The 57671-nt window shown below is 40.5% G+C and carries 51 protein-coding genes, 3 pseudogenes and 3 riboswitches (2 of these 57 cut by a window edge); of the genes and pseudogenes, 12 read left to right on the top strand and 42 right to left on the bottom strand.

The annotated features are described in order from the left end of the window. The 13 genes in view from ACYP5M_RS02405 to ACYP5M_RS02345 are tightly spaced (at most 38 nt apart) and all read right to left on the bottom strand, a layout consistent with a single transcriptional unit that may run on beyond the window. Positions 1-389 carry the 5' portion of a nitroreductase family protein gene (locus ACYP5M_RS02405; protein WP_260357501.1) on the bottom strand. Its footprint begins 175 nt before the window's first position, so 389 of the gene's 564 nt are visible here — the first part of the coding sequence; the start codon lies at positions 387-389; its stop codon lies off the left edge, out of view. After that, the gene (gene cobA / locus ACYP5M_RS02400) at positions 368-1177 is read right to left on the bottom strand and encodes a uroporphyrinogen-III C-methyltransferase (RefSeq protein ID WP_434169448.1); all 810 of its coding nucleotides are present in this window, start codon (positions 1175-1177) and stop codon (positions 368-370) included. Before cobA ends, ACYP5M_RS02405 begins: the two co-directional genes overlap by 22 nt. Before the next feature lie 38 nt (positions 1178-1215). Beyond that, positions 1216-2607: a cobyrinate a,c-diamide synthase gene (locus ACYP5M_RS02395; protein ID WP_452445118.1), complete on the bottom strand. Its 1392-nt coding sequence runs from the start codon at positions 2605-2607 to the stop codon at positions 1216-1218. Positions 2608-2621: 14 nt separating this feature from the next. Further along, positions 2622-3746, bottom strand: a complete 1125-nt coding sequence (locus tag ACYP5M_RS02390; protein ID WP_452445117.1) for a cobalt-precorrin 5A hydrolase — start codon at positions 3744-3746, stop codon at positions 2622-2624. Further along, positions 3743-4519: a precorrin-4 C(11)-methyltransferase gene (cobM, locus tag ACYP5M_RS02385; RefSeq protein ID WP_137018453.1), complete on the bottom strand. Its 777-nt coding sequence runs from the start codon at positions 4517-4519 to the stop codon at positions 3743-3745. The genes ACYP5M_RS02390 and cobM overlap by 4 nt, the downstream gene beginning before the upstream one ends. Beyond that, positions 4516-5223 (bottom strand): precorrin-2 C(20)-methyltransferase, encoded by a 708-nt coding sequence (gene cobI / locus ACYP5M_RS02380; RefSeq protein WP_230176406.1) that lies wholly within the window; start codon positions 5221-5223, stop codon positions 4516-4518. Before cobI ends, cobM begins: the two co-directional genes overlap by 4 nt. Next, positions 5216-6430 (bottom strand): precorrin-6y C5,15-methyltransferase (decarboxylating) subunit CbiE, encoded by a 1215-nt coding sequence (gene cbiE, locus ACYP5M_RS02375; protein WP_434169652.1) that lies wholly within the window; start codon positions 6428-6430, stop codon positions 5216-5218. Before cbiE ends, cobI begins: the two co-directional genes overlap by 8 nt. Continuing rightward, complete coding sequence (locus ACYP5M_RS02370; RefSeq protein WP_101221876.1) at positions 6393-7526, bottom strand: cobalt-precorrin-5B (C(1))-methyltransferase; 1134 nt, start codon at positions 7524-7526, stop codon at positions 6393-6395. Before ACYP5M_RS02370 ends, cbiE begins: the two co-directional genes overlap by 38 nt. Positions 7527-7531: 5 nt before the next feature. Continuing rightward, on the bottom strand, positions 7532-8179 hold the full coding sequence (locus ACYP5M_RS02365; RefSeq protein ID WP_034312499.1) for a precorrin-8X methylmutase: 648 nt from the start codon (positions 8177-8179) through the stop codon (positions 7532-7534). A gap of 12 nt (positions 8180-8191) precedes the next feature. After that, positions 8192-8962: a precorrin-6A reductase gene (cobK, locus tag ACYP5M_RS02360; protein WP_402942441.1), complete on the bottom strand. Its 771-nt coding sequence runs from the start codon at positions 8960-8962 to the stop codon at positions 8192-8194. Next, positions 8959-9897, bottom strand: a complete 939-nt coding sequence (locus ACYP5M_RS02355; protein WP_459734594.1) for a sirohydrochlorin chelatase — start codon at positions 9895-9897, stop codon at positions 8959-8961. The genes cobK and ACYP5M_RS02355 overlap by 4 nt, the downstream gene beginning before the upstream one ends. Before the next feature lie 18 nt (positions 9898-9915). Further along, positions 9916-11553 (bottom strand): precorrin-3B C(17)-methyltransferase, encoded by a 1638-nt coding sequence (cobJ, locus tag ACYP5M_RS02350; protein WP_434169444.1) that lies wholly within the window; start codon positions 11551-11553, stop codon positions 9916-9918. Positions 11554-11567: 14 nt separating this feature from the next. Beyond that, positions 11568-11936 carry a (2Fe-2S) ferredoxin domain-containing protein gene (locus ACYP5M_RS02345; protein WP_101221872.1) on the bottom strand — a complete coding sequence of 123 codons (369 nt, stop codon included), beginning with the start codon at positions 11934-11936 and terminating at the stop codon, positions 11568-11570. Positions 11937-12088: 152 nt separating this feature from the next. Next, positions 12089-12278, bottom strand: a riboswitch (cobalamin riboswitch). A 201-nt stretch (positions 12279-12479) separates the two neighbouring features. Then, a riboswitch (cobalamin riboswitch) is annotated at positions 12480-12675 on the top strand. On the opposite strand from ACYP5M_RS02345, the gene ACYP5M_RS02340 reads away from it, so the two are divergent. The 5 genes from ACYP5M_RS02340 (at position 12659) to ACYP5M_RS02320 (ending at position 15535) form a co-directional block, all read left to right on the top strand. Further along, the gene (locus ACYP5M_RS02340; protein ID WP_157830965.1) at positions 12659-12817 is read left to right on the top strand and encodes a hypothetical protein; all 159 of its coding nucleotides are present in this window, start codon (positions 12659-12661) and stop codon (positions 12815-12817) included. Its footprint overlaps the riboswitch before it by 17 nt. A 34-nt stretch (positions 12818-12851) precedes the next feature. Next, positions 12852-13595, top strand: coding sequence for an energy-coupling factor ABC transporter permease (locus ACYP5M_RS02335; RefSeq protein ID WP_101222238.1), 744 nt, complete (start codon positions 12852-12854; stop codon positions 13593-13595). 1 nt (position 13596) lies between these two features. Beyond that, positions 13597-13908: an energy-coupling factor ABC transporter substrate-binding protein gene (locus tag ACYP5M_RS02330; protein WP_101221871.1), complete on the top strand. Its 312-nt coding sequence runs from the start codon at positions 13597-13599 to the stop codon at positions 13906-13908. Further along, positions 13895-14671, top strand: a complete 777-nt coding sequence (gene cbiQ, locus ACYP5M_RS02325; RefSeq protein WP_459734593.1) for a cobalt ECF transporter T component CbiQ — start codon at positions 13895-13897, stop codon at positions 14669-14671. Before ACYP5M_RS02330 ends, cbiQ begins: the two co-directional genes overlap by 14 nt. An 18-nt stretch (positions 14672-14689) precedes the next feature. Continuing rightward, positions 14690-15535, top strand: coding sequence for an energy-coupling factor ABC transporter ATP-binding protein (locus ACYP5M_RS02320; protein WP_452445115.1), 846 nt, complete (start codon positions 14690-14692; stop codon positions 15533-15535). Positions 15536-15635: 100 nt separating this feature from the next. Here the strand turns inward: ACYP5M_RS02320 and ACYP5M_RS02315 are convergent, their stop codons facing one another. From ACYP5M_RS02315 to ACYP5M_RS02290, 6 genes are all read right to left on the bottom strand, one after another. After that, positions 15636-15854, bottom strand: coding sequence for a DUF4025 domain-containing protein (locus tag ACYP5M_RS02315; protein ID WP_459734592.1), 219 nt, complete (start codon positions 15852-15854; stop codon positions 15636-15638). Between the two features lie 180 nt (positions 15855-16034). Next, the gene (locus tag ACYP5M_RS02310; RefSeq protein WP_434169441.1) at positions 16035-17462 is read right to left on the bottom strand and encodes an alanine/glycine:cation symporter family protein; all 1428 of its coding nucleotides are present in this window, start codon (positions 17460-17462) and stop codon (positions 16035-16037) included. Between the two features lie 1222 nt (positions 17463-18684). After that, positions 18685-19959: an Nramp family divalent metal transporter gene (locus tag ACYP5M_RS02305; RefSeq protein WP_459734591.1), complete on the bottom strand. Its 1275-nt coding sequence runs from the start codon at positions 19957-19959 to the stop codon at positions 18685-18687. Between the two features lie 70 nt (positions 19960-20029). Next, positions 20030-21211: a thiolase family protein gene (locus ACYP5M_RS02300; RefSeq protein ID WP_459734590.1), complete on the bottom strand. Its 1182-nt coding sequence runs from the start codon at positions 21209-21211 to the stop codon at positions 20030-20032. Between the two features lie 23 nt (positions 21212-21234). Beyond that, positions 21235-21900 (bottom strand): 3-oxoacid CoA-transferase subunit B, encoded by a 666-nt coding sequence (locus tag ACYP5M_RS02295; RefSeq protein WP_459734589.1) that lies wholly within the window; start codon positions 21898-21900, stop codon positions 21235-21237. Positions 21901-21906: 6 nt separating this feature from the next. Next, the gene (locus tag ACYP5M_RS02290) at positions 21907-22563 is read right to left on the bottom strand and encodes a CoA transferase subunit A (RefSeq protein WP_402942406.1); all 657 of its coding nucleotides are present in this window, start codon (positions 22561-22563) and stop codon (positions 21907-21909) included. A 231-nt stretch (positions 22564-22794) separates the two neighbouring features. Here ACYP5M_RS02290 and ACYP5M_RS02285 point away from each other — a divergent pair, with 231 nt between their 5' ends. Beyond that, positions 22795-23580, top strand: coding sequence for an IclR family transcriptional regulator domain-containing protein (locus ACYP5M_RS02285; RefSeq protein WP_318291651.1), 786 nt, complete (start codon positions 22795-22797; stop codon positions 23578-23580). Positions 23581-23876: 296 nt separating this feature from the next. On the opposite strand, the gene ACYP5M_RS02280 is transcribed toward ACYP5M_RS02285, so the two are convergent. The 8 genes and pseudogenes from ACYP5M_RS02280 to ACYP5M_RS02245 all read right to left on the bottom strand — a co-directional run bounded on the left by ACYP5M_RS02280 (position 23877) and on the right by ACYP5M_RS02245 (position 33979). Next, positions 23877-25451, bottom strand: coding sequence for a class I adenylate-forming enzyme family protein (locus tag ACYP5M_RS02280; RefSeq protein ID WP_434169437.1), 1575 nt, complete (start codon positions 25449-25451; stop codon positions 23877-23879). 26 nt (positions 25452-25477) lie between these two features. Further along, positions 25478-26650, bottom strand: coding sequence for an acyl-CoA dehydrogenase family protein (locus ACYP5M_RS02275; RefSeq protein WP_434169436.1), 1173 nt, complete (start codon positions 26648-26650; stop codon positions 25478-25480). Between the two features lie 168 nt (positions 26651-26818). Beyond that, positions 26819-27724, bottom strand: a complete 906-nt coding sequence (locus tag ACYP5M_RS02270) for a LysR family transcriptional regulator (RefSeq protein WP_434169435.1) — start codon at positions 27722-27724, stop codon at positions 26819-26821. A 117-nt stretch (positions 27725-27841) separates the two neighbouring features. Further along, the gene (locus ACYP5M_RS02265; protein WP_434169434.1) at positions 27842-29080 is read right to left on the bottom strand and encodes an MFS transporter; all 1239 of its coding nucleotides are present in this window, start codon (positions 29078-29080) and stop codon (positions 27842-27844) included. A 233-nt stretch (positions 29081-29313) separates the two neighbouring features. Beyond that, complete coding sequence (locus ACYP5M_RS02260; RefSeq protein WP_459734588.1) at positions 29314-31305, bottom strand: alkyl/aryl-sulfatase; 1992 nt, start codon at positions 31303-31305, stop codon at positions 29314-29316. Positions 31306-31657: 352 nt separating this feature from the next. Beyond that, positions 31658-32143, bottom strand: coding sequence for a DUF2975 domain-containing protein (locus ACYP5M_RS02255; RefSeq protein WP_098372987.1), 486 nt, complete (start codon positions 32141-32143; stop codon positions 31658-31660). 300 nt (positions 32144-32443) lie between these two features. Next, positions 32444-32762: pseudogene (locus tag ACYP5M_RS02250) on the bottom strand (transposase); the annotation flags it as partial. A gap of 338 nt (positions 32763-33100) precedes the next feature. Continuing rightward, positions 33101-33979 carry a LysR family transcriptional regulator gene (locus tag ACYP5M_RS02245; RefSeq protein WP_452445395.1) on the bottom strand — a complete coding sequence of 293 codons (879 nt, stop codon included), beginning with the start codon at positions 33977-33979 and terminating at the stop codon, positions 33101-33103. A gap of 244 nt (positions 33980-34223) precedes the next feature. On the opposite strand from ACYP5M_RS02245, the gene ACYP5M_RS02240 reads away from it, so the two are divergent. Then, positions 34224-34853 carry a chromate transporter gene (locus ACYP5M_RS02240; RefSeq protein WP_459734587.1) on the top strand — a complete coding sequence of 210 codons (630 nt, stop codon included), beginning with the start codon at positions 34224-34226 and terminating at the stop codon, positions 34851-34853. Positions 34854-34901: 48 nt separating this feature from the next. Continuing rightward, positions 34902-35447 carry a chromate transporter gene (locus ACYP5M_RS02235; RefSeq protein WP_459734586.1) on the top strand — a complete coding sequence of 182 codons (546 nt, stop codon included), beginning with the start codon at positions 34902-34904 and terminating at the stop codon, positions 35445-35447. Positions 35448-35778: 331 nt separating this feature from the next. On the opposite strand, the gene ACYP5M_RS02230 is transcribed toward ACYP5M_RS02235, so the two are convergent. From ACYP5M_RS02230 to hutG, 4 genes are all read right to left on the bottom strand, one after another. Further along, positions 35779-37086: a Na+/H+ antiporter NhaC family protein gene (locus ACYP5M_RS02230; RefSeq protein WP_434169429.1), complete on the bottom strand. Its 1308-nt coding sequence runs from the start codon at positions 37084-37086 to the stop codon at positions 35779-35781. A 190-nt stretch (positions 37087-37276) separates the two neighbouring features. Then, positions 37277-37384, bottom strand: a riboswitch (SAM riboswitch). A gap of 278 nt (positions 37385-37662) precedes the next feature. Next, a complete protein-coding gene (locus ACYP5M_RS02225) occupies positions 37663-38334 on the bottom strand; it encodes an SOS response-associated peptidase (RefSeq protein WP_459734585.1) in 672 nt (223 codons plus the stop codon). A 60-nt stretch (positions 38335-38394) separates the two neighbouring features. Further along, positions 38395-38550, bottom strand: a complete 156-nt coding sequence (locus ACYP5M_RS02220; protein ID WP_153246094.1) for a hypothetical protein — start codon at positions 38548-38550, stop codon at positions 38395-38397. 283 nt (positions 38551-38833) lie between these two features. After that, positions 38834-39790, bottom strand: a complete 957-nt coding sequence (gene hutG, locus ACYP5M_RS02215) for a formimidoylglutamase (RefSeq protein WP_101221857.1) — start codon at positions 39788-39790, stop codon at positions 38834-38836. 123 nt (positions 39791-39913) lie between these two features. Here hutG and ACYP5M_RS02210 point away from each other — a divergent pair, with 123 nt between their 5' ends. Further along, the gene (locus ACYP5M_RS02210; RefSeq protein WP_434169427.1) at positions 39914-40816 is read left to right on the top strand and encodes a LysR family transcriptional regulator; all 903 of its coding nucleotides are present in this window, start codon (positions 39914-39916) and stop codon (positions 40814-40816) included. Between the two features lie 238 nt (positions 40817-41054). On the opposite strand, the pseudogene ACYP5M_RS02205 reads toward ACYP5M_RS02210, so the two are convergent. The 6 genes and pseudogenes from ACYP5M_RS02205 to ACYP5M_RS02180 all read right to left on the bottom strand — a co-directional run bounded on the left by ACYP5M_RS02205 (position 41055) and on the right by ACYP5M_RS02180 (position 45198). Continuing rightward, positions 41055-41582: pseudogene (locus tag ACYP5M_RS02205) on the bottom strand (SF0329 family protein). A 121-nt stretch (positions 41583-41703) separates the two neighbouring features. Further along, positions 41704-41855, bottom strand: a pseudogene (locus tag ACYP5M_RS02200) (IS1595 family transposase); the annotation flags it as partial. A 74-nt stretch (positions 41856-41929) separates the two neighbouring features. Continuing rightward, entirely contained in the window at positions 41930-42685 is a 756-nt protein-coding gene (locus ACYP5M_RS02195) for an amino acid ABC transporter ATP-binding protein (RefSeq protein WP_101221855.1), read from the bottom strand. Positions 42686-42705: 20 nt separating this feature from the next. Then, positions 42706-43419, bottom strand: a complete 714-nt coding sequence (locus tag ACYP5M_RS02190) for an amino acid ABC transporter permease (protein ID WP_241588817.1) — start codon at positions 43417-43419, stop codon at positions 42706-42708. Between the two features lie 12 nt (positions 43420-43431). Further along, positions 43432-44139 (bottom strand): amino acid ABC transporter permease, encoded by a 708-nt coding sequence (locus ACYP5M_RS02185; RefSeq protein WP_101221854.1) that lies wholly within the window; start codon positions 44137-44139, stop codon positions 43432-43434. A gap of 186 nt (positions 44140-44325) precedes the next feature. Then, positions 44326-45198, bottom strand: coding sequence for a transporter substrate-binding domain-containing protein (locus tag ACYP5M_RS02180; protein WP_101221853.1), 873 nt, complete (start codon positions 45196-45198; stop codon positions 44326-44328). 376 nt (positions 45199-45574) lie between these two features. Between ACYP5M_RS02180 and ACYP5M_RS02175 the strand changes: the two genes are divergently transcribed. Next, entirely contained in the window at positions 45575-46759 is a 1185-nt protein-coding gene (locus ACYP5M_RS02175) for an acyl-CoA dehydrogenase family protein (protein ID WP_434169423.1), read from the top strand. A 143-nt stretch (positions 46760-46902) separates the two neighbouring features. Here the strand turns inward: ACYP5M_RS02175 and ggt are convergent, their stop codons facing one another. From ggt to ACYP5M_RS02155, 4 genes are all read right to left on the bottom strand, one after another. Then, entirely contained in the window at positions 46903-48978 is a 2076-nt protein-coding gene (ggt, locus tag ACYP5M_RS02170; RefSeq protein WP_459734584.1) for a gamma-glutamyltransferase, read from the bottom strand. A 222-nt stretch (positions 48979-49200) separates the two neighbouring features. Beyond that, the gene (locus tag ACYP5M_RS02165; RefSeq protein WP_101221850.1) at positions 49201-51195 is read right to left on the bottom strand and encodes a TRAP transporter permease; all 1995 of its coding nucleotides are present in this window, start codon (positions 51193-51195) and stop codon (positions 49201-49203) included. Then, entirely contained in the window at positions 51188-51694 is a 507-nt protein-coding gene (locus ACYP5M_RS02160) for a DUF1850 domain-containing protein (RefSeq protein ID WP_434169421.1), read from the bottom strand. The genes ACYP5M_RS02165 and ACYP5M_RS02160 overlap by 8 nt, the downstream gene beginning before the upstream one ends. A gap of 84 nt (positions 51695-51778) precedes the next feature. Beyond that, positions 51779-52753 (bottom strand): TAXI family TRAP transporter solute-binding subunit, encoded by a 975-nt coding sequence (locus ACYP5M_RS02155; RefSeq protein WP_434169420.1) that lies wholly within the window; start codon positions 52751-52753, stop codon positions 51779-51781. A 437-nt stretch (positions 52754-53190) separates the two neighbouring features. Between ACYP5M_RS02155 and ACYP5M_RS02150 the strand changes: the two genes are divergently transcribed. Continuing rightward, positions 53191-54102, top strand: coding sequence for a LysR family transcriptional regulator (locus ACYP5M_RS02150; RefSeq protein ID WP_459734583.1), 912 nt, complete (start codon positions 53191-53193; stop codon positions 54100-54102). 173 nt (positions 54103-54275) lie between these two features. Here the strand turns inward: ACYP5M_RS02150 and ACYP5M_RS02145 are convergent, their stop codons facing one another. Next, positions 54276-56333 carry a sigma-54 interaction domain-containing protein gene (locus ACYP5M_RS02145; RefSeq protein ID WP_434169418.1) on the bottom strand — a complete coding sequence of 686 codons (2058 nt, stop codon included), beginning with the start codon at positions 56331-56333 and terminating at the stop codon, positions 54276-54278. A 287-nt stretch (positions 56334-56620) separates the two neighbouring features. Here ACYP5M_RS02145 and ACYP5M_RS02140 point away from each other — a divergent pair, with 287 nt between their 5' ends. Further along, positions 56621-57671, top strand: partial view of a YfcC family protein gene (locus ACYP5M_RS02140; RefSeq protein WP_434169417.1) — the 5' portion only. Its footprint extends 371 nt past the window's final position; the window shows 1051 of its 1422 coding nt (coding positions 1-1051); its start codon is at positions 56621-56623; its stop codon lies beyond the right edge, outside the window.

Below are 57671 nucleotides of genomic sequence, written 5' to 3'. Positions count from 1 at the left end.
AATCCGAGACCAAGTTCTTTTGCGGCAAGCCACATCGAATGGACGGCACAACAAGAAGCGAATACATTGTCTTCGGATGAATCTGGATCATCAGGCAAAATATCGGAAGTCACGACAATGATAAGCGGTGTCGTCTTTACAACTTCCAGTGAACTTTCAATCAACTTTGGTTTGGTTGGGAAGCGTTCATGTAAATACCTTTCTGCCAATCTTTCATAACGGTGCTTCGCTTCTCCCTTGATTACATAAAAACTCCAAGGTTCACGCAATCGATCGTTAGGGGCATAGGTAGCCGCTTCCAATAGCTGCCTGATTTTTTCGTCTTCCACTTCTTTTTCTTCGTAATTCCTTATTGCCCGGCGTTCCTTCAATTCTTGAATGATGGACATTCCGACTCATTCCCTTCAATTATGGACTCTGAATCAATCACTCTTTCAAACCATTGGATTTTTTCTCTTAATTGGACGACATCCCCTACTAGAAAGATTGATGGATTTTGAATTTCTTCTTTTATAGCCTTAAAAGAAATCGAATTCAAAGTACCGGTAATCGTCCTTTGTTTATCAGTCGTGCCCCATTCTATGACAGCCACTGGCGTATTGCCGTCCCTGCCATGCTCTATCAATTTTTCACAGATAAACGGCATATTACCTATTCCCATATAAAAGGCGATGGTATCGATGCCCTGAGCCAATGCATGCCAATTCAGGTTATCCTGCCCCTTGTAATCACGGCCATGGCCTGTCACAATCGCATAACTTGAAGCATGATCACGGTGGGTCACCGGGATGCCCGCATAAGCCGGTGCTGCGATTCCCGCTGTGATTCCTGGGACGATATCATATTCAATCCCGTTAGCAGCCAGTATTTCCGCTTCCTCACCGCCCCGCCCAAAGACAAATGGATCTCCCCCCTTCAGACGGGTGACGTTTTTCCCCTGTAAAGCTTTTTCCACTAAAAGTTCATGTATTTCATTTTGAATGAGATGATGTTTCCCTGGTGATTTCCCGCAATACACCAGTTCTGCACCTTCTTTTGCATAGTTTAATAGTTCTGGATTGACAAGCCTGTCATATGCAATGACATCCGCCTTTTGGATACATTCCAGTCCATATACCGTAATCAATTTCGGATCTCCGGGACCCGCACCGACCAGATGAACTTTTCCCGGTTTCATGCTCGCGCCTCCTCTTAAGCTTCAAAAAATACATTTTACTAGTTGATAGTTTCATGGGCAGATTTGTTTTTTTGTTTTAAGCAAGCATTGATCCAGTTCTTTGCAAGTGTTGGATTGGAAGCAAAATGAAAGTGGGTATACCCCGCAACAAGGTTGCCCAATACACACCCCTCTTGTTTCGAACCGAATCTGCCTTTGGATTCATAAGCATGTGTAAGATCAGCATCCGCTTCAAATGTCGAGTAGTGGAATTCATGACCTTTTGCCTGCTCCATTTCATTAATCAAAAAATTGCCTGGAGTTCCTGTGATTTCACGATACCCAAGTGCTGCAAGCTTTTTCTGCATTTTAATCCGGCCCGGTATCATTCCTGCCATCTGATGCGTTTCTCCGGAAGTTGTTTCAATCGATTTGCTCAAAAACATGAAACCGCCACATTCCGCAAGAGTCGGCATCCCCTTTTCAATGGAGCTTCTGATGGATATGATAGCTTCCACGTTACCGGAAAGTTCAGCTGCAAATTCCTCAGGAAAACCGCCTCCAAGATATAAACCATCAGCATCCAATGGTACTTCATCCCCTTTTAATGGAGAAAAATACTTGATGTTCGCCCCATATGCTTCTAGCAGCTCAAGGTTCTCCTGATAATAAAAATTGAAGGCTGCATCTTTTGCAACGGCAATGCATACGTCCTTTTCATTTTTGGGTTGAAAAATATTTGAGTTTCCACTGGTAACGGAGGTTGTCTTTGACAAACGGTACAACTGCTCGATATCGATCGTTTCCATGACTAATTGTGCGAGCTTATCGAAAAACGGATTTAGTTCCCCGCGTTCAATAGCAGGAATTAAACCTAAATGACGGCTTGGAATATCAATATCCAATTCCCGCTTCATATAACCGAGCACCGGTACATCGCATTCTTGCTCAATGGCTGATTTGACAATTTTGTAATGACCTGCACTTCCCACTTGATTGGCAATGACCCCAATGATGTTCGGGCCGGTCGAAAAGTCCTGAAATCCTTTTACGATGGCAGCTGCACTCCGTGCCATGCTGGCACAGTTGACTACCAACAGGACAGGACTTTGCGTGATGATGCTGATTTCAGCCGTCGATCCTGTATTGGCTAAAGGACTTTTGCCATCGAAGAAGCCCATGACTCCTTCGATGATCGATATATCAGCCCCGGCACCTGCTTTATTAAGAATTTCTCGAACAGTGTCATGTTCAAACATCCAACTGTCAAGATTGCGTGAAACCCGTCCTGTAACTGCTGTATGATAAGTAGGATCAATATAGTCAGGACCACATTTGAACCCTTGAACGGTATAGCCTTTCTTCTGGAGGGCTGCCATGATTCCGATGGTCAATGTCGTTTTACCGACACCGCTTCCGGTACCTGCAATTACCAATCTTCTATCGTTCATATTTTTTCTCCCTCTTAAAAAGGAATGATCCCAACTGATATGGTTACGTTCCCCGATTTTTTCTTAACCAGCTCCAATTGTTCAGCTTTAGTATAGATCCTCACAGCCGGTTCACTCACACCATATGCACCCGTGTATTTATATACTGTATCCGATGGCGCTTCGATTTTGGCATGATTAAGCTCTTCCGGTTCATAATGCACGAATTCCCAGCCATATTTTTCAACTACTTCAATCAAGCCAAGTTCGTCTTTCTTTAAGGAAATTGTACAGATCGCCTTAACGCTTTTTAATGAAAATGATAAATCGGCTAGTGTTTCTGCAATCACCTGCTCAATTTCAGCCGCCGCCGTTCCCCTATTGCACCCGATACCAAGAGCAATGACCTTTGGACGATATACGATTCCATTTTCCAGGATTCTCATTTCCGACTGCTTAAGCATGCGGTGAGTCACGACCAGCGCTGCTTGCGGCTTTGCTTGAAGCGCTTCTTCAATGGATGGGTATATGATAATTCGTTCAGGTAATGCCGTATCATAAGACCACCAGTTCCGTTCACCTGATTCCTGTACAACGGCAACATGCTCTTCATTTACTACGGACGCACTTACTGGCGTCAATTTTTCTGCGGAATCCCAAATCCAGCCGAAGCGCTGGCCGAATAAGTCGACAGGAATCGTTTTTTGTACATCCGAAGCCGTGGTGATTATAGCTCTTGCATCAAGGGCTGCAGCAACTTCCTTAGTCAGTTCATTTGCCCCTCCCAGATGCCCTGACAGTACACTGATAACATTTTCCCCTTTATCATCAATGACTACGACACCTGGATCCGTTTTCTTATCCTTCAAAATTGGTGCAATCATCCTCACGACTGCCCCGAGTGAAATAATTAAAATGATTCCCTTATATTCCTTGAATAAGGCTGGCAATAGCATACGGACACTGCCCGAAAAAAGCTGGATCTGTTTATGCTCTTCGTCCCCTTTTTCAAACTTGCTCATGTAATATAGATCGGAATTCGAAAAAACGGTATGTAATTTTCGCGCCAGCTCGACACCATGCTTTGTAATCGCTACGATCGCATAAGTGTGGGACCGTTTAATGGGAGCAAGTTCCGCTTCTTTCAATTCAATGATCATGGTTTAACACCTTTTCTGAAACCGTGGGTAAAACTCGCATCATATAGTTTGGAACGGTATTCATCTTTATCATGGATGGCAGGGTCCAAAGCCCATCCAGCCAAAATCATCGCATGTTTGCGGATGCCATTTTGACGCATATCATCATCTAAGTTCACTAACGTAGTGCGGACGATTTTTTGGTCCGGCCATGTTGCCCTTTGAATGACTGCAACCGGTGTATCATCCTTCCAACCGGCTTCCTGGAGTTCTTTAACGATTTTTTTGGTCAAGGTTGCACTCAAGAAAAGGGCAATCGTACAGTGATGACTTGCCAAATCACGTAACTTCTCAAATTCCGGAACAGGCGTACGTCCTTCAGCCCTCGTTAATATAAGTGTCTGGGTTAAATCAGGGATGGTCAGCTCTGCTCCTATTGCCGCTGCTGAGGCGAACACCGAACTCACGCCAGGAATCACCTCATAACCGATACCCTCTTTCTTCAATAGGACAATTTGTTCCATGATTGCACCATACATGGCAGGATCCCCAGTATGAATTCTAGCAACCATCTTTCCTTCTTTAACACGCTCAACCATGATGCCAACAATTTCCTCCAAATGCATTCCAGCCGTTTTCAGCACCTCGGCATCGGGTTTTGCCTTAGCAATCAATTCTTCATTCACTAATGAATCCGTATATAAAATAACATCAGCCGTTTGGAGAATGTTCAATCCTTTTACAGTAATCAAATCCGGGTCACCTGGGCCAGCACCTACAATATATATCTTCATTTTCTCACCACCATCAATGTTAAGTATTCTAGTTCAAGTCCTTCCAATTCACTCACTTTCCAAATCACTTCTTCATCGGAAGTGACTTTGGTTACGACCGAGGCCTTTTCAAGCAAGTCCAAATCTTTTAAAACGGTAATCATTAAATCGATGACCTTTGCCACTTTGATGAACACAACGGCATCATGGTCTTCGATCGCCTTCTTCATCGCTTCATAGTCATCCCTTGCAGGAACTATCGCAACATGATCATCACCATCAGCCAAAGCGATGCCCAGCCTTGACGCTGATCCATTAAAGGAAGAAATGCCCGGGACTGTCTTGATTTCGACTTCAGGATGCAACTCCTGCATCAATTTCATCATATGTATGAACGTACTATATAAAAGCGGATCGCCTTCCGTTACGAAAGCCACATCTTTTCCTTCATTTAATTTTTGCCAAACCTTTTCAACCGTTCCGTTCCATTCCCGATCCAAAATGGCTTTATCTTTCGTCATCGGAAAAACAAGGCCCAGCATATCCTTTTCTTCAGGACGAATGTAAACTTCAACAATGCGATGTGCGTAGCTTTTACTCCCTTTTCTTTTTTTGGGATACGCAATGACCGGAGATTCCTGAATCACGCGAAATGCCTTTACTGTAATTAGCTCTGGATCGCCCGGGCCTACGCCAAGGCCATATAATGTACCAAGATTACTCATTCATGTCTTCCTTTCGTTGTGCAGTAATGATATAAACCGGATTAAGCGGTACAAATCTGTTCATTCCCAATATTGGCTTACTTCTGGAGATTTGCGCATGCATGATGGAAGTGTGAAAACCAGCTTCCGCAAATGCTTCATTAGCCCGGTAAAGATTCTCAATCGTCGCAGCATTCAGAACGATCCTGCCGCCTTCTTTTAACCGATTGCAGCAAGTATTGATCAGCTCTCCCATTTCGCCGCCAGTCCCGCCAATGAAGATCGCATCAGGATCAGGAAAATTTTCCAATCCCTGCGGTGCTTTACCATGAATCGCCGTTATATCGGTACGGAATTTACGTTGGTTTTGATAACAGTTATCTAAATCAGGCTCATTTTTTTCAATTGCGAAAATTTGGCCTTCGGATGCAAGCTTGGCCGCTTCAATTGCCATTGAGCCCGTACACGTCCCAACATCCCAAACTATACTGTTTTTCTTTAGCTTCAATGCATGCAGGCTTAATACCCGGATTTCCTTTTTGGTAATGAGGCCTTTATCAGGCTTCCGTTGTGAAAATTCTTCATCTTCTATCCCCAATGACCAGCTTGGACCTTCTGATTTCCTTTTCAAAATGACGACGTTCAACGGGGAGAATTCCCGCTCCATCATTTCATCAAGTTCATACCAACCTGATGTTTCCGTTTCCCCTTGAAGATTTTCAGCCACAAATGCCCGGTATTCCGTCATTCCGAATGCAAGGAGATATTTAGCCAGTTGATTAGGGCTATTTTCGCTGTCAGTAAGCAAGGCAACTTTCGCTTTCCCATCAATCCTTTGGGCCAGCCCTTTCATGCTGCGTCCATGAATGCTAACAAGGAAGGCATCTTGCCAGCTTTCCCCCATTTTTGCAAAAGCAAGCTGAATTGAACTGAAATATGGGTAAACCTCCATGTTGATTTTGCTGGAAAGATAACCTCCCATTCCATAAAACATTGGGTCACCGGAAGCTAAAACCACAGTTGGGCGAGTTTCCTCCTGCAGTTGTTCTACAATTGTTTTCAAACCGCCCTTTATGATAATCTTTTTGCCAGAATAGTTCGGAAAGAAGGATAAGACCCGCTCACCTCCGACCAGCACTTCACTTTCTTCTATCCATTGGGCATATTGAGGCAGTAAGCTTTCCTGACCGTTATCCCCTATCCCGATTAATTTCATCGATTGACTCAATTCCAACAGCCCTTCCCAATAATTGTCCTTTCAACGAATAAATCGCCGTTTCCATTTCAATGCCACCCTTCACTTGGTTAATGGCAGAGTGACAGCAGGATTCACATAATTTATTAAAAAAGTCAAAATTATTAATGGCTGACATCATATCCCCGACTTGTGACGCTGTGTTTGCATTCTTGATTTCAAGAACAAGATCATCATCAGCTCCGACGCTTTGGGCAATTTCCGATAGAAAACCAAAGTCGACCGGGGCACTTTTTGAATGCACCATCATCACACCTTGGGCCACTTTGGAGAATTTACCCATCATGCCGACCAGTGAGACCTTTTTAATTCCCTGCCTCTTACATTGCTTAAGTGAGAAGCCCACAAAGTCACCCATTTCAATAAAGGCTTCCTCAGGTAAATCCTGGAGAAGGCCCATGGCATACTTTTCACTGCGCCCGCCAGTCGTTAAGACAAGATGCTCACACCCGCTAGCTTTGGCGACACTGATAGCCTGGACGATACTTGCCATATAGGCGGAACTGGAAAAAGGGACGACAGTGCCCCTTGTTCCCAAAATGGAAATTCCTCCTACAATCCCCAAGCGGCCATTTAATGTTTTTTTCGCTATTTCTTCACCTGCTGGCACGGAGATGACGACCTTCACACCTCTATTGATCTTAAATTCTTCCAGTGTTTGTTGCACAGTGGTTAAAATCATCTTGCGCGGTACAGGATTAATCGCCGCTTCTCCAACTGGAACGGGAAGTCCGGGTTTGGTAACACGACCAACTCCGGTCCCTCCATCCAATATAATCCCAGGTGCATCCGACCAGCTGACAGTAGAGATAATATGGGCCAAATGTGTGGCATCGGGATCATCTCCGGCATCTTTAATCGTTTCTGCACTAACCGCATTTTCCGATATTTCATATTTCTCAATAGTGAAAGTGGCATCTCGGCCGATTGGCAAGGAAATGGTTGCCTCCTCTAGTGCATCCCCCGTGATCAAAGCGGTCAATGCCGCTTTGGTCACGGCTGTCGAACATGCTCCCGTCGTATATCCATGACGCATTTGTGAGGGGTCTTTTTTCACTTTCTTTTCCATGTTTTTTAACTATCAGCTAAAAGGGAAATCGCGTTCAATGCTGCAACAGTGACAGTACTTCCACCTTTTCGGCCAATATTCGTAATGAATGGCACTTCTGTGATCTTAGCCAGTTCCTCTTTCGATTCTGCTGCAGAAACAAATCCAACAGGCATTCCAATGATTAAGTCCGGTTTTGCAATCCCCTCTTTAATAAGACGAATGAGCTCTAGTAAAGCGGTAGGTGCATTGCCAATCGCATAAATGCCCCCTTCATTTTCCTTTACCGCTTTTTGCATCGAAATGATCGCCCTTGTCGTATTCAAACGTTTTGCCTCGACCATCACATCCGGATCCGAAATATAGCAATGAACGTCCCCGCCGTGTTTTTGAAATCGTTTTTTGCCTGTACCGCTCTCAATCATTTGCACATCCGCAATAACATGTCTGCCTTTGCGAATGGCTTCCACACCAGCTTGAATGGCATTTGGATGGATGATTACACTTCTTCCCAATTCAAAATCCGCTGAAGCATGAATGACCCGGCGGACGATCTTCCATTCATCTTCAGAAAAATCATGATTGCCCATTTCTTCAGCAATGATTGAAAAACTATAATCATATATTTTGTCAGGGTCTACCGTTAGTGGTTTAAAATCCGTTTTAAAATCCATCTTGCATTCCTCCTATTTTTCATTTAACTGATTATTCAACTCGGCAATGACATGTTCAAAACTGGAATGAACATTCTGATAGTCAACATCTGGTCGAGATATCATGATTGTCTCAATTCCACATTCCAACGCGGCTTCCAATTTCTCATCAACCGCACCGACCTTGCCGCTTTCTTTCGTTATCATCAATGTGACCCCATATTGTTCATATAGAGCTTTATTCAATTCTTTGGAAAACGGCCCTTGAATCGCAACGATATTTTTTTGTTCGATGCCCAACTGTGCACATTTTTCCATATTGTCCATGCGTGGCAGCATTCTTGCTATGACTCTGGTATTCTCGAGCCCTACCAATTCTTTTGCGAACACGGATAGTGTTTTACTTCCGGTCGTGAGCATGATGACTCCCCGTTTTGCAGCGGCAAGCTTGGCAGCTTCCTCATAATCACGGACAACTATCAATTTATCATTCTGAAACCGTTGACTTTCACGCTCATAACGAATATAAGGAACATTTGCTGCCTTTGCTCCGATAAGGGCGTTTTTGGATGCTTCTTCGGCAAATGGGTGACTTGCATCGACTACAGCCTGAAAACCTTTTGCAGAGATTAAAGATGTCATATCTTCTGCAGATAACCGGCCAATCCGGGTGGAAATCCCTGAATCTTGCAAACTCTTAGCCGCCGATTCGGTTACAACAGTTGCCAAAACCTTGAACCCCACCTGCTGCATCTCAATCGCTAATTCCCTTGCATCACTTGTACCCGCCAAGAACAAAATCATTTTGATGTCCCCACCGCTTGCCCATCATGATCGTGGTGATGATCATGGTCGTGATCGTGGTCGTGATCGTGGTCGTGATGGTGATCATGGTCGTGATCGTGGTCGTGATGGTGATGATGGTGAGCATGTCCATGTTCCTCGACATGTTTACGATAGTTTTCCAAATCACGCGCCCCGCTTGACCTTCCTTCACTGGCTTCGATTACTCGTTCTTGCAGAATGTTCTGTAAGGTTGGATGATATCCAAAATACTTTGCCAAAATGAATTCTCGATCATGATATTGCTCTTGATAGCCTTTCAGCATATCCTCCATTCTTTCCATCAACACCCCAGTGAAGAGGAAATATGGCAGCATCACTATTTTTTTTGCCCCTAATCGGATGCATCGTTCAATACCTTCATCAACGTGAGGGTCCGTTACACCCATGAAGGCTGTTTCGACCCATTTAACGCTTAATTTTTCCCATAATAATCGTGAAATTTTATATATATCACTATTGGCATCAGCATCACTGCCACCTCGGCCAATTAGCAATATCGCTGTCTCAGAATGTTCAGAGGTCGTATCGAATCCCGCTTCCTCAAGACGGTCTGTCAGGATCGTCAATACATCATGGTGGACCCCGATCGTTTGGCCATATGTGAATTTCACTTCTGGATACTTGGTTTTCCCATCCTCTATTTCAGCTGGGATATGTAATTTCGAATGTCCTGCATGCAACAAAATGATCGGTATGACGATAACTTCAGTAGCCCCTCGTTTTACACAATTATCAATTCCTTCGGATATATTCGGTGCCGCAAATTCCAAGAAGCACGTTTCCACCATGAAACGCTCGTCCATTGCCGGAATCATATTCTTAATAAAATGACGGACTTCTTCATTTCCCGAAGCCAACCGGCTTCCGTGTCCTACGAACAAAACTGCTTTCATTTACTTTCCTCCTCTAGATTAGTCTTCACAAGGCGCAGGCTCTATGTTTATTTTGGGAGCGATGTCCTGATAAGAAAAATTCTGTATCTTTTTCGAACGTTTGAAGTATTTAAAAAGCCGCTCATTTGGATGGGCATTTTGCTTATACTCCCCGACAATGTCCGTAATCAGTTCAACAAGCTGTTCCGGTTCAATGCCTTCCGCCACCGGCTGACCCGGATGGGCTGTTCTTCCAACCGGTTTAGCTCCAAGAAATAAGTCGAACTTCCCTTTTCGGAAGACAATCCCGATATCATCCATCACAGCACTATAACAAGCCATCCCACACCCATTAAAACCGATGTTCAGTTCCTTGGGCATTTTCATTCCGCCAAGCACCCGGTGTATTTCGTCCGCATAAGGAATGGATTCCGCTTTTTCACCATCACAGAAATCACAGGCTTTTAATGTCAGTACATCTCCAATCGGCGACAAAAGAAAGTTTGCTGATTGCAATTTCCCCGTTATGACTTCCGGATCCGTTGTCGGAATCTTTAAGACGATTTTATGATTTGGCGTGTATTCCATCGTTCCCTTTTCCCCAACAACTTCCGCAAGTGTCATCATTTGTTTGGGAGTGAATTGTTTATTCGCCACACCTGGACTAACGGCAAGTTCGAATACCGACTCCATTTTTTGCTGAACAATCGGCTGAATGGATTGCTTAACGGTTTGACCCTTGACTCTTGACAGGGCCTCCATTGCCATTTCAAAGGAAGCTGGCTTCTTTTCTGGTGCTTTTGTAAGTAATCCAACTCCTCCAGCGGACTCGGTTAAGGTCTCTTGATCTAATGCCCACGGTTCCGCTTCTTTTTGCAGTCGCTGATGCGGCTTCAATGTTTGCTTTTCCGAATTCAAAGTATATTTTCTCTGATAGCCTCTTGGTGTGATGATTTTGTCATCATATAAAAAGGTGGATGAATTACCGATAATGACGGTGGTCAACATTCCAATATCGTGATTCAACATATCCTGCAAATTGGTTATGACAATATCCTGCCTATCGCGATAAGCACTTTTCACCAACCCGACAGGTGTATCCGGCGAGCGGTAGCGAAGGAGAATTTTCTGTGTTTCAACAATTTGCCGGGTCCGCCTGCCGCTGCGCGGATTATAAAGTGCAATGACAAAGTCTGCCATTGCAGCTGCTTCAACCCTTTTAGCGATCAGTTCCCAAGGAGTTAAATGATCACTGAGGCTGATCGTACACGAATCGTGCATGACTGGTGCCCCGAGTAAAGACGCACATGAGTTGATTGCAGAAATGCCAGGAATGACTTCAATGCCCACTCCAGTTTCTTCTTTCCAGCCTTTCTCAATCAATACTTCATAAACCAACCCTGCCATCCCGTAAACTCCGGCATCCCCACTGGAAATCACCGCCACTTTCTTTCCCAGCTCCGCTTGTTTCACTGCTTCCTGTGCACGTGATACTTCTTCAGTCATCCCCGTACTAATGATCGTTTGATCTGTAAGCAGTCCCTGAATGAGTTCAACATAAGTTTTATAACCAATGATGTAGTCACTTTCTTGAAGGGCTTCGACGGCACGTTTGGTAATGTGTTCAAAATTCCCGGGCCCAAAACCCACGACGAATAATTTACCGTTTGTACTCATTAAGACATCTCCTTTTACGCTTTGTTCTTTGAAATACCCGTATGAGCAGGAAAATCTGGATTAGGGGTCATTTCCCCATCATTGAATTGATAGATCATCTGTGGAACAAATTCACCATCATCGATATTACTGACGATCTGCCGACCGAATTCAGGCGTTTCCACTCGATACCAGTTTCCTTGGGGATAGGCAATCACAACGCAGGCATCCTTACATCTTCCGTTACAGCGTGTCCTGGTTGTATGGATTTTCAAATCAAGTCCCTTTGAAGTAATTTCATCGCGAATCGCTTGGGTTACTTCTTCCCCGCCCTTTTTCATGCAGCTGCTCCCATTACAAATCAACAGATGCGTATTTGTACCCATCAAGTTCCAAGTAGTCATCTTCTTCCTCCTGAGTTCAGGGAAAAGGCAAAATAAAAAACCTTAACATTAGAGTCAAGGTTTTAAAAAAACTATATGAATGAGAAGCCAAAGGCAAACATGCCAAATCCTTCCAAAATCGTCATAGTCCTTCTACCTTTCCCTCCGAAAAGTATCATGCAATTTTAAAAGCAGGTTTCCTGGCTTACGCTTCATTTTACTTTGTCCCTTCCCGGCATCATGCCAGTGGCTATCGACAATTTCATCAGCGTTTACAGTAGCGGGGGCTGCATCGGATTTTCACCGATTTCCCTATTATCCCTTGCTTATTCACACAAGGGCACTTTTAAAATGAAATATTTGGTTTTATTATACATTTCTAACTAACTTAATCTATCATATAACAACTTTATCAAAATTCAATAGTTTATTCCGACTGTTTAGAAAAGTTTAATAGTGTAAAACCAGTTAAAATCCTTTCCTTGCAACAAAATCCGTCCCGAAAAAAAAGATAGTGTAGCTGAAATTATTTCTTTATGGTACACTATACGAGAATTTTCAAAATAATTACATAAGTTTTATGGTGTTGAATTTCTCGGAATTCAACTTAAAAGGGAAGCCGGTGAAAATCCGGAGCGGTCCCGCCACTGTAAAGGGAAGTCCTATTACTTTAACTTTAATCCACTGTCAAATGAGATGGGAAGGATGTAATGGGATGATGAACCAAAGCCAGGAGACCTGCCATGAAACGTGAAACTGTTTCAGCCTACGAGGATGGGCGTGCGGATCAGGCAGAATGGCCCATGATTGCTTCATGCTGCAAAATTCCTGTTCATTACGCACTTCTTTCCTTTGAGAGAAGTGCTTTTTATGTTGGGCGCCGCTTTTCTTCTCAAGATTGATCAGAAAAATTTAAAAGTATTGAAAGGAGAAAGAATGAAAAGAACCAATTGGAAAATTATTTATTTTGTCATCTTGTTGCTTTTTATCCCGAACCGGGCAATGGCCATGCATATCATGGAGGGCTTTTTACCCATTGAATGGGCTATATTCTGGTGGGCCGTGACGTTTCCATTTTTAATCTTGGGTTACCGGTCCATTAGGTCCAAAGTTAGGGAAAATCCAGAAACAAAAATGATACTTGGCCTATCGGGCGCATTTGTATTTATTTTATCGGCCCTAAAGATTCCTTCCGTTACGGGAAGTTCTTCACACCCTACCGGAGTTGGTTTGGGTTCCATATTATTCGGACCATTGGCCATGAGTGTCGTTGGCTCCATCGTTCTGTTATTTCAAGCTGTTTTACTGGCTCACGGAGGATTGACGACATTAGGGGCCAATGCATTTTCCATGGCCGTTTGCGGACCGTTCATTGCTTACTTTGTCTTCAAGGGCGCAACTAAATTGGGGTGGTCTTTTTCACTTGCCGTTTTCTTGGCAGCTGCTTTTGGAGATTTAGGAACCTATGTGGTCACTTCCGTTCAACTTGCTCTTGCTTTTCCTTCCGAGGTAGGAGGATTCATGGCCTCTTTCAGTAAATTTGCAGGTATTTTTGCCCTGACCCAAATTCCCTTGGCAATCAGTGAGGGGTTATTGACAGTCGTCGTAATGAATTTCTTGAAAAAATACAATCTAGGTGAATTGAAATTGCTGCGAGTTTTTTCTAAGGAGGCCCGTTAATATGAAAAAAAGTCTACTGCTGCTTTTCCTGGTTGTCATTCTTGCAACCATACCGTTAATCACCCAACAAGGAACGGAATTTGGCGGTGCCGACGGCGAAGCTGAGGAAGCCATCACTAAGATCCATCCGGAATACAAGCCATGGTTCAACAGTATATGGGAGCCGCCAGGTGCAGAAACCGAAAGCTTATTATTTGCGCTTCAAGCTGCAATCGGAGCCGGTTTCATTGGATACTTCATTGGCGTGATGAGACAAAGGAATAAGCAAACCAAACAAGAATTGACAGAAAAATCGAAGCATGTTACTCATTGATAAATATGCCTATTTCAATGGGCTAAAGGATGTTCATCCGTTGGAAAAGATGGTTTTTGCACTTTCCCTTTTGCTGTTTTCGTTAACGGTAAGGGATATGACCGTTTCGCTCATCACTTTTACGGTGATGAGCGCTTTAATCATTTTTGCGGCAAAAATCCCGCTTTCCTATTATCTGAAATTACTTCTATTGCCAGGATTTTTTATACTATCTGGAACAATTACCATCCTTTTTTCTTTCACAAGCGAATTTACTTCGATATCGAATATATGGTGGTCCTGGAAGGTCGGGAACTGGCAAATATTCATCAGCGATGACAGCGTCGGTACAGTGTCCAATTTGATCACTGTTGTATTCGGCAGTATCAGCTGTTTATATTTCCTTACCTTAACTACACCCATTACCGTCATCCTATCCGTGTTGCGAAAACTAAAAGTGCCTTCCTTATTGATTGATTTAATAGAATTGACTTATCGCTTCATCTTTATTTTTTTAGATACAGCTTTGGCCATTCATCAAGCACAAGCTTCACGGCTAGGGTATGTTTCATTAAGGAAAGGCATACAATCTCTCGGATTACTAATCTCGTCTTTATTTTTAGGAGTATTGCAGCGCTCTGGGCAATTGACGATGGCCATGAACGCAAGAGGCTATCAGGAGAACCTTTCCTATCTCGAGGATACTTACACCTATTCCTCACGCAATTGGCTGATCGCGATAGTAATATTAGTAAGCTTAATCTTTATTAATGGATATTTGTAAATTGGAGGCAACCCAACAATGGACGAGCATATTTTTCATATAGAAGGCCTCACCCATCAATTCGCAGATGGAACGTTCGCTTTAAACGATCTGTCGCTAACGATTCAACAGGGTAAAAAGATTGCATTATTAGGCAATAATGGTGCCGGCAAATCGACTTTATTCCTCCATTTAAATGGTCTTTTACAACCTACAGCAGGAACAATCAGATTTAAGGGCAAAAAAATGAAATATGACCGTAAATCATTATTATCATTACGAAAGCAAGTCGGGATCGTTTTTCAAGATCCCGACTCTCAGCTCTTTTCCGCTAATGTACAACAGGATATATCGTTTGGACCGATGAATTTAGGATGGGATAGAATTAAGGTTCAAGAGAAAGTAAATTGGGCAATGGCCCAAACGGAAGTAACGGAACTGAAAGACAAACCTACCCATTTTTTGAGCCTTGGGCAAAAAAAACGTGTCGCCATTGCGGGGATACTCGCCATGGAGCCCGATGTCTGGCTCTTGGACGAACCTACCGCTGGATTGGATCCTTATTTCTCAAGACAGATCATGGCTCTGCTGGACAGTATCCACCACCCTGACAAAACGATTATCCTATCAACTCATGATGTTAATTTAGCTTATCAATGGGCTGATGAAGTTGTTGTCATGAACGATGGTAAGGTCATATATCAAGGGAACCCTATTTCCGTTTTCCATGAAGAAGACGTTTTGCTGCAGGCACATCTGGAGAAACCGTGGGTATTTGAAATGTTTCAAGCCCTTCTTCAATCAAGGAACCCTGCAGAAAGGGACCTTTTCCCAAGAACGAAGGAAGAATTGCTTCAAAAGTTGGAGACAGAAAGAATTTATTAATTAATTTCCCCTAGCTCTTGCTTCATCAGAAGCTAGGGGATCAAACCGATATCTAAAAAATAGAAGGCGATAATTCTTGTTCCTAAAAAAACAAATTTTATTACCTTTCTTCTTTAGATCTTTCTTTTGCAATTTCAATATCTCTTCCGTTTACATCATCAATGACTGCCTTTATTTCGCCTTCCGCATAAGTATCCGAGACTTGTTCGTGGGTTCTGGCCAGTCCAGAGTATAAAGGATCTTCCCGTTTATAATCGCTGACATCATATATTCTTCCGGCAACTTCTGAAGATTCATTTTTTGATTGCTTGCTATCCATTTTATTCACTCCTATTTTTTAAAATGTCCAAACATTTTGACAACAGTATTAAAGTCAAAGGTATTTTGTGTAAAAAACGAAGCAATATTCAATAATGTTAAAAAAGGAGGAAAAAGGCAAAGAAAAAGCTTACAAGTAAAATCCCCTTTCAGGGACTTAACATGTAAGCTTACTGAGAGCTTATGCCTCCTTCTTCACATCCACATTATCTGATGGATCACCCCAGCATTCCACATTCTTCAAACCTTCAATATTGTTCACATGGAAGACTGGATTTTTCCCACTTTTCTTTTGCTTTTGATAATCCGCCAGTGCAGCAAAAGCAATCTTTCCAAGTAAAGCTATGGCGATCAGGTTGATAATGGCCATAAGGGCCATCAGTAAGTCAGCCAGTCCCCAAACAAAATCCAGTGATGCAAGCGAACCGAATATCACCATCCCTACGACTGCGATACGATAGACATTCAGCCAAACCTTATTTTCATTGATGAAGCCGATGTTCGACTCTCCATAATAATAGTTGCCAACAATCGAACTAAAGGCGAATAGCAGTACGATAATGGCAAGGAAAATACCCGCCCAAGATCCCAATGCCGTTCCGAGGGCATTTTGGGTTAGGACGATACCATCCGTTTCCTTAGATGTATAAAGACCTGAAAACAAAATGATGAAGGCTGTCGAGCTGCAAATGATGAGCGTATCGACAAAAACACCTAGAGACTGAATGAGACCTTGCTTGACGGGATGACTGACGTCAGCCGTGGCACCAGCATTTGGTGCACTACCCATCCCGGCTTCATTTGAAAATAGGCCGCGCTTGATTCCCTGCATCATGGCTGCTCCCAGAACTCCGCCAGCCACTTCTTTTATTCCATCAAATGCACTTTGAAAGATCAAAGCAAAGACACCAGGTAACTCGGTAATGTTCATGATGATGATAATCAATGCCACTATCACATAGGCTCCTGCCATGATCGGGACGATTACTTCAGAGACCTTTGCAACCATTTTGATCCCGCCAAAAATGATGACAGCCGTGACCATAGCCAAGATGATTGCCGTAACCCACTTTTCAATCCCAAACGATTCATTGAATGCGCTCGTAATCGTATTGGCTTGTACCGAGTTGAAAGCTAGTCCAAATGTAAGCGAAATCAACACAGCGAAAGTGATCCCCATCCAACGGGCATTCAATGCTTTTTCCATATAATACGCAGGACCTCCGCGGAATGCATCCCCATCCTTGACCTTATAGATTTGAGCAAGTGTACTTTCAATGAATGCGGAAGCAGATCCGATCAGTGCTATTAACCACATCCAGAAAACGGCTCCAGGTCCGCCCGTCGTGATCGCGATGGCAACACCTGCAAGGTTACCCGTTCCTACCCGCGATGCCGTGCTTATGCAAAATGCCTGAAAGGATGTTACACCTTTTTTATCCGCAGTGGCCCCTTCTCCCAAAAGCCTGAACATTTCCCCTACCATTCTGAATTGGACAAACTTCGTGCGGATGCTAAAATAAAGACCCAATCCAACCAACATGATGATCAATATGGAAGACCATAACACACCATTAGCCTCACTAATAAATTTTTCTAAGAATTCCATTAAAACAAACCCCTCTACTTAACTCTGATTATTATTATAAAAACATATACAACTATAATTTATTTCCCCGTGCATCGAGAAGATAAACAAAAGAAGCCCGTAAAAAAAAGGAAATTCCACAATGAATCTCCAATACAATAATATATTATATCCTAACACTCCATTTTTTTCATTCATGAATTGATATTTCAGTATCATTTCCTTTAGATAATAATCATACTTCCTCACTTCATTTAACATTCATTCCCAACGGAAGTTATTTTCTATTTTTATCACCATCATTATAAAAATACTAAGCGGGTACTGTTTAAATTGAAAAACAAAAAAGATTTTGCTGTGCCTATCGTAAAATCAGTAGGCAGAGACTAATAAAAAAAGGAGCATTTCAGCTCCCAAAATCCAAACAAAAAGAGAGACTTAAACAGCCTCCCTATACTCATCAGTTTTTAAACTCCCTAAGGACATTAAATACATCTGCCTTACTTGGAGCTATTATGTATCTCCTTCATAAGCTCAGATCAGGAAAGCTCACAGATAAAATCCCCCCTCTTGCTCAACGACAGCATAATGATTCATCTCGAATACATCCTTTCATAGAAAATAAAAAAGCACTTTGCGTAAGCAAAGTGCTTAGTGGTCCTCTAGTCACAATCCCTACGCTGGCATTACCCAACAGGTTCAAACGGTCTACAACAGTTAGTCATACTCTCAGCCTGATTCCACAGACTCCCGTAACATTAAATTTTATTCAAGTCTATTCCTTCTGCCTAAAAAATGCAACTCCATTTTAAACTACCGTTAAATGCACTAAATCATAGATCCATATTTCATTAAAGGAATGAACACAGATCATCTCCATCGATTTTCTCAATTTTTCATTTTACATGAAGGCATATAATTCTTTAATTAATGGCATATAAAAGAAATACCATTCCAAACTCTAAAGTAAAAGCTATGTGCTTGTCTGCTGGATATAAATTAAGGTAAAAAACTTAAAAACACAGCTACTTTTGGATTGAATATGTTTGCTAGAAATCCTTCTTTAATATAATTATTTTCGATGACTATCAGCTTTTCCGTGAAGGTGTAAAGCACATATGCTTTTACGGGGCAGCGAAAATGAGATTTGGGGGTAAAAAAACCTTCGTATGAAAGTGAGACTGACCAGCTAAAGGGAAAAATAAAGGCTATCAGGAAGAAGATTCCCCACAGCCTTTACCTATTATTTCGTAAAAATTTCAATAAGTTCGTTAACCCCTAAATAGACGAACATGATGAGACAAGCCGTTAAAACCAAATTAGGAACCGCTTTGTTCCTAAACTCTTTATCTACCTTTTTCGAATTTAATAATAAAATCAGGGAGATCGCCAGGAATGGCATAAATAATGCTCCTAAAGCTCCATATATGATGATTAACTCGACGGGTTTTCCGAAATAAAACAAAATCATCGGAGGGAATGTCAGCCAGGTTAGATAGGCACGATAAGCAGGTTCCGTTTCTGATACAGCCTGTTTTCCTGGAGCCTTTTTCTTGCGTATCGTTTTGACAAAATCAGCAAAAAGATACGGAACCCCATTCCAAACTCCAAGTAAGGAAGAGAAAGCTGCAGACCAAAATGCAATTAAGAATAACCAACGCATAGGTGTGCCAAACTCCGCCCCAAGCATTTCGGCAAGTTGGATAAGCCCTTGATCATCACGGATGCTGACACCTGTACCCGCAAGAAATTGAGCACCGATTATCAATGCAGCCAATGTAAAAATAGCTGTTAATGTATAGGCAACCTTGGTATCTGTTCTCATCATGGAAATCCAACCTTTTCCACTCCAGCTTTTTTCACTTAACCAATAACCATAGGAAGCCATAGTGATTGTTCCACCAACTCCACCAATCAAGCCTAGCATTAAAATGAATGAGCCTTCTGGAACTCTAGGAACGAATCCGATTGCGAAATCTCCTAAGCTAGGTAGGAAAAGAATCGCTGTACCGATAATCGTTACAAACATAACACCTATTAAAACTGTCATTACACGTTCAAACAGCAGATAACGGCCTGTCCAAACGAGACCGAAGCCTAGAATCGAATGGACGATAGCCCAAGCCCAAAGCGGCATGATTGGAAACATGGCGTGCATGGCCAATGCTGAAGTCGATGCTGCAGCTGCTCCATAGATAAATCCCCAAATGACTGAGTAGATACCAAAATAACATGTTGCCCATTTCCCTAATGAATGCCAGCCATCAATCATGGTTTGTCCAGTTGCCAAATACCAGCGTCCTACACCTTCATTTAAAAAGTATTTCAAAATTGCACCGACAATAATGGCCCATACAAAGGTCATTCCAAAAGACGTTCCAATAACGATAGATGTTATCAAATCAGCAGTTCCTACACCTGTGGCAGCGACAACTATACCTGGTCCAACCTGTCTTAATTTTTCCCCCATCGTAGCTGGTGGAATTTTGAGCTGTGGCTTATTAAGTTCTGTCTCCATGTAATGCCTCCTCAGATCGTAAATGTCCAAAATATATTTATTTAATGTAGTTCATTCATTTAGAATCGTCTTAGGCTAATTCTAATAAAATAGCCATGCCCTGACCTCCGCCAATACATAGAGTCGCTATCCCGTATCTTTCTTGTCGTTTTTGCATTTCATGAATTAATTTCGTTATGATTATCGCTCCAGTTGCGCCTAATGGATGACCTAATGCGATAGCCCCACCATTTACATTGATTTTATCCGGATCCAGCTTTGCTTCACGTATCACGGCAAGTGATTGCGAAGCGAAAGCCTCATTCAATTCAAACAGCCCTATATCCTCAACCTTCAGACCAGTTTTTTTCAAAAGTTTTTCGATTGCGGGAACTGGACCGATTCCCATATATCGTGGATCGACACCGGCTGTAGACCAGTTAACGATTTTGGCAATGGGTTTGACACCTATGTTGGAAGTCTTTTCTCGAGTCATTAAAACTAAGGAACTCGCTCCATCATTACGGCCACAGGCATTACCCGCTGTGACAGTTCCATCCTTTTTAAAGACTGGTTTCAATTGGGTTAATTTTTCTAAGGTTGTGTCTCTTGGGTGCTCGTCTATTTGGAAAATCGATGCGTTTTTTCTAGTTTTTATTTCAATCGGAACAATTTGCGATTTGAAGGATTCAGACTCAATTGCTAATTTTGCCCGATTCTGGCTTTCCAAGGCAAATGCATCCTGATCCTCACGGGAAATATTATATTTTTCCGCAACGTTTTCAGCTGTAACCCCCATACCTAAGTCTTTTCCAAAAACTTCGATTGGCTGCTGGCCATTTTCAAGATTAGAATCAACAAGGTAAGGATTTCCTTCTCCATATCGTGAATTTCTTAAATAAATGGGGGCTCTACTCATATTTTCCGCTCCGCCGGCAACAACAATATCATCCGGATTAAATGCTAAGTGCTGAACCCCCGATACAACAGCCTGAATGCCTGAAGCACAAAGTCGGTTTACTGTGAAAGCAGAGGCCTCATGGGGAATACCAGCTCTTAATGCAGCAACACGTGCTAGATTAGATGATTCAGTGGACTGCCGTACCTCACCAAAAATTACTTCATTGATCTGCTCAGGTGCTAGCCCAGCACGCTCAATCGCATCTTTAATGGTTGTTGCAGCTAGATTTCCAGCCGGTATATCTTTTAATCGTCCGCCAACTCTACCAATGGCTGTACGGTTTGCGCTAACAATTACAAATTCATGATCCATTATAATACCTCCGGATTGTTAATTCATTCGACTGAATACGCTTTCAAAATTGGTGAAATTATAAAATTTGCAGGTGTGATTTCTTTTAATTTCTCTATCGTACACCCCTTGTCTAACTCTTCTAAAATCATTTCATTATCTTTAAATCGAAAAACTGCATATTCAGATATTAATGTCGATACAACACCTTGGGCTGTTAGTGGAATATCGCAGTGATTGACAATTTTCGGATTACCCTCTCTCGTGCAATGCTGAGTTGCAATGATGACTTCCTTTGCACCCACGACTAAATCCATTGCTCCACCAACTCCTAAAATATCCTTTCCCGGTACAGCCCAGTTTGCTAAATCTCCTGTTTCACTGACTTGAAGGGCTCCTAAAACGACTGTATCAACATGTCCGCCGCGAATCATCGCGAATGATTCGGAGGATGAAAAATAAGCAGCACCTTTTTGTGCGGTGACCGGTAATTTCCCGGCATTTATGATTTCAGGGTCTTCCTTCCCTTTTTCTGGCGAAGGACCTACTCCAAGGAGCCCATTTTCGGTATGAAGGTATACTGATTTATTTTCGGGTATATAGTTAGCAACCATGGTCGGAATGCCGATCCCTAAATTGACGATTGTTCCCTCTTTTATTTCCATAGCAACCCTTTTGGCTATCATTTCTTTAATAGTAAGTGACGACATCTTCGGTCAATTTCTCCTTTCCACTATAAAATCCACGAACAAATGAGGCGTTATGATTTCCTCGGGAGATATCTTGCCCATTTCAACAATCTCCTCCACTTCAACTATAGTTATTTTTGCTGCACTAGCCATATCAGGGTTAAAGTTCCGAGCTGTTTTTGAATAGATTAAATTACCCAACCTATCTGCTTTTTTAGCCTTCACTAAAGCCACATCAGCAAATAACGGTAACTCTAAAACATATTCTTTTCCATTAATCACGCGTGACTCTTTATTTTCTCCTATAAGTGTCCCTGCTGACGTTCGAGTATAAAATCCACCTATACCGGCACCTGCTGCTCGTAACCTTTCGCCTAATGTCCCCTGCGGAACCAGCTCCACTTCCAAGATGCCTTGCTTGACGTAACGGACGGCATCCATATTACTCGTAAAATATGAACCTATCCCTTTTTTTATTTTATTTTGGAGTAGAATCTTACCTAGACCTTTTCCTCCGGGTTCCCCTAGGTTATTGCTAATGATCGTTAAATCGGAAACTGGATATTCAGCCAATGCTTCCACCAAGTTAAGAGGGCATCCTACCAACCCAAAACCTCCTACAGCGACGGTGTCTCCATCTTTTATATACGAAACAGCTTCTGATGCAGTAATGATCTTATTCAATGTAGCTTAAAGCCTCCTCTTCCACGTAATGTAATCCCTTACATATTCAATGAAAAAAATTTAAAATAAGAGTTGTATAAATTCAATTATGGATGTACACTATTCGTACAGCTTGTACATATAGTGCATCTTGGGATAATCATAATTATCTTTTGTTAAGAAGTCAACCTAATTGTTTATATTTTCTAACAATTACTATAAATATTCTTTATTTTCAGGAGGAAGTTCGTAATGGATAATGAAACGGAACAATCATCTTATTTCGTCCAATCAGTCGCAAAAGGATTTGAAGTGTTAAAAGCTTTTGATTCAAGTTCTGCTAGTCTTTCTCTTCGGGAACTTGCAGAGCGGACAGGCATTAATAAAGCGACAGTTAGACGCTTTGCATTAACCCTTGTCGACCTTGGTTATTTAAGGTTAATAGAAGACAATAGATTTCAACTCAGCCCTAAGGTTTTGGATTTAGCGGTCCATTATTTACAAACATTGAATTTACCGGATCTTGCTCAACCAATCTTGGAATCTATCTCTGCCACTGTAAAGGAATCAACAAATCTGGCCATTCTGGATGGGGCAGAAGTTGTCTATGTTTCCAGAGTAAATGCAGCTAAAAGGATCGTCGGGGCAAACTTGAAGGTCGGTTCAAGGTTGCCTTATTATGCAACCTCATTAGGAAAAGCACTTGTTGCCTGGTTACCCGAAAACGAAAGGAAAAAAATTTGGGGAATCACCAATATCGAAGCCTTTACCCAAAATACAATCACCACTTATGAAAAATTCGAGGAAGACCTGGCCATGACCAGGTCACGGGGTTATGCGTTAGGTGATGAAGAACTAGAGGAAGGACTCCGCTCCATTTCAATGCCCATTATCAATTGGCAGGGGGCAACGATAGCCGCAGTAAATGTTTCTACCCAGGTCATCCGAACAGATAAAAAGAAATTATTAGAAATCTACTTGCCAGCCCTTCAAGAAGGAGTTAAAAAATTAAATCATCAAACGGGATCTAAAAGTTAAAATCAAAATACACACTTGAAAAAATTGAGGCCACTGAAAACTTTCGTTTTTTAGTGGTATTTAATTTAGTAGTAAAAAAGACGACTCCAATTTATTTTCATAAAATTGGAGTCGTCTTTTTATTATTAAGGGTTCTGGTGCGAAAATATTCTTTCGGGAATATATACCTAAATTTCCTATTCACGTATGAATTATGATGCAACTTAAAATAATTTGTGTCTATCTTATATTTTCTAGTTTTCTGTAGGTCTCAATGTTGAAAATAAGTCTGTTATGATACACTTCTCCTGCCTCTCCTAAATGGTTAGAATCCCTTGTGAAAACATCTTTCTTAATTCTTTTTTATCTATTTTTCCAATCGGCGTTAAAGGGAACTTATCAAGAAAATAGGCTATTTTAGGAACCATATACTTAGAGGTTCTTTGTTTGCAGAAATCAATTAATTCCTCACTAGTACAGTTCGATCCTTCTCGCAATGATACCACGACACACACTACTTCTCCCCAATCTGGATGGGGAACGCCTATGCAAGCGCTTAATGCAACAGAAGGGTGCTGGTTCACCACTCGCTCAACTTCTGAAGAATATACGTTCATCCCGCCCGTAATGATCATATCTTTCTTCCTATCCACAATATAAAGGTAACCGCTTTCATCCCATTTACCAATATCCCCCGTGTAGAACCAGCCATCACGGATGTATTCTTGGGTAAGATCCGGTCTTTGATAATAGCCTACCATCATGGCTGGTGATTTTACGATAATTTCTCCAAGCTCAGTTGGTTTTACATCATTTCCATCTTCATCAATCAGTCGAACTTCGGTAAGAATGCATGGTTTCCCACAGCTTTTCAGAATTTCCGAATTGTTATGATAAGCCCATACATGAGCGCTCTTCGATAGTCTGGCAATGACAATATTGCATTCAGTCATGCCGTATTGCTGGCGCATGATAGGCCCGAATACTTCAAAAGCTTCTTTAAGGCGCTTTTGAGAAATTGGTGACGCGCCGTAAAAGATATTACGCATGGAGCTCATATCATATTCCATCTTCTTTGTCTGGTCAAGGAGCCTGTATAACATGGTCGGTACCATGAATGTCGTCGTTATTTCATGTTCCTTTATCGCCTGTATGAATGCTGCAGCGTCGAATGAACCCATCACATAGACATGGACGCCCGAAACAAGGGATCTCCAAAGTAATGAACCGGCTGAATGCACAATGGGCGTACTTAGCAATACCCGGTCACGGTCATCCAGCGGGTCTTCGATAGATGCAGAAAGTATGGCGGCGCCGAGTCCTTTCTGGGAATGCATGACGCCTTTGGGTGTACCCGTTGTCCCGCCTGTATATGACAGAAGGGCAATGTCTTCCTCTTCAGCTAATGGCAAGTCTAGATTATTTATTTCGCCGGGCCATTTAAACAGTTCAAACTCCTCCGGATAATTAATATGAAAGCCTGGGAGCCCAATAACATGGACATCTTCCTTCTTCATTTCTTCCAAATACTCAAAGAAGGTGTCAAAGTGTGTCTGTGTAGCTATTATGACCACTTCTGGTTTTGCTTCCTTTAAAATGAATTGTATTTCTCTTTTCCCCAGTTTTTCACTTAATGGCACCAAGGTTGCTCCACATTGCTGGATGGCCAAACCAAACATCACACTTTCTAAACTGTTTGGAATGATGGTCGCTATGCGGACACCCCTTCCTGCACCTAAACGAAGTAGATAAGTTGTGATAAGTTCTGTTTTCTTCCATAACTCGTCGTAGGTTATCGTTTCCCCGGCTGGCAACAAGGTAATAGCCGGCAGTTCGCCGAATCGTTTCATTCCTTTATTCAACAGTGACTGAAATGTCAACTTATGCAGCATGTATATATCCTCCCCCGAAAAAGGTTTTACCCTTTTAATAATGCTTTGGCAATTGTATTTTTTTGAATTTCTGAGGTTCCGCTCAGAATACGGTACATCCGTGCACTCCTGTACATTTTTTCTACTGGATGCCCTTTTACCAAGCCTTTGGAGCCAAAGATTTGGACAGCCTTGTCAGCCACACGGCAATTTACTTCTGAAGCAAACAGCTTAGCCATGGATGTGCCGGCTCGATCCTCTTTTCCTTGATCAACTTTTCCAACCACATCATAGACCATGCACCTTGCTGCGTAGATTTCCGTCGCCATATCTGCGAGCATATGCTGAATTGCCTGGAAGTCACCGATGGGCCGGCCATGTTGGACTCGCGTTTTGGCATGTTCAATAGATAAATCGAGAAGGTGTTGGGCCATTCCGATAAAGCCGGCGGCATGGGAAGCGCGATTTGTGTTTATTCTTTTCAATCCGAGCAGCAAACCTTTTCCTGGTTCTCCGATTATATTGGCGGCAGGCACTCGACATTGATTGAAATTCAATTCAGCATGTATGCGTTCTCCTGATAGGGGAACTTGAATGTCTCCTAGTTCAAACCCCGGATGTTGGGATGTTTTTTTATCAACTAGGAAAGCAGTGATTCTTTCTTTTTCTCCTTTCCCGGATTCTTTCGCTATGACAATGGCGAAATCAGCATAGGGGGCCGCACTGATAAAATGTTTCTTTCCGTTTAATATATAATCATTTCCGTCTTTAACGGCTGTTGTTTCGATAGCGAAGGCATCTGATCCAGCATTTGGTTCTGTAAGGGCAAAGCAGCAGCTCGCATCTCCCGTCACAACGGGCATCACATATTTTTCTATTTGCTCAGGTGTAAAACTTTCCAACATCTGGCCAATTCTTAGCGGCCCGCCAATCTCGCCGATAACCTGCCCCCATAAAACCGCTCCGGAACGGGCCAATTCTTCCTTGAACATGCATAAGCCTTTTAAACTAACATCTTGTCCGCCATATGTTTCAGGGAGGTTAATACCATAAAACCCCAATTCCCTGGATCGTTTCCTTGCCCATTGTATCGCTTCCATCGGGATATCCTCTTCAGCGTTCAATCCATGCTCCTGTTCATATGGAAGCAATTCATTTTGGATGAAATCCTGCAACTTTGTTTGTAGTACCTCTAATTTCTCTTCCTGGGTCGTTACCATAAGTTTCCCCTTTCGATTTTTAATTTCGTTGAATTTTTTAAGTATTTAAAATGTTATAATATTAATTTTAAATGTAAATAATATTTAAGTAAAATAAGGATATATGATATAAATATAAAAAATATTGATGTAAATAAAAAAATATTAGTTCCCTATCATCATAGGAAACTAATATTTAAGAGTAGTATAGAAATCGAGACATTTAATAAACTCCCTGGCAGCTTTTGAAAAATACTGCTTCTTAGAGCGAACGTAACCGAATTCCATTGTATTATTTTCCAGCTCCACCAAAGGAATGGCCACAAGTTCCCCGCTTAGGAAATAGGGGTCGCTGTTAACTCCAATATCATAAGAAAAGGCAATCGCTAATCCTTCAGCGACGGTTTTTTTGATGATCTCTGTATTATTTGTGAAAAACAATATATTCATCTCACCGTAATGATCAAAAAAACCTTTAATGAACGACTTCATTCTTGGTCCATTGTAAATGACCAAATTTTGGTCCATTAGCTCTTTTGGGGTTATGCTTTTACGGTTCACTAAAGGGGAGTTCTTACTGACCATCACAATCACTTTAGCTTCCATCAAGGGTTGGAATTCCAACTCAATTTCTTTTGGTTTAACCTTTGGGATATTCAATAGCCCGATGTCTATCTTACCATTCAGTACTTCTTCGGTTATCTCCTGTCCCCCTTTTTCTTCAATGACAATTTTCACCTCGGGATACTTCTTCTTAAATAAGGCCAAGGATTTAGGCAAAACCGTTAGAAATAAACCTTGTGTTGATGATAGGCGTAACTCTTTTTCCATCGTATCTGAATGTATTTGGGCACTGTCTCTTATTTCTTCCAATTTGTTTAATACTTCAAGAGCTTTCTGGATGATTTCCTTTCCGTCTTCTGTAGGTATGGTTCCTAACCTTGACCGCTTGAAGATTTTTATACCTAATTCCTTCTCCAAACTCGTAATGGCCATACTGATTCCAGATTGGGAGATATGGAGGCTTTCTGAAGCCGTGGAAATCGAGTTAACCTCGGCTACCTTGATGATATATTCCAATTGTTCAATATTCATGATTCATTCTCCTTCTAGCCTATTACTAATATCATACCTCGAACAGAAAGCCCTTTCAATTTTAGAGAAGTGGATTCAGGACACTTCAAACTGTCGCCTCAAAAGCAGAAGCTAGTTTTATATAATTGTAGTTGTTTTTTCGTATTCTTTAGCTGGTTTTGCCTGATTATTTTTAATAGATACGGCAACAATCGTTCCCAATAACGCTATTATCACCAAAAACAGGAAAGCGGCATTATAGGAGTCATTAAACAAACTGATAATCAAACCGAGGGCTAAAGGAGAAACCGCACCTGCAATTTGACCGGCAAAAGTTACGAGTCCGGAGGCAGAGCCCGTTAGTTCCTTTGGTGAGTATTTTATGATGATCGTATAAAGAACCGTTCCAAAGAAAGACAGTGCTACGGAGTTGAGAGTGAGATAAGTGATGATAAGTGCTATAGACGTGGCGTTAGACATTAGAAAGAGAAAAATTGCCGATAATAAAGCGCCTGCAGCGGCAAGATACTTCTCCCGGTTAGCCATATGCTTATCCAGAAGCCACCCGCTTACATTAAACATCAAGAAACCAAAAATATAAGGGATTGCCAATAAACCTCCTGCGGCTATTAAATCCACCCCTTTTTCTTTAACCAAATATATAGGCATCCAAGTGATCAGACCATAGTTGATAATATTTGATATAAACTTGAATGTTATGAGTTTCCAAATATTTTCGATTTTAAATAACAGTTTCAGAGCAACCTTTTTTTGTTTCGGTTTGTCTTTTTTAACCTCTTGATTTCCTTGAGGCTTTAGAATGAACCAAATTCCGAAAGAAGCTAATATCCCTAGAATTCCGGAAATGGTAAACATGCCCCGCCAACCGAATGCCACCACCATGGAAGCTGCAAGTGCAGTACCTAATATCCCGCCAATATTTTGGGCAGACAGGAAAAACGAATTTGCCCTGCCCCGTTCTTCTTCCGGGAAGTTATCTCTTATAGTGGACATACTGGCAGGATAGAAAGGCCCTTCACCTAACCCGAACAGAAAACGGATGAATAATAAAGACATGAATGACCAAGCAAACCCAGTCATTACAGTGAACAAGGACCAACTAAACAAAGAAACAGTAACCATGACCCTGGCGCCATACTTATCGGTCATCCATCCACCAAGCGGTTGCATGAGTGAGTAGCTAACAAAAAATATACTAATTAAAATACCTGTCTGGGACGTATTGAGATGAAACTCATCTGCAATAGGGATAATCCCGACATTTATGGCAACGCGATCAAAAAAACTTAAAATCATTCCAACAAATAAAAGGCCGCTAATCATTATTTTTCGTTTCTTACTTGCATATAACTGCATTCCCCATCACTCCATTTTTTATATTTTCACAAAACCTCAGCCACACAGGAAGCGCTTACAATTCCTTTCGAATTACAAAACTTGTTCTGTAACTATTAGGAGCGTTTTATAAAAAATTAAAAACGAAACAGGATGCCTTCAGGATTAATTAATACATTCAAACCCACGAGACTACTAAGTAGACTCGTGGGTAACCGATCCATCCTTGTTTCAGAATATGAAGTGTTTGATTATCACGGAGTTACGATATTAACCTTAGGTTGGAATTGATCCAGCAAAGTCAGGAAATCTTCAAACTGTTTTTTATCACCGGAAATGGCAACTTTACCGGCTGCTTCCATTTTGGATAAATCTTCACGTCCCAGAGCAATCTGATAGAAAGTTATTCTATCTAATGTTAATGCTGCATCAGGGTTGGACGCCATTTTCCCTTTTTTGAAGTTCAATACAGAATTATTCAGATCGATCGTGTAATTGGTTTTCGAATCTGTAAATGTCAAATTGAAAGTCATATTTTTATTTTCCGCTTTCATTCCGTTTAATTTAATGGACAAGAATTTCAGGAAATCATCCATTGGCATATTGAGCAGCGTATCGAGATTCATCATTCCGCCACTTCCCTTTGAGTCTGACACACCATTCCTTAACTCGTCTGCGCCGGTAAGATAGAAATTACGCCACACAGAAGATTCAGCTGTGTATCCTAATTGCTCATAAGCTTTAGCCAATAAATTTTTTGCTTCTGTATTTTTCGGGTTGGCCATGACGACATGCTTTAAGACTTGAGCCACCCAGCGATATTCCCCTCTTTTATAATCAAGTTTTGCCTGTTTAATGACCTTCTTTTCCCCACCCATATACTGTACATATTTAGCGCCCGATTCCTCTTGTGGTAATGGATCCAAGTCGGATGGATTACCGTTGAAATATCCTAAATAAAAGTTGTACACCGCTTTTACGTTGTGTTTCAATGTTCCGTAATACCCCCGATTGGCCCAGACTTTATCCAACTTTTCAGGAAGCTTTAACTCTTCCGCGATTTCATCGGGTGTAAGTCCTAAATTAGCTAATCGTATGGTTTGGTCATGAATATATTTGTACAAATCACGCTGACTTTCCAACTGCTCCAGAACATCGTCCCTTCCCCATATGGGCCATGTATGGGCCGTAACCATAGCATCTATATCTTCGTTTCCAAACAGATCAACTGTTTCATCAAGTGCTTTCACCCATTTTAGGGTATCTCTGGTTTTAGCTCCCCTTAATGTATAAATATTATGTAACGTGTGTCCGGTGTTTTCCGCTACCACTAAAGTTTTGTAATCATTGATATAATAATGCATTTCAGATGGAGCTTCCGAATCCGGCGTCAATAAAAATTTAAATGTAATTCCGTCTATTTCCACCGTTTGAATATCATCCTTCACTTCCATTGTTGGAGGTAAATAGCTAAAAGTTCCGTTACTTAATCCTGGGCCAATACCAGAAGTAACAAATCCCCTTTCACTTGCGGGTAAGAGATTTCCAAACATATAACCTGCACGGCGAGACATTATATTGCCTAAAAGAATGTTTTCACTTAACGCTTCATCGTTAAAACCTGCCGGGACAATAATCGGCACCTTAGCTGGATTTTCAGCGTATTGAGCAATGCCTTTCATACCACCAAAGTGATCCGCATGACTGTGACTAATAACAATTGCACTTACTGGATTTTTGGGCCGATGTTCAAAATAAAGCTCCATGGCTGCTTTTGCCGTTTCAATTGTAGAAAGTGTATCCAAAACTATTATTCCTGTTTTTCCTTCCACAATGGTAAGCACTGATAAATCCTGGCCCCGAACTTGATAAACGCCATCTACCACTTTAAATAAGCCTGTTATATTTTGTAATTGAGCCTGCCGCCACAAGCTTGGATTTACAGTAAGACTTGCCGGCTGATCTTCTTTTATGAATGAATATCGATTACTATCCCAAACTACGTCACCTTTTGAATTTTTAATTGGATTCATATTCAAAGGCGCAATGAATCCTTTATGTGCATTCTTGAAATCTTCCTTATCTTTAAAATTCAACTGTTCATAAAAAGCCTTATTTGCTGAAATTGTTGCATCTGTCGCCGGCATCGGCTCATCTGACGCAGCCTTTGTAACAGAAGAACCTGCCAGTAAAACAAAAACAATGGGAACGGTTACAATTCCTTTAATAAAAGATACTTTGGACATTTCATACCCCTTTCTAAGTAGATATCATGTATCTATTCCGAATGTTGCAGCAGTAAACTTTCTCTTTTTTTAGAAATTTTAGGATAATATGAATTTATTTTATAATTAATTTGGCTTTAAGTATATTTCCTATTTCTAATGGTAACTTCAATTTTATTTATATAAAGGCTACGTTAAATTCTAATGTTGATATTTGACCATAAAAAAACCGCCTTGGTGAAAAGGCGGTTCATTGAGCTATCGTCCCCGTAGTTAAATAAATTAGTTGTGTCTGTTTTTATTGAGTATCTTCGTCGCTTTTGTACTCCAAAAATCACCTGGCTGACAATCAAAAGTCTTACATATCCGTTAATCATTCATTTTTTGACTTTATATCTGGGGCATTTTTTAATGGCTTTTGAAGGGCGTCCACAATGGCTGCGATGATACTTGTTGCTAAAATACCCATTAGACATAATGATGTAGGACCCGCTGCATCATCACTACCTGTAACTTTAGCAAGCACCCTTAAGCTTACTATTCCTAACAAAATGAGGAAAATGACTGTAAAAGCACATTTCTTTATAATCTTCAAAGATTTAAGGGATAATTCAGAGAAAGCATTGTTCTTTTCGATGTAGGTTAATAGTTTATATGCTTGATACAACGCAACAGAAAACGCAATACAGAATCCGTATGCACATACTAAAAAGGGGATTAGGAAGTAAGCCGTATCTGGATGTACCCTTGCATCCCTAACGGCTATCTCAGGCAACCAGATACACAAAGCAAGCACTGCAATTCCAGCCAGAAAAATAATTACCTTTAAGAAAGTGGTTGAACCTCGTTTAACATTCATTTAAAACACCTCACTTATTTAATGACAACATGATTTTAGCATATTATTTATCGTATTACAGTAAATTTATATTGTTTTCATTTATATTATTATTGTTATTTAAATATCCTTTTAATTTTGACAAAAATAAAAGGCACTTCTCGTTACAAAGAAATGCTCTTACTATAAAATGTTAAATTTACAACTTGTTCAACAAAACTGCCCGTTAGCTTAACAAGAATAAGCAGAGAGCCGAAGTTTGGTATTCGTGTCGGTCACAGTAAATGGGCACGATTTGACCAACATATTTTTCTTATTCGATGACGAAAGAATTTTATGCCGCCAGAAAAACAAGGTTACATGCGTCACCTCATTACCCAATTGCTCGGCACATTTTCTCAACGAATAGCCCTCCATCATTCATTCGATGAACCGAACCCAAAGATGAGGTCTTCTGGTGCGTTGAAGATTGCGTGTTTGTGAGGTCGTTAAAGGTTTGATGGCAGGCTTTACAGCGGTAACGCTGCTGTTTCACCTGTCCAGCACGTGTTTTGATAACGAATTTACCAAATCGCACAACAAAATGGCTGTCGCAATGTGGGCAGACAAGACCAGCTTTATGCTTTTGTTCCTGGATTTCATCAATTGCACGAATAGGAGCCGACATCGGTTTCGTTCGAGACTGCAAGAAATATACAAGTTCCTGTTTACCGCTTTCAGTTAATGCTTCAGCGAGCTTCTTTACTTATTTAACATGGCCTATATAAAAATAACAATCCCTTTGTTTGTCTAACCGAAGGCTGAAGAACCAAATACAAAATGCCCCTCCCGATAGGGAAGAGCTTTAATGAATACGCAATGCCGTATATTCAATTTGCTATGACTTTTGCAAGGCAGGGTGTCCGGGGCCACACCGTTTCCCACAAATCTGAAAACGCTGCCAAATTGTAATGGTAAACGAAGGTAGCTTTTCATTCCTTATCGAAGAAAATCAACAAATTTAGACACCCCTATTTTGTTGAATCGCTTGTTTTTCCTGACTAGCCATAAATTTCTTGCCATATCTATTCTGGAAATATCCACTTCCCGCAAAAAGCCTTGCTCCAATTCCCTGGCCACTGTCAACCTTGGCAAAATGCTGATTCCAAGTCCTGCTTCAACCGCACTTTTTATCGCTTGTGTACTGCCAATCTCCATGTAGCTTTCTATTTTTTCTAAAACCCCATGCTCCCTTAGCATGTTTTCTACGATAAGCCGTGTTCCGGAAATGGATTCACGCCAAATCATCCTTTCATTTCCCAATTCCTCTAGCTGAATTTCTTTTCTGTCTTTCCATGGGTGGTCGGATGGACATACCAATATCAATTCGTCTTCGGCGAACTTGTCTACAATAAAATCGGTGTTTTCCACAAGTCCTTCCACCAAGGCCAAATCAATGACATCGTTTGAAAGATCCTCCAGAACCCGGGGGGTATTTTTTATCGTCAATGTCACTTTTATTTCTGGCTGCTGTTTTTTAAATCTCCCAAGCAAGCTCGGCAACAAATACTCGCCGATAGTCAAGGAAGCCCCAACTATTAGATTTGCATTGTACTTCCCCGTCGATTGCTGAATCACTTCTTTTGAATGGTTGAAGTCATTTACTATGGCTTTTGCAAAAGGGTATAACAGCTTTCCTGCTTCTGTAACTCTCAGCCTTCCTTCCTCACGGTCGAATAACAAAGTGTTATAATAATTTTCCAGTTGATGGATCTGCCGTGTTACAGCGGGCTGAGATAGGAAACTTAACCTCGCCGCCTGGCTTAAACTTCCTTCATCCACCACTAAACAAAACATTTTCAGATTTTCCAATTTCATGAAAACAACCTCCATGTTTTTTGATAGTTTATTAAAATGATAGCATCATTAGGTAAATGGTGAAATGAAAATAGTGTGATACATTCTGAGGCTATTCAATTATTGGCGGCATTCTTCATAAAACGGATAAATCTTCTGGGTATAACGTTTTGTTATACCCGATGATTTTGTTGCAATTTACCCATCCCTTTTTCTTTGATATGTTAATAATAAGATTTAACAATGCATTCAAAGGAAGTGACTGATGTCAATGAAAGGACAATGGAAAACTCTTTTCCAATTATTTTGGACCTTTTTTAAAATAGCACCTGTCACATTCGGAGGCGGGTTTGCGATGATCCCTTTAATAGAAAAGGAAGTGGTCGAAAAGAGAAAATGGATGAAAAGCGAAGAAGTTACGGATGTTTTTGCTTTATCTCAGTCCGTACCGGGAGCTGTCGCCATTAACTCCGCCACCTTTATCGGCCATCGGATTGCCGGAATGAAGGGGGCAATGGCTGCCATGATCGGTGTTTCATTACCTACCTTTTTAATTGTTCTGCTCCTCGGCATTTTGTATTTTTTCATTCAGGATAATCCGAAGGTAGAATCCGCATTCATATCGATCAGAGCTTCCATAGTAGCCATCATCGCCTATGCGGCTATCAAGATAGGAAAAACGGCTGTTGTAGACAAAACAACTTTCTGCATTTTAATAGTAGGAATTCCAGTCCTTTTCTTTCTTCACCCTGTGATGGTTATATTAGCAGGAGCTTTTGCTGGTATTGTGACCATCTCCATTAAGAGAAAATTAGGTTACGATGTCAAGTTGGACAGAAAAGATATAGGAAATGAAGAAAATGATTTCGAACCTTTCATGGGTGCTGGCATATAGGTATATCAAAAAAGGGACTAACTAATTTTCAAGAAAGTGTGTGATGGAATGATGGAATTGTGGGAGTTGTTTAGCACCTTCTTTATTATCGGCTTTGTATCGTTTGGAGGCGGATACGCCATGATTCCCGTAATAGAATCGGAAGTCTCACAGCATGGATGGATGACGACGCAGCAATTTGCTGATATCATCGCGATTTCCGGTATGTCCCCAGGACCTGTCACTGCCAATAGTGCCATTCTTGTTGGCTATTCTACTGCTGGATTTGCAGGGGCCATTTCATCTGCTTTCGGAATCTTACTTCCTGCTATTATATTCGTAACCGTTATAGCCACCTTCTTCAGCAAATTGAATCATTACCCAGTTATTCAATCCATGTTCTATGGACTAAGACCCATTGTCACTAGTTTAATCCTCTTTGCAGCAATCAGCTTTGCACTTTCCAATAATATGATAGCGCTGAACTTTTCTTGGCATGCGATAAGCTTATTAATCGTTTTTGGATTATCGTTATTTGCCCTAATGAAATTACGCTGGCACCCAGCCTATGTAATTATCCTTTCCGGTTTAGTTGGTGTTGTCCTCTATTCATGACAGGTGTCGCACACACAACCATCATTAATTTGGACCGGAATTAAGCAGAAAAATTGAAGAATGATTGATACTATATGAATGGGAGAAAACTTGATTATGTTTATGTATTTACCATACAAAAAACACCCTGTATCCAATGATTCAGGGTGTTCAGACTGTAGACTAACTCGATGAAATTTTAGGGGTTTGTACAATTTGAACGTTGATTTCCCCTCCAGGCACTCGCTTTCCGCGGGCGGTCCGGGAGCCTTTGCGCCTGCGGGGTCTCCCCTGGACTCGCTTTTCCCGCAGGAGTCTCGCACACCCGCTCCAATCAACTTTGTTTTAACTTTTAGTTCTTCGATCCATCATTTCCCGGCTGAAACCGTGGAAAACCAATCAAGATGGCAAGGACGCCACAAAATCCAATTAGTATTGGGTAATATGAATACTGCAAGATGCTTATCGGAGAAATCTTTGCTACCCCTGCTGCAACAAGCAGTTGTGCTCCATATGGTATCAACCCTTGGATACAACATGCAAATATGTCAAGCAAGCTCGCTGATTTACGCGGATCAATCCCATACTTTTCAGCGATATTTTTGGCAAGTGGCCCGGCAATGATAATCGAAATCGTGTTATTTGCCGTTGAAAGGTTTGTCAAACCAACAAGCCCTGCAATGCTGAATTCCGCCCCTTTTTTTGATTTGCTATTTCGGGTCACTAGGTGGAGTAGATAATCGATGCCACCATTATGTTTGATAACAGCTACCATACCTGCAATTAAAATGGCAAGGAAGGAGATTTCATACATTCCCGCCATTCCTTCTCCAACTTTTTGAATGACACCCAACGGTTTATAACTTCCATCAGCCAAGCCGATAATTCCGGCAAATACGATTCCGATGGAAAGGACCAGGAACACATTGACTCCTGCCAATGCAGTGATCAATACGCAAAGATATGGAAGAATCTTCACCCAATTATAAGAATGTTGGGAGATGTCAGCTTGTTCACCCATTGTTAAAATTCCAAGGATTGCACATGTGATGATGGCCGCAGGTAAAACGATGAAAAAATTCACTTTAAACTTATCCTTCATTTTCGTTCCCTGAGTTCGAACTGCAGCGATTGTCGTATCTGAAATGAAGGAAAGGTTATCCCCAAACATCGCACCACCAATAACGGCCGCCATTGATAGGGCAAGCGAAATATCTGTTTGCTCACTAATCCCGACCCCGATAGGTGCCAATGCAACAATCGTTCCCATGCTTGTCCCCATGGATAAAGAAATAAAACAAGCAATAATGAATATCCCTACCATTAATAGATTTTGCGGAAAAACAGCTAAGGCAAGATTCACTGTCGATTCAACTGCTCCCATGCCATTGGCAACTTCGGCAAAAGCACCAGCTAAAAGGAAAATGATAACCATTAACATAATATTGGCGTCCCCGGCACCTTTACAGAAGATATCAACCTTATGATTGAATGTCTCTTTCCGATTCATTGCCAATGCAGCTGCCGAAGCAATTGAAATTGCAACAATCACCGGAAATGAATAAAAATCTTTAGTGATGATTCCGGACCCTATAAATAAAATTAAAAATACGACAAATGGGATCAATGCCCATGGATTCCCTTTATTGTTTGCACTCATGATGTACACCTCTTTTTATTTTTCCCGTGACATGTGTCACAGCTCTTATTCTATTAACAGCTTTCGCAAATAACTCCAATTTGAACCTACCTGATTATCTAGTCTTGGAGATATAGCAAAAAAACCGGCATAAAGAAGACCCCTTCTATTTAACAACAAGAAGAGGTCTTTTAATTTATAAAAAACACCCTCCTTATCTTTCAGGCAAAAATCAGCCTGCTGGATTTGGCACAGCACTCCATTTAAGTCCGCTGCCGAGACATCTTCGGGCCAGTCCCTCCGTCTCTCTTGATAAGAAGATTACATTATATAATTTATCAAATATTACGATGCCTTCCAGAAAAGTACCACACTGGAAACTTGCTGAAACCATCTGAGTTTGTGAAAGTGACATCGAAAGTCGTTTTGAAAAGCAAATATAACAGTACAGCATTTTGTCTATTTTCGCAAGGGTTAATTTTAAAGTATTTTACATGCACTCCTTACTATTTATAAAGAAATCTTGACATGTGCGGTTAATCAGTTTTTTTCATTTATCAGGATGGAATTCATATAAAAAAGAGGTCTTATGACCTCTCAGCAAATTTGTTGTATTAGGTTAGATGAATTATTTTTGGTCGAATTCACATCAGTCGATACCTCAAAGGCTTCCATCTGTTCCGAATCGAATGACTTTAAATACTGCTGCAGATATGCAGGATCATTATTTGTTGGACTCAACCATTCTTTTTCATCTTCTGGTTTAAGGATGACAGGCATACGATCATGAATGCTGGTCATTAGCTCATTAGGAACGGTTGTTATAACGGAGCATGAATAGACGCTGATGCCTTCAGGAGTTTTCCAGGATTCCCAGATACCCGCCATTCCAAATGGAGCATGATTCTTCAGTTTTATTCGCATCGGTATTTTTCTTTCCGGTGTCTTCTTCCATTCATAAAAAGAGTCAGCGATTATCAAGCATCTCTTCTTCTTATACGCATTCCTGAAGCTTGCTTTCTCAGTAATGGTTTCCGCTCTGGCATTGATCATTTTGTAGCCCACTTTTTCGTCTTTTGCCCAGAAAGGAATGAGTCCCCACCGAAGATATCCAAGTCGATTCCTTGCCCCGTCATTAATGACGGAGAGAACGGATTGGGAGGGAGCAATATTGTAGCTGAATTGGTATTCCCCATCAAACGATCCTTGAATATCAAACCGATCTTTTATTTCTTCAATGTCAGTGAAAAGGGTAAAACGTCCACACATACTATCGCCTACCGTATTAGAATTTATTACAGTGTAACAAATCGAACGGACAGGCACAAATCAGCGTTCTAAAATCCTGATGTCGGTAAATGGTTGATTAAATAATTCGCTGGAAATCAAAAGAGTTCCAAGGACTTCTCTTTCATCTTCAGCTTTAATGATTTCCGACAAGATCAAGGTACTGCCATTCCTGACCGTCACTTTATATTCATTCATAAAAAATCCCCCCTAGATGGTTGTTATTATAAACCAAAAACCCACAAGTATCAGTAGTGAACTTTGGTAGAGCCATGGTTAATCCTATAACGGGGAGTCAAGCAATGGCCCCGACCATTAACGCGTGTAAAGGAGGCGTAAAAAAGACTGTCCATGAATGATTCACGGACAGCCTGGGTGGTGCCAAAGGACTTAGTTTCAATACTTATAATTGAGCATGGAGATAACATTGAGGAAAGCTGGAAGGACCAAATTGGAATTGCCCCTCTTCCATATCCATTCATTATTTAAAATGCAGCAAAACTTCATTTATTAAATGTGCTGCCAATGTTACGGTTTTATTATTTTCGTCCAACGAAGGATTCACTTCCGAAATGTCAAAGGAGAGGATTTTTTCATTCGATACGATATGCCTAATAATCGCACGTACCAATTTCGGATTCAGTCCAAACGGCGATGGAGCACTCACCCCAGGTGCGTATGCTGAATCAATGACGTCCGTACATAAAGTAAGCATAATGTAGTCATTTTTATTAACGAATTCATTTATCCGCCGCTTTGTTTCATCCATTTCGTTCAATGACAAATCTTCTTCCAATATGTAGTCTACCTTACTCCTCTCAGCGGTTTCAAAAAGTGCCTTTGTATTCCCCTGCTTTTGAATTCCGACACATAAATATCCACAACTTTGGTCTTCGTCCAAAATCTGCTTAAACATCGTTCCTGATGAACTTTCTTTTTCATAGGGCCTCATATCAAAGTGCGCGTCAATATTAATGATCCCCAATCTAGCTTTTGGTCCAATGGATTTCCTAATCCCAAGATAATGGCCATACAGGGTTTCGTGCCCTCCCCCAAGTATGATAGGAATCGCTTTAGTCTCCAATATCCGGTCAACAGCCGATCCCAGTTCGAATTGGGCGGCCTCCATTTCCGTACTTTCACATATTACATCGCCAGCATCCACCAGCTCGGTTTGGGACGGTAAATGACAGGGTAATTTCGCCAAGTATTGCCTAATATGATCAGGACCCTCTGCAGCACCAATCCTGCCTTTATTCCTTCTGACGCCTTCATCACATTTGAAGCCAATCAACCCAAAGGTCTTTGATGCATTGGAAGAGATGGCTAATTCCGATATCGGAGCCAACCGTACTCTTTGGTGGTATCTGAAGCTGTCCATGTCAGATTGGGAATCAATTCTTCCATTCCAATATTTTGAAGTCGGATTAGTATACATAATTTCTCCTTTATTTAAAAAATTCCGAAATATCTTTTTTAAAAATTATAGATGAGATAATATATAATTACCAATACAAAAATTCAATATATCTATAGTTTAAAGCTATAGAAAGGAGCATAAATGGATCTTCGTCAACTTCGGTATTTCACTACCACCGTCCAGGAAAAGAATTTCTCAAAAGCGGCAAAAATGCTGCATATATCACAACCTTCCCTAAGTAATGCCATAATGAAATTAGAAAATGAAGTTAGTTTACAGCTTTTGGAACGTAATACAAGGGGTCTTGAGCTTACGGAAGCAGGGGGTCTTTTTTATACGAGATCTGTTGACCTGTTAAGAAGATTCGATAATATGCAAGTGGAGCTTAAGGAAATGAAGGATGTTGGAAGCGGAACAGTATCTATAGGTTCCATAGAATCATTCAAATTTTGGTTTCCGAGGATAATCAGGAATTTTAAAATCAATTATCCTAATATTCATATAATAGTAAGGGAAATATTAGGGGAAGAGAAAGTTTTCGATTCGTTAAATCGGTATAATGTTCATTTCACCATCACGAACCAGCCCATCAATAACGATGAAATTCTGTCCACTCCCCTTTATAATGAAAAATTCATGCTTTTGATCCATAAAGATGACGAGTTAAATGAAAAAGAGTCCATCACTTTCCAAGACATTGCAAAGAAAGAATTGATCATCAGTACAACTGGATTTCAAACAAGAGATGATATCTTAAGAGCATTTAAGGGTGAAAATGCAATTCCAAATATCCTATACGAAATAGAAAGGCTTGAAACGGCTTGCAGTTTGGTGGAAGAAGGGCTTGGGGTTACAATTTTACCGGAAAGCTATATAAAATCCGCTGTATCCCCCAATACTGCAATTCGTGCGATTGATTCGAATTTTTTGGAAAGGACTGTTTACCTGGCCTATTTGAAAGATCGATATCTGTCTCCTGCAGTATGTAAGTTAGTAGAGGAAATACATAGCTTTTTTAAGTGGGATGTTAGGAACGATGCCTAAATGCTGATTCTCTAATTTAATGGAAAAGACACCCTGGCTCATTGTGATTCACTTTATATAAAGAAAACACTTTAGACTTCCTGCCAATGAGCTAGGTTTCCCGCTCATATTTGCAGGAGGTTCATGTGTTTTCATTATCCATCCATATTGTTTTTCCTCACTAATTAATAACGTCCTAAAGCTGACACTTCCACGCCAAGTAAAATACTTGTTCAATAAAAATTCATTATAGCGCTTTTTAGGAAGTTCTTATTCCCTCTGCTTCACATCGCAAGTTATAAAAATACTGGATAATTTCCTTTTCATTTAGATAGATTTTTTAAGACCCTGTAACGTACGCATCCCAACTCTTCTATCTATCTCAGAAAAAATCTTTATAATCATATCATCTGATTTTAAGGAAATTTCTATTGGTAAATTAAAATATTCTTCCACCGCATTAAAAAGTCATACTGTGCAAAAATCCCCTCTGCTTTAATCATTTCATGTGCTTGTATCCCTATCTCATAGTTCTGATTTCCATTATAGACATCGTATTCAATACTTTTGGCATTTCTTATTTCATTTTCTTTTCTAACATTTCTCTATCAGATGTTATCGTACACATATTTAGGATTTCCTTTTTATCAACAGTAATAAAAGCTCGTCCTAATCGGTCGTGAGCCTTTCGATAATTCGTAACAGTAAACTGAACTCTATTTTTTAGAGAGTCACAGATAAAACTCTCTATCTTTTTCTTTACTTTACTCCATTGTTGATTACGCAAGTTTTTATTCTCCTTTACAGTTTTCAATTTCCACAAAAGTATATTTCTTTCCTTATTCTATTCTGCTTGTTAATGAGCTGTAGAGGTATATGTATAAAGAGTCAAAATCTACACAAGTTTAGCCATCTTTATTTTTGCGTTCGGTCACTTCTTGAAATGCTTGTTCACTTGCAGAAAATGTGATGCAAGTAAATGGATAAAGAATTCTTTCAACCGATGTATTTTTGCTTAATTCAATTTTTGAATTTTTACTATCAATTCACTTAACGTCAGTCTGAATCCCTCTAACAAACGTTATTTTCATTCGTTTGTTTCAATCACATATCAAAAGAGAAAGTGACCATAACCTAAATATAAAAAATATAATCCTCCGGCAAGACTCGTTTTAAGAACCTCTTCGTTCTTTCTTCTTTTGGATTCACAAAAATTTCTTTAGGCGATCCCTCTTCCACTATGACACCTGCATCCATAAAAATCACTCTGTTTGCAACATCCTTTGCAAAAGACATTTCATGCGTGACAACTAACATCGTAGTTCCTTCTTTGGCAATTTGCTTCATCACCGTCAGTACTTCACCGACCAATTCCGGGTCCAATGCCGAAGTTGGTTCGTCAAATAAAATTATGTCAGGGTTTAAAGCAACCGCTCTCGCAATGCCCACCCTTTGCTGCTGCCCGCCTGAGAGTTCACTAGGGTAAGCACCATATTTTTCCGACAAGCCTACTTTATCCAATGCTTTTTTACCAATCTCATATGCTTCTGCTTTCGCAATCTTCCTTCCAATAACCAGTCCTTCCGTCACATTTTCCAATGCCGTTTTATTAGTGAAAAGATTATAATTTTGAAAAACAAAGGCTATCTTCTGCCTTATTCCATGAATCACTTTTTTAGATGCCGTTTTAAGACTTACATCAATATCACCAAAAACGGCATGTCCTTGATCTGCTTTTTCAAGAAAGTTAATGCAGCGGAGTAAAGTTGTCTTACCTGAACCACTTGGACCCAGAATTACCACCACATCCCCCTTGTCTATATTTAAATCCACACCTTTTAAAATCTCATTCTCACCGAATGATTTATGAATATTTTTAATCTCTAGCATTTAGGCCACACCTCCTCATTTCAGATACTCACGGCTTTAAACCTGCTTACTCGTTTTTCATACCTTTTAAACAAGTATTCCACCAAACTACATAAAATTAGGTAAACAAGAAAGATATCAATATATGCTTCAACATAATTGTAGCCAACATTGGCAGCTACCTTGGCTTTTAAAGTGATTTCCTGCAATGACAAAGCATAACCTAATGATGTCGCTTTAATCAGATTGACTGTCGCTGTACATATATTCGGTAATGCCACTACCAATGTCTGTGGAATGATAATTCTTCTAAATGCTTGCACAGTTGTTAATCCGACAGCATACGAAGCTTCAAGTTGCCCCTTGCTCACTGTGCTAATTGCCGAACGAAACACCTCTGTGAGAATAGCTGTCGTATTCAACGAGAAAACAATGAATGCGTACCATATCGGATTTACATCGTATACATTCATTTCGACAGCATACTTTTCAAATATAGAAGTCAGCATTAATGGCACACTGCTATATATAATGAAAATTTGGATAATGACGGGCGTTCCTCTGACAAATGAAACGTATATCTGTGCTAAGCGATTCAATACCGGGATTTGATTAATTCTTGATAAAGCAAGTAAAAACCCTAATGGCAAGGCAATAATCAAAGCAACAATTGTAATGAATAATGCGGTCGGCACCCCCGATAACGCTACAAAAAAGGTTTCCACTAAAAACCTATAATCCAGACCTTCTGACATTCTGTCACCCCTCTATGCAGTTGTTATCACTTGTTTTCCTTTACTGAATGCCTTTTCCAATCTTAAGAACAGTTGTTCAATGGCAATCGACAATGTCCAGTAAATAACCGCCAATGCAAGATAAATTTCTAATGCATGTGTGTTATAGTTCCCGGCGATTATAAGCTCTGCCTTCCCCATGATATCTATCAAGCCGATTGTATATGCTAAAGACCCTTCTTTCATTAATTCAAGTAAGCTGTTACCGAAGTTTGGTAAGGCGACTACGAAAGCCTGGGGTAAAATAATTCTCCGGTAAGCTTGCGTATTGCTTAATCCAACGCTTACTGCCGCTTCAAATTGCCCTCTATCAATAGATTCAAGCGATGTTCTGATCACTTCTGACATCGCAGCCGCAAATTGAAGCGAAAAGGTTATGACTACAAATACTGCTTTATCAATATCATTAAGATTTATGCCAAATTTCCCTGCAATTGCAGGTATACCATAATAAGTCAAAAAAAGCAGAACTATAGAGGGCGTACATCTCAATACCGTTGTATATCCATAGGCAATTTTCCTGGCGATTTTACTATTTCCAAGTTTCATGACTGCTAAGATGAAACCTATGATTGTCCCGAACAAGACCGATAGACCCGTAACGATTAATGTTACTTTTAGAAAGGGAACTAACATTGGTACCGACTCTACTATGTAAGCTAAATCAAAGTATTTTTCCATGTTTCACCTCCATCTGCTTTCATTGAAGATTCGAATTTTCAAATCCAATCATTCTATTGAAGGCCAGTACCTAGAAACTTGCCATCTCTTAAAATACCAGAGTTATCCAAGAAAACCCATATTAAGAAAATGACAAGTCATAGCCTATTGATTGACATTTTAATTCTTGTTTTGCTAAGGACTTCGTTATCTCTCTACAGTTCCCAAAACTTCGAATAAATCCCGGCCATAAAACTTTTCGCTTAACTCATTCGTCTTCTTTTCGTCTTTAATTTTTTTAATCGCTTCATCATAAGCATCTGCGAATTTTTGTTCTTTTTTGTTGAATAATGGCCAGGTTTTAATGACTGCAAATTCATTGTAAACTAGATCATCCACTAAATTATGATAGGGGCCATCGTCGGCCACTTGCTTCTTAAAAGCTCCCTCGATCGCTATTCCACCGTCGACACGGCCTTCATTTACCCATTGAATTACATCTACAGTGAAGGCATCTCCGGCTTTCAATTTCACCTTATTGTCCGGATTGGCCTGATTATACTCATCAACGATTGTGTATTGAGCGTTATTTGCTGCGATTGGTGCTAAGGAGAAGCCCTCTGAAGCAAAGTCCTTGAGATTTTTGATCTTTGAATTTTCTTTCTTTAAAACAAGGCCCGCACTGCTTAATCCAAGGAATTCTTTAGGAAAGATGAACTTCTCAGTCCTTTCCTCTGTCCAGAAAGCATTTTTAACCCCCACTTGATATTTACCTTGTTCAATGCCTACTAACAAGTCATCGCTTGATGTGCCAATATATTCGAATTCGTATGCCGGTAGTAATTCATCAACCAATTTCATAACTTCCACATCATATCCAGTTGGATTTCCCTTCTCATCCAGCCAAGACATAGGTTTTGACGCTTGGTCATATGCTACTTTTACCTTTCGGACACCTGAAGTGCTACCTGAATTTGCATCGGCTTCATTACTCGTTGATGTACCTGATCCGCACCCCGCTAATATGGTTACAAACGCTAAACCGATAGTTAAAACATGGCGAAATTTTTTATTTTTCATAGTGAATCCCCTTTCGTTTTACGATGTTTTTTTACTTGCATTTGTATTTCCTGAAATTCAAAGGAAATACATACATCACCTTCACCACTCAATACCAACTATTTAGGTAGGTTAAGTAAGTTATTTGGTTATAAACATAATAGATGGATACTTTTGTAAAGTCAATGTGTATATTTAAAATTTTCAAGCAACTGCACACACCTGTTTTATTAAAAGAGTTGTAGTTATATGAAAATACAAGAGTCTTTCCGGAGGCATCATTTATCTGCAAGCCCTTAATTTCCTTGACAACTAAACACACCTTAATTATCATTTAAACCAATAAGATTAATAGGAATTGAAATAAAAACAGAAGGTAATAGAAGGAGGGAACCGTGTGATTAACCTATTCATTAAGACGGAGAGTCAAAAAGCGTGGCTGAAAAAATTATATGAAGTAGAATCAAAATTCAAAAATAATTCTGCTCAAATTGATGAATTGGCCTTTTTTCCGAAAGAACATATACAAGATTTAATTCGTATGGGATATACAAGTTCAACTCTTCCCATATCCTATGGTGGCGGAGGGTTAAAAGTTTATGACATGATTCTCCTTCAAGAAACATTGGCTAGTTTTGATTCAGCGACTGCGCTATCCATTGGTTGGAACCTTGGAGTGATAGGAGATCTTTTTGAACAGGAAAGTTGGACAAAAACGAACTTAGATTTTATTGCTGGGGAAGTTCTAAATGGCGCTTTAGTGAACCGTTCCGTTAGTGAAGCGCAAACTGGCAGTCCGACTCGCGGGGGACGCCCCGGAACGAAGGCAGTCAAAAAGGGAGATTATTGGGTTATTTCCGGACGTAAAACCTATACAACCATGTCCCCTGTTTTAACTTATTTCCTAGTTTCAGCATGGATCGAGGAAAGGCAAAAGGTTGGATTTTTTCTCCTGCATAAAGATTTGGATGGGCTCTACATAGATGAAACATGGGACGTAATTTCAATGAGGGGGACAGGAAGTCATGATTTGGTCCTTAAAGATGTTGAAGTGGATGATTCAAAACTTGTTGAGTTACCTGAAATGCCAAGTGGAAACAGATTCAATGCATGGATCCTTCATATTCCAGCCTGTTACCTTGGCATTGCGCAAGCTGCAAGGGATTACGCCATACACTTTGCCAATAGCTATACTCCAAACAGTATAAATGCACCTATCAGCCAGCTGGCTAATGTCCAACAACTGTTAGGAGAAATTGATTTGGAATTAATGAAAGCCAGGCATTTCTTATATAGCGTTGCCGAGGCTTATGATGATGAATCACGAAGAATTCATTTCACAAATGAGCTGGGGGCTGCAAAACATATTGTTACAAACGCAGCCATTACAATTGTCGATAAAGCCATGCGAATAGTCGGTGCAAAAAGCCTTCAACGCAATAATCCTCTACAAAGGCACTATAGGGATGTAAGAGCTGGTTTACACAATCCTCCGATGGACGATGTAACGATAAAGAATTTAGCAAAATTGGCAATTGAACAGACAAAATCCAATTTAAGCGGCCATCCACTTTTGAAATGATCAGATTTGATAAAAGAAACGCTATGAACTATAAATAACCCCTGAATTCTCTTTTCATAGAGAATCCAGGGGTTTTCCATTTTTTGAGTCATACAGAATTCGATTTTATTCTTGAGCAGGCTTGGCTCCCTCAAGAAAAGAAATTAATTGGTGACACTACCATCATCGTCTGAATCTTCAATATCCGCCGGATCTTTTTCCAATAGTGCAACTTTGTCTTTTTCGTTCCATTTTGCTTTATATCCTAATGATTTTACGACTTTTAGCACCGGTAAGTAGGATTTTTTATCTGGTTTAAATATTTCTAAATCCACTGTTTCAATTGCACCCAAACCTAGAAGCAATTTGTCTGATTGGATATATGGTTTTCCATCAATCAGTTTCATTTGTTTTGCTGTGTAAGGATAAACGGCTCCATTCACTTTTAAGGTAAACGGCCCCTTTTTTTCTTCTTTCATTTCTCTTGGCTGTTTCGATTTATAGGAAACCCCATCCACACCGAGAACTGTTCCTTCTCTTGTATTGTCGGCCCCCCCATACATTCTTCCCCTTTCATAATCATAAATAACAGCTTGCACATTTCCGATATGCTGCGGTTTTTCTTCATAAACATGCCCTTTTGCCATTAACTCTAACCTAGTATTTTGATCGATTCCCGGTTCCCATCTAACTGTCGGATAGCCAGCAGAGTAAACACGCGGCGTAAGTATCGCATCTTGAATTGTCATTTGATGATCGATCACATTCATGATCGTTTCAGATACCGATGCTATAATCGTGGCTCCACCTGGTGACCCAATGGCCATGAAAGGATTGCCATCTTTTAATATGAAGGTCGGTGACATACTGCTTCTTGGTCTTTTTCCTGGTTCCACCTGGTTAACGCCACCCGGTGTAGCATCAAAATCCGTCATTTCATTATTAAGCATGAATCCATAATCAGGTACCATGATACCTGAACCGAATACTTGCTCGATCGTAGTCGTATAAGAAACCATATTTCCCCACTTATCCATTACAGAAAAGTGAGTCGTTTGTCCGATCGGTGTTTTCTCTTCTTTTACCTTCTCCATTGAAACCGGTTCTTGGCCTTCGTACTTCCATGGATCGCCTTCTTTGACATCGGCTGTTGATTTATTTGGATTGATGAGCTTTCTTCTTTCTTTTATATATTCTTCATCTAATAGTCCTTTAGTGGGTACATCATAAAAATCTTCATCTGCCATATAGGCAGCTCGATCGGCAAAAGCCAGATGCATGGCTTCGGTTAGATGATGAAGATACTCAGGAGAGTTCGACCCCATCTTTTGCACATCGTATCCTTCCATAAGCTCAAGAATCTGTTGGACAGTCAAGCTGCCTGAACTTGGCGAAGCCGCCCCGACCACTTCAAATCCCCTATATTCCGATTTAATTGGCTCCCTCTCTTTCACCACATAGTTTTCCAAATCTTCAGTTGTCATCGTCCCTTCACGTTTTTGAACTTCTTTCGTGAGGGCTTCCCCGATTTCACCTTTATAAAAAACATTTGAACCTTGTTTTTTTATTAACTTAAGAGTCTTTGCCAGATTAGGCTGAACGAGGGTGTCTCCCTCTTCCAATGGCTTTCCGTTAGGCACAAATACTTTTGCAGCTTCTTCGTTATTTTCTAATTTTTTTACATTTTCATCGATATATTGCGCTGTTATCCAATTGACCTTAACGCCTTTTTCAGCTTGTTTAATGGCCGGGTCCATAACTTGTGATAATTTCAATGTTCCGTATTTTTCTAGGGCTGCTTCCATCCCCTTAAGGGTTCCAGGAACACCAACAGCTTTACCGCTTGTGTGCCGTTTACTGAAAGGTACGGGTTTTCCCTTTTCATCTAAAAATAGTTCAGGCGTAACATTTTGCGGTGCCATTTCGCGGCTATCGATCATCGTAATTTTATTTTCTTTCTTATTATAAATCATGATAAAACCACCGCCGCCGATTCCAGACATCATCGGTTCAACTACATTTAACGATAATTGAATGGCTGCTGCTGCATCGACTGCATTTCCACCTTGTTTTAATATCTTTATGCCCGCTTCAGCCGCTAAAGGGTGGGAAACTGATACGATTCCTTTTGTTGCTCCTTTTTTCATTGAAGCATCCACTCCAGGGACACTTGCAAAAGCTGGTGTGATCATGCAAAAGAAACTGAAAGTAACTAAAATAAAACTTTTTAAAAATTTCATGAATTAGTCTCCTTTCAAATTAAAACCATTTAGGGTCTTACCATAATGCAACTGAAAATACGAGCTGATGAACCTAGTAGGAATATGCTGGTTGTTCTCGATAGAAAAGCAGTCTGCACATTCCGATTGGGCGTTGTGTTCTCAATGATGTTTCACTTCAAAAAATCACCCCCCCGAATGGTTCAGCTCTATCATTTACTTTTAGGATCGATGTTCTTAGACTCAATTTTTCTCTATGCTTTGGTTATTTTCCAAGATTTTGGTGCTGTCGTGATTGTCACTTTTCCAAAGGTATTGTAAAGCCAGTAATACGATAAAAGCGGATACACCAATGATGTCCGATATCGTTTCAGGATAGATTAATAGTAAACCAACGATTATAGCGAGGACTCTTTCTAACCAGTGCATCCCCCTCATCCAGTAACCTATAACACCCGCCCCAATTGCAATCATGCCTGACATTGCTGTAAGTACAACCCAGGCAACCTCCATCCAAGTTGTATCGATCATCAGCATTTGTGGGGAAAGAACAAAAATATATGGAATGATAAATGCAGCGATAGCAAGTTTTGATGACTCAATTCCCGTTTTTATCGGTTCACCGCCTGCCACCCCTGCCGCTGCAAATGCCGCTAAAGCAACTGGAGGAGTAATATCTGCTATAATGCCAAAATAGAAAACGAATAAATGTGCAGATAAATCAGGAACACCAAGCAAAATGATCGCAGGTGCTGCAATCGTCGATGTGATGACATAATTGGCGGTCGTAGGTGAACCCATTCCTAATATAAGTGCCGCTACCATAGTTAGCATCAGTGTTGGAATCAAATATCCACCAGACAAATCGATCAAACCATTAGCCAGCTTCAGCCCTAATCCGGTTTTCGTAACGATTCCTACAATAATGCCTGCTGCTGCGGTTGCAGCTGCAACCGCAAGTGCCGTTCGGGCTCCATCCACCAATGCATAAATGATATCGATGAATTTCATGCGGACATCCTTGTTTATGAAACCTACAAGAACCGAGATAGCAATGGAATACAGGGCTGCATGTGTAACCGTGATATTCAGCATGAGCAATAAAATAATGGCAAGGATCGGTATTAGTAAATAAAATTTGCCGAACACTTCCTTTTTACTTGGCATCTCTTCTTTCGTTAACCCACGCAGCCCAAGTCGTTTCGCTTCAAAATGGGTCATGATCCAAATTCCTGAAAAGTAAAGGATAGCTGGAATCGCAGCCGCCTTTGCTATATCCCAATACGTTATCCCATTCCCAATGAACTCAACCATTAAGAATGCCGCTGCACCCATTACCGGAGGCATCAATTGACCGCCTGTCGAAGCGGCTGCCTCCACTGCCCCAGCGAATTCCTTCTTATATCCAAGATTTTTCATCATCGGTATCGTGAATGCTCCCGAAGTGACAACATTAGCTACGGAACTTCCGCTAATCGTCCCTTGAAGAGCACTGGAAAAAATCGCAACCTTTGCAGGTCCCCCTATCCTTCTGCCGGCAATGGCGGTTGAAAGATCATTGAAGTATTGACCGACACCTGTTCGGACTAGAAAGGATCCAAACAGTAAAAATAGGAAGATGAATGTCGATGACACCGCTAACGGAGTGCCTAAAATGCCCTCTGTCGAGAAGAACATCGTTTGCACCATCCGTTCGAGAGTCAAACCGCGATGCGCGAGGAATCCTGGCATATATTGTCCAAAAATCCCATAGAAAATGAATATCAAAGCAATGACCATAATGGGAAGACCCACTGCACGCCTGGTTGCCTCCAAAACCAGGAGAATGGCCATTAAACCAACGGCAAAATCCAATGCGCCCAAACGTCCTACATTCATGACGATATCTTCGAAAAATAAGGGCCAATATGCACCTACCCCGATACTAAGGATCGCTAATATGATATCGTACCAGGCAATTTGAAACTTTCCTTTTTCACGCTTCTTCCGGTTTGCGGGAAATAGTAAAAACACTAAGGAGAGTGCAAACCCTAAATGTATCGTCCGTTGGATTTGTGCTGTAAAAACACCAAAAATGGCAGTATATAATTGGAATAGCGAAAAAGCCAGGAGTCCAAAAAACGCAATGTGGCCCAAGACACCAGTTAATTTCCTAGTCCCGGCTTCCGGATCATATTTTTCCAACAACTCCTGCTGTTCCGCTTCGGTTAAATATTTGATTTTTTCATTATCAGCCACTAATCTTCACTCCCTTCAACTGTTCCCACAATGAAATTCTTTCCGATGAAATCCTGACCCATTTCCCTGGTTTAATGAAGTCTGCCAATGTGTATGTTTTTTCATCATATATTAAACGATGGTTAGCTTTAACTTGTCCTACCCGTAAATCGATATGGGTGAAATTGCGTTTCATATTTTTTATGAAATAGGTACCGTCTTTTTCTTCAAAGACTTCCTCCCCCTCCGCATTAGAAGGCATACCGACTGCAAAATCATGATAAGAAAGTTCAGTTTGTTGGATTTGCTTATCCGATAAACGATATGATTCCAAAACATCCGTGAGGTGGATGGAGTGTGTATACTCAATCTTGAATTCTTTTTCTTTTTTCAAAGGAAAGTATGCGATTAATTCCCCTTGGTCCTCAAAGGAAAAGGCAATTACATGCTTGTAAGGAAAAAAGAATAAAAAAGCGATGAGCAGAGGTATACCAAATGCCATGAATCTCTTGAATTTCATAGGTACCCCTTTCAAAACCAGATATCCCATTTAGAAAAAAACGAAGCCGATAGGCCACATAAAGCGAGCTACCGACCCAATGCATTACTTGGAAACACCTTTTTCTTTAAAGTATTTTGCTGCTCCAGGATGCACTTCCATTTCCCCTAATCCTTCTAGGGCAGTTTCTGCTGTAAGGAACTTGCCTTTTGCATGTGTGATTTGATCTGTGTTGTCATAAACAGCTTTAGTCATTTCATAAACTAAATCTTCATCAAGATCCTTTGTAACCACTAACATCGCTTTAACTGCAACTGTTTTTACCTCGGATTTGATTTTGTACGTACCGCTTGGAATTGTATCTTCAGCATAGTATGGATACTTTTTAACCAATGCTTGAATTTTGTCCTCTGCAATAGGCAGGACCATGATATCATTTTGTACGGACAGCGCCTCAACTGCACCTGTTGGTGTTCCGGCAGTAATGAAAGCTGCGTCAATATTTCCTGCTTGAATTCCTTCGGCCGACTCATCGAAAGACAGGTTTTGTCCTTTAATATCTTTCTCAGACAAACCATGAATCTCCAGGATCTGCATGGCATTGATGTATGCACCGGAACCCGGAGCACCTACTGATACCTTTTTACCCTTTAAATCCTCGATTGATTTAATTCCGCTTTTTGCAGTCGTTACAATTTGAACAGTTTCAGGATATAGAGAGCTGATCGCCATTATATTATCAATGGGTTTCCCGTCGAACATCTCTGTTCCTTCAAGTGCATATGCGGCGATATCCGTTTGTGAAAAAGCGATTTCAGCCTCTCCAGCCCTTAACGTTTCCATGTTTTCGGCGGAGGCGCCAGATGTCTGAGGTGTTATGTTCGCTTTTGTTTTATCGGAAATGATTTTTCCGATTTGTCCTCCGAGCGGATAGTATGTACCTCCCGTACCACCAGTCAACAAACTCAAATTTTGGTTTCCGCTGCCCGAGACACCTGTTTTGCTGTCTCCGCAGGCACTGATAATACCGGATACCGTCAAAATCATGACCAATAAAAAGCACTTATGAAATTTTTTCATAAAACTCCCCCCTCATGTGTTTTCATCATCTGCAAAGGATGATAATGTTATTATTCTACCGACTGCCTCACTTTCCCTTTTTTTACAAAATCAGACACATCATCCATAAGCACTAGTAATACATTAAATAGTTTTATAGAAATCAAATCACCAAGCTTAAATGTGTAAAAACACCTATTAAAAACAAGGAAAATCTGCTATCCAATAGTAATATTTTACCTTTTATTACCTATTCTTCCTTTCTTTAAGGATAATATTGACTCTTCCATTTTAGAAATATATTATTGTTATAAACTTATAAGCAGATGTTATAAAAGAATCTTCCTAGCCTTTAATCGTTATATCCAGCTTTTTTTAAGAGGGAATCAACTGTCCAACCTTTCTTTTCCAGCCATTTTAGCTTTGTATTTTAAAATCCAACTGAAGTGGGTGATTGTTTGAATTTCCTATCCCTCCGCTATTTCATAGAGGTTTCTAACCATCTTAGTTTCAGCGAGGCTTCCAAAACCCTGCATATATCCCAGCCCGGACTTAGCCAACAGATTTTATCCCTCGAAAAACAATTAGGCTTTAAACTATTGAATCGAACCACAAGAAAAATTACATTGACGGAAGAAGGAGAGTACATCTATAAAAAACTTGCTCCTTCCTTTGAAGATATTGAGAAAACAGTAAATTACATAGTAGAACATAAAGCTATCCCCAAGCCTAAATTGAAGATTGCTACAGTCCCCTCTGCAGCTAGTATATATATCCCGAAGTTACTGAAAAAGATAGTGGGGGAATACCCGGATACAGAATTTTACGTGCATGAAACGACATCCTCAAGGGCTGTAAAACTCGTAAACCAACAAAATTACCATATTGGTTTCATCAGAACGCCCATTCACAGTAATATCATCGCCAATGAAGGATTAAGCATGATTGAATTCATGAGGTTCCCTTTACAATTAGTCGTCTCCATTGATCATCCACTGGCCCAAAAGGATGCGATACATTTATACGAAGCAAAAGACGAACCTTTTATCCATTATGATGCCGTTCAAGCACACTCCCTTCAATTCCTTTTGGAAAAAGCTTGCCTGACTGCTGGATTTTCACCTAAAGAATTATGTAAAGGCTCTGAATTACTGACAATCGCCAATCTAATATCCAATAACCTCGGCGTAGCACTCATGCCAAAAGATATGGTAAGTTTGTTGGGAAAAAGCCAAGTTAAAGCCTTGAACATCGATAACTCGGAATTATCCAGTTCCATATCCGCAGTTTGGAAAAGCACGGATGCATCCATTCTGACCAAGCATATTTTGAAAACGTTAGAGAATGATGATGATTTTAACGATATATGAGATTCTTGGTTGGAAAAATGCTGCGAAACGACTCGTAGTGAAAAAGGGGCAATTATAGTGAAATGAATTATACTATCGGTGAAAAAAAGCCCCATTTCTCTTTTATGAAACTGAGAAATGGGGCTTTTAATATTGAATGATTTCACCTTTTAAACTTCCTATTGGCGATATAACTAAATTAGCAAACTCCCATGCACAGCATGCTTTGACTTAAGAAAATATAAATACTCTATTCCTTCAGCGGTAATCTTAGTGCCGGCCCTTCCTCTGCCTTTGACGACAAACCCTTCGATTTCTAAAATATCCAAACGGCGACGAATCTGCTGAGGGGACAAGACAAAGTCCGATTCTTTACTTTGATTAGAAATCAGTTCTCTGCTTGCCGCTTTTCCTTTATCGTTGTATTGCTTAATTACTTCCAAGATGAAAGCGCGCTCCTGATTTTCCAGCACACTTTCACAGACGGGATAATCTGCCGTCACACTGTCTTCCTTATTCCCGTGCATGAACGGAAGGTCACTTTTCGTCACGACATTCCCCTCACAAACCGTCAACATGTAATCGATTGTACTTTTAAGTTCCCGTATGTTGCCGGGCCATTCATATTGCATGAAATATTCCAGTACGTCTTCCTCTACTTTTACCCACTTCCCGCTTTTTGTGATGAGGTGCTTTATCAAAAGTGGAATATCCGCTCTTCTCTCTTTGAGTGACGGTATGTAAAGATTGAGCACATTCAGACGGTAAAACAAGTCTGTTCGGAATGAACCGTCCCGCATCTTATCATGAAGGTTTTTATTCGTCGCGGTAATCACCCTGACATTAATGGGAATGATTCTCTTGCCGCCAATTCTGCGGATTTCCCCCTCCTGAAGAACTCGAAGCAGATGGGATTGAACGGTGAGACTTATGTCACCAATTTCATCCAAAAAGATCGTCCCTTTATCCGCCATTTCAAACAGTCCTTTCTTTCCTCCCCTTTGCGCTCCTGTAAATGCCCCTTCCTCGTAGCCGAACAATTCACTTTCAAGTAAAGTTTCTGTTAAAGCGCTACAGTTAACCGCTAGAAATGGCCCGTTCTTTCGCAATGAATGCTCATGAATCGCATGAGCAAACAGCTCTTTTCCTGTACCTGTCTCTCCCTGAATCAAAATCGGATGCTCCGATAAGGCAAGCTTCTTGGCAATCTGCTTACGCTCTTTCATTACTTCATTCTCGCCGATAATATCGTCAAAGCAGTATTTTGAATAAAATCCTTGATTGCGCATTTCTCTTTGTGCAGTCTTTTCTATTTCAAAGGCTTGATGTACGCTTTTGAAGGTTGCGACAATTGTATTTTCTTTCATCATTTGCAACCGGAAAATTACGACATCCACGCCGTCTATGTTGAAGAACTTGCTTTCATCATTACCTTCCATGATGAAATCGATAATATCACGGCGATCCATTACATGCTCTAGATACTGATTAACCACATCTTTTGCATCAACATGGAACAATGCCGCAAGCTGGTTATTGAATACCGTTATCAGCCCTTCCTCGTTAACGACCAATATTCCGTCATCGACAGTACACAACACATTTTGGATATGATCACTCATTTGCTTGGCATCCCACTCTGCATGTAACAGCTTACGTTGTAATTCAATTATATTACTAATATACCTTTCAGAAATCTTAGAGGATATATCCTTGTGTAAACCACAGCATTCTACAACTTCAAGAATTGTTGTTATATCAAAAAGACGCACGCCTATATCGATTACTTCTTTTATGTAAGAGGGGCACAGATGAGTTTCTCCTGGTGATACAGCTATTTGGACATTCTCATAAAATAAAATCCCCTTCCTGAAAGGGATAAATTGAACATGATCGACACCAAGCTGATATAAGGATTCAATAAGGTTTATAGTTGCATCGTCATCATCATTTACCAAAAGCACTGTCGAACCCTCTGGTATTTTTAATAGCTTGTCAATGTATTCATGATTAACAGTTCTCTTTCCCACAATTATTTTCTGGGCATTTACGCCATACATTCCCATTTTCTTATCATAAGCTGCATCTGATGAATACAAGATAATTCCATCTCCCAGAGAATGAGGTATTCCCTCATCGGTAGCATGGCTGTTGACATGAACGTAGTCTCCAAGCAATTGTTCCAGTTGCTCCTGCAAGGCTTCCTTTGTTTTTGAGCTTCCCGCTATAAGTGTAAGTGAGAATTTTGACATAAAAACACCTACCTGTCTTTAATTGGTTTTATTATATCACCAAAAAGAACCAATAATGACCTTTAACTTCAATCCAACCAATAAGTTCTCATAAAAATCAATTACTTCATATTGGCACAGAATTTGCTTATATATTGAGTTGTCGTGATTGAGTTGACGTGCCTATGGATTTGAAAAGGAGGGAAACAGCAGAATACTTGAAAAACAGTTGATAGTCGATAGGCTGGCAATATTTTGTTAGCGTTTTAGTTCCATGTACTTATTTTAAATACAAAGGAGAGACATTTATGAGCCAAGTAGAAGAGAAGGCTGTTTCGCTTGAAACAGCGGGAGAAAAAGAGAGAAAAATCAATGTTTTTGTATTGCTGCTCTGCATTCTCGCAATAGCAACTCTATTTACTTACATTTTGCCTGCCGGGGAATATACACGGATTGAAGCAGATGGACGGACAACTGTTGACGCCAATTCTTTCAAATGGATAGAATCTGCACCGGTGGAATTGTTCGATATGATAAAAGCTATTCACACAGGGATGGTTGAAGCCGGCAATATTATCTTTTTCTTATTGATTATTGGAGGGTTTTTCGGTGTTTTAAGAGCTACAGGGACGGTTGATGTGCTCATCGCCACAATGGCTCGGAAGTTGGCGACACGTGAAAAGCTATTAATTCCTGTCGTGATGCTGTTTTTTGCTGTAGGCGGCTCCTTAATGGGAATGGCAGAAGAAACACTTGCTTACCTTCCTCTTATCATTCCGCTGGCGTTGGCCCTGGGGTTCGATACAATTACAGGTACTGCCATCGTCATTGTAGGGGCATTGTCAGGGTTCACGACTGCCATCATGAATCCCTTCACTGTCGGACTTGCACAAGGAATTGCTGAATTGCCGATGTTCTCAGGAATAGGGTTACGCCTTATCTTATTTATTATCGTCTACCTTGTTTCCGTTCTTTATATCTATCGTTACGCTATGAAGGTCAAGAAAAATCCTTCTATAGGAATCTACGGAAAATATACAAAAGAAGAAGCAAAAAAACTGCTCCAATCAAGTGCGAAATTAACTGCAAGACATAAATTCATCTTAATCTCTTTTTTGATTAACTATATCGTCTTGGCATTTGGTGTCATCAAGTTCCAATGGTACATTACAGAAATTACAGCCTTATTCATTGTTTTAACAATCGTAATTGGAATCTTCGGAAAATTGTCAGCGGATCAAATTGTCAACTCCTTTACCAATGGATCTGCAGCCTTGCTAGGCGGTGCTTTGATTATTGGCGTATCACGCGCCATTCTTGTTGTATTGAATGATGGGCATATCGTCGACCCTATGCTGC

Source organism: Peribacillus sp. N1, assembly GCF_054600815.1.
This window is presented reverse-complemented; position numbering and strand designations above follow the sequence as displayed.

Bases quoted from the DNA above. Each gene is read 5' to 3' on its own strand.
- cobA (WP_434169448.1), bottom strand. From the start codon at position 1,177: ATGAAACCGGGAAAAGTTCATCTGGTCGGTGCGGGTCCCGGAGATCCG.
- ACYP5M_RS02395 (WP_452445118.1), bottom strand. From the start codon at position 2,607: ATGAACGATAGAAGATTGGTAATTGCAGGTACCGGAAGCGGTGTCGGT.
- ACYP5M_RS02390 (WP_452445117.1), bottom strand. From the start codon at position 3,746: ATGATCATTGAATTGAAAGAAGCGGAACTTGCTCCCATTAAACGGTCC.
- cobM (WP_137018453.1), bottom strand. From the start codon at position 4,519: ATGAAGATATATATTGTAGGTGCTGGCCCAGGTGACCCGGATTTGATT.
- cobI (WP_230176406.1), bottom strand. From the start codon at position 5,223: ATGAGTAATCTTGGTACATTATATGGCCTTGGCGTAGGCCCGGGCGAT.
- ACYP5M_RS02370 (WP_101221876.1), bottom strand. From the start codon at position 7,526: ATGGAAAAGAAAGTGAAAAAAGACCCCTCACAAATGCGTCATGGATAT.
- ACYP5M_RS02365 (WP_034312499.1), bottom strand. From the start codon at position 8,179: ATGGATTTTAAAACGGATTTTAAACCACTAACGGTAGACCCTGACAAA.
- cobK (WP_402942441.1), bottom strand. From the start codon at position 8,962: ATGATTTTGTTCTTGGCGGGTACAAGTGATGCAAGGGAATTAGCGATT.
- ACYP5M_RS02355 (WP_459734594.1), bottom strand. From the start codon at position 9,897: ATGAAAGCAGTTTTGTTCGTAGGACACGGAAGCCGGTTGGCTTCGGGA.
- cobJ (WP_434169444.1), bottom strand. From the start codon at position 11,553: ATGAGTACAAACGGTAAATTATTCGTCGTGGGTTTTGGGCCCGGGAAT.
- ACYP5M_RS02345 (WP_101221872.1), bottom strand. From the start codon at position 11,936: ATGACTACTTGGAACTTGATGGGTACAAATACGCATCTGTTGATTTGT.
- ACYP5M_RS02340 (WP_157830965.1), top strand. From the start codon at position 12,659: ATGAAACGTGAAACTGTTTCAGCCTACGAGGATGGGCGTGCGGATCAG.
- ACYP5M_RS02335 (WP_101222238.1), top strand. From the start codon at position 12,852: ATGAAAAGAACCAATTGGAAAATTATTTATTTTGTCATCTTGTTGCTT.
- ACYP5M_RS02330 (WP_101221871.1), top strand. From the start codon at position 13,597: ATGAAAAAAAGTCTACTGCTGCTTTTCCTGGTTGTCATTCTTGCAACC.
- cbiQ (WP_459734593.1), top strand. From the start codon at position 13,895: ATGTTACTCATTGATAAATATGCCTATTTCAATGGGCTAAAGGATGTT.
- ACYP5M_RS02320 (WP_452445115.1), top strand. From the start codon at position 14,690: ATGGACGAGCATATTTTTCATATAGAAGGCCTCACCCATCAATTCGCA.
- ACYP5M_RS02315 (WP_459734592.1), bottom strand. From the start codon at position 15,854: ATGGATAGCAAGCAATCAAAAAATGAATCTTCAGAAGTTGCCGGAAGA.
- ACYP5M_RS02310 (WP_434169441.1), bottom strand. From the start codon at position 17,462: ATGGAATTCTTAGAAAAATTTATTAGTGAGGCTAATGGTGTGTTATGG.
- ACYP5M_RS02305 (WP_459734591.1), bottom strand. From the start codon at position 19,959: ATGGAGACAGAACTTAATAAGCCACAGCTCAAAATTCCACCAGCTACG.
- ACYP5M_RS02300 (WP_459734590.1), bottom strand. From the start codon at position 21,211: ATGGATCATGAATTTGTAATTGTTAGCGCAAACCGTACAGCCATTGGT.
- ACYP5M_RS02295 (WP_459734589.1), bottom strand. From the start codon at position 21,900: ATGTCGTCACTTACTATTAAAGAAATGATAGCCAAAAGGGTTGCTATG.
- ACYP5M_RS02285 (WP_318291651.1), top strand. From the start codon at position 22,795: ATGGATAATGAAACGGAACAATCATCTTATTTCGTCCAATCAGTCGCA.
- ACYP5M_RS02280 (WP_434169437.1), bottom strand. From the start codon at position 25,451: ATGCTGCATAAGTTGACATTTCAGTCACTGTTGAATAAAGGAATGAAA.
- ACYP5M_RS02275 (WP_434169436.1), bottom strand. From the start codon at position 26,650: ATGGTAACGACCCAGGAAGAGAAATTAGAGGTACTACAAACAAAGTTG.
- ACYP5M_RS02270 (WP_434169435.1), bottom strand. From the start codon at position 27,724: ATGAATATTGAACAATTGGAATATATCATCAAGGTAGCCGAGGTTAAC.
- ACYP5M_RS02265 (WP_434169434.1), bottom strand. From the start codon at position 29,080: ATGCAGTTATATGCAAGTAAGAAACGAAAAATAATGATTAGCGGCCTT.
- ACYP5M_RS02260 (WP_459734588.1), bottom strand. From the start codon at position 31,305: ATGTCCAAAGTATCTTTTATTAAAGGAATTGTAACCGTTCCCATTGTT.
- ACYP5M_RS02255 (WP_098372987.1), bottom strand. From the start codon at position 32,143: ATGAATGTTAAACGAGGTTCAACCACTTTCTTAAAGGTAATTATTTTT.
- ACYP5M_RS02245 (WP_452445395.1), bottom strand. From the start codon at position 33,979: ATGAAATTGGAAAATCTGAAAATGTTTTGTTTAGTGGTGGATGAAGGA.
- ACYP5M_RS02240 (WP_459734587.1), top strand. From the start codon at position 34,224: ATGTCAATGAAAGGACAATGGAAAACTCTTTTCCAATTATTTTGGACC.
- ACYP5M_RS02235 (WP_459734586.1), top strand. From the start codon at position 34,902: ATGATGGAATTGTGGGAGTTGTTTAGCACCTTCTTTATTATCGGCTTT.
- ACYP5M_RS02230 (WP_434169429.1), bottom strand. From the start codon at position 37,086: ATGAGTGCAAACAATAAAGGGAATCCATGGGCATTGATCCCATTTGTC.
- ACYP5M_RS02225 (WP_459734585.1), bottom strand. From the start codon at position 38,334: ATGTGTGGACGTTTTACCCTTTTCACTGACATTGAAGAAATAAAAGAT.
- ACYP5M_RS02220 (WP_153246094.1), bottom strand. From the start codon at position 38,550: ATGAATGAATATAAAGTGACGGTCAGGAATGGCAGTACCTTGATCTTG.
- hutG (WP_101221857.1), bottom strand. From the start codon at position 39,790: ATGTATACTAATCCGACTTCAAAATATTGGAATGGAAGAATTGATTCC.
- ACYP5M_RS02210 (WP_434169427.1), top strand. From the start codon at position 39,914: ATGGATCTTCGTCAACTTCGGTATTTCACTACCACCGTCCAGGAAAAG.
- ACYP5M_RS02195 (WP_101221855.1), bottom strand. From the start codon at position 42,685: ATGCTAGAGATTAAAAATATTCATAAATCATTCGGTGAGAATGAGATT.
- ACYP5M_RS02190 (WP_241588817.1), bottom strand. From the start codon at position 43,419: ATGTCAGAAGGTCTGGATTATAGGTTTTTAGTGGAAACCTTTTTTGTA.
- ACYP5M_RS02185 (WP_101221854.1), bottom strand. From the start codon at position 44,139: ATGGAAAAATACTTTGATTTAGCTTACATAGTAGAGTCGGTACCAATG.
- ACYP5M_RS02180 (WP_101221853.1), bottom strand. From the start codon at position 45,198: ATGAAAAATAAAAAATTTCGCCATGTTTTAACTATCGGTTTAGCGTTT.
- ggt (WP_459734584.1), bottom strand. From the start codon at position 48,978: ATGAAATTTTTAAAAAGTTTTATTTTAGTTACTTTCAGTTTCTTTTGC.
- ACYP5M_RS02160 (WP_434169421.1), bottom strand. From the start codon at position 51,694: ATGAAATTCAAGAGATTCATGGCATTTGGTATACCTCTGCTCATCGCT.
- ACYP5M_RS02155 (WP_434169420.1), bottom strand. From the start codon at position 52,753: ATGAAAAAATTTCATAAGTGCTTTTTATTGGTCATGATTTTGACGGTA.
- ACYP5M_RS02145 (WP_434169418.1), bottom strand. From the start codon at position 56,333: ATGTCAAAATTCTCACTTACACTTATAGCGGGAAGCTCAAAAACAAAG.